Annotated in this window: 47 protein-coding genes (1 of these 47 running past the window's edge); 23 read left to right on the plus strand and 24 right to left on the minus strand. The window is 34.3% G+C overall.

Annotated features, from left to right (window positions below; all coding sequences use genetic code 11):
* On the plus strand, positions 1 to 1,489 hold a 1,489-nt coding region (locus tag RM542_RS00005; protein ID WP_311383643.1), incomplete at its 5' end, for an SdrD B-like domain-containing protein.
* Positions 1,490 to 1,624: 135 nt separating this feature from the next.
* On the opposite strand, the gene RM542_RS00010 is transcribed toward RM542_RS00005, so the two are convergent.
* The 6 genes from RM542_RS00010 to RM542_RS00035 form a co-directional block, all read right to left on the minus strand.
* On the minus strand, positions 1,625 to 1,807 hold the full coding sequence (locus RM542_RS00010) for a CPXCG motif-containing cysteine-rich protein (RefSeq protein ID WP_311383644.1): 183 nt from the start codon (positions 1,805 to 1,807) through the stop codon (positions 1,625 to 1,627).
* Positions 1,808 to 1,810: 3 nt separating this feature from the next.
* Positions 1,811 to 3,163, minus strand: a complete 1,353-nt coding sequence (locus RM542_RS00015; protein ID WP_311383645.1) for a TolC family protein — start codon at positions 3,161 to 3,163, stop codon at positions 1,811 to 1,813.
* On the minus strand, positions 3,163 to 6,441 hold the full coding sequence (locus tag RM542_RS00020) for an efflux RND transporter permease subunit (RefSeq protein WP_311383646.1): 3,279 nt from the start codon (positions 6,439 to 6,441) through the stop codon (positions 3,163 to 3,165). Before RM542_RS00020 ends, RM542_RS00015 begins: the two co-directional genes overlap by 1 nt.
* Positions 6,438 to 7,574, minus strand: coding sequence for an HlyD family efflux transporter periplasmic adaptor subunit (locus RM542_RS00025; RefSeq protein ID WP_311383647.1), 1,137 nt, complete (start codon positions 7,572 to 7,574; stop codon positions 6,438 to 6,440). Before RM542_RS00025 ends, RM542_RS00020 begins: the two co-directional genes overlap by 4 nt.
* 154 nt (positions 7,575 to 7,728) lie before the next feature.
* Entirely contained in the window at positions 7,729 to 8,622 is an 894-nt protein-coding gene (locus tag RM542_RS00030) for a leucine-rich repeat domain-containing protein (RefSeq protein ID WP_311383648.1), read from the minus strand.
* Positions 8,623 to 8,766: 144 nt separating this feature from the next.
* Positions 8,767 to 10,674 (minus strand): ATP-binding cassette domain-containing protein, encoded by a 1,908-nt coding sequence (locus RM542_RS00035; protein WP_311383649.1) that lies wholly within the window; start codon positions 10,672 to 10,674, stop codon positions 8,767 to 8,769.
* 65 nt (positions 10,675 to 10,739) lie between these two features.
* On the opposite strand from RM542_RS00035, the gene RM542_RS00040 reads away from it, so the two are divergent.
* The gene (locus tag RM542_RS00040) at positions 10,740 to 11,129 is read left to right on the plus strand and encodes a DUF983 domain-containing protein (protein ID WP_311383650.1); all 390 of its coding nucleotides are present in this window, start codon (positions 10,740 to 10,742) and stop codon (positions 11,127 to 11,129) included.
* Here RM542_RS00040 and RM542_RS00045 read toward each other — a convergent pair.
* From RM542_RS00045 to topA, 7 genes are all read right to left on the minus strand, one after another.
* Positions 11,117 to 12,172 carry an FAD-dependent oxidoreductase gene (locus RM542_RS00045; RefSeq protein ID WP_311383651.1) on the minus strand — a complete coding sequence of 352 codons (1,056 nt, stop codon included), beginning with the start codon at positions 12,170 to 12,172 and terminating at the stop codon, positions 11,117 to 11,119. The genes RM542_RS00040 and RM542_RS00045 overlap by 13 nt on opposite strands.
* A gap of 126 nt (positions 12,173 to 12,298) precedes the next feature.
* Entirely contained in the window at positions 12,299 to 13,201 is a 903-nt protein-coding gene (gene gldN / locus RM542_RS00050) for a gliding motility protein GldN (protein WP_311383652.1), read from the minus strand.
* A 16-nt stretch (positions 13,202 to 13,217) separates the two neighbouring features.
* Positions 13,218 to 14,795, minus strand: coding sequence for a gliding motility protein GldM (gene gldM, locus RM542_RS00055; protein WP_311383653.1), 1,578 nt, complete (start codon positions 14,793 to 14,795; stop codon positions 13,218 to 13,220).
* Positions 14,796 to 14,839: 44 nt separating this feature from the next.
* Entirely contained in the window at positions 14,840 to 15,502 is a 663-nt protein-coding gene (gene gldL, locus RM542_RS00060) for a gliding motility protein GldL (protein WP_311383654.1), read from the minus strand.
* A gap of 98 nt (positions 15,503 to 15,600) precedes the next feature.
* The gene (gene gldK / locus RM542_RS00065) at positions 15,601 to 16,965 is read right to left on the minus strand and encodes a gliding motility lipoprotein GldK (RefSeq protein WP_311383655.1); all 1,365 of its coding nucleotides are present in this window, start codon (positions 16,963 to 16,965) and stop codon (positions 15,601 to 15,603) included.
* Positions 16,966 to 17,086: 121 nt separating this feature from the next.
* Positions 17,087 to 18,244 carry a formimidoylglutamase gene (locus RM542_RS00070; RefSeq protein WP_311383656.1) on the minus strand — a complete coding sequence of 386 codons (1,158 nt, stop codon included), beginning with the start codon at positions 18,242 to 18,244 and terminating at the stop codon, positions 17,087 to 17,089.
* Positions 18,245 to 18,271: 27 nt separating this feature from the next.
* On the minus strand, positions 18,272 to 20,758 hold the full coding sequence (gene topA / locus RM542_RS00075) for a type I DNA topoisomerase (protein ID WP_311383657.1): 2,487 nt from the start codon (positions 20,756 to 20,758) through the stop codon (positions 18,272 to 18,274).
* A gap of 214 nt (positions 20,759 to 20,972) precedes the next feature.
* Here topA and RM542_RS00080 point away from each other — a divergent pair, with 214 nt between their 5' ends.
* Positions 20,973 to 24,113, plus strand: a complete 3,141-nt coding sequence (locus RM542_RS00080) for a VPS10 domain-containing protein (protein ID WP_311383658.1) — start codon at positions 20,973 to 20,975, stop codon at positions 24,111 to 24,113.
* Positions 24,114 to 24,163: 50 nt separating this feature from the next.
* Here RM542_RS00080 and RM542_RS00085 read toward each other — a convergent pair whose 3' ends face one another.
* The gene (locus tag RM542_RS00085) at positions 24,164 to 24,541 is read right to left on the minus strand and encodes a hypothetical protein (RefSeq protein ID WP_311383659.1); all 378 of its coding nucleotides are present in this window, start codon (positions 24,539 to 24,541) and stop codon (positions 24,164 to 24,166) included.
* Positions 24,542 to 25,783, minus strand: coding sequence for a hypothetical protein (locus RM542_RS00090; RefSeq protein ID WP_311383660.1), 1,242 nt, complete (start codon positions 25,781 to 25,783; stop codon positions 24,542 to 24,544).
* Positions 25,784 to 26,013: 230 nt separating this feature from the next.
* Between RM542_RS00090 and miaB the strand changes: the two genes are divergently transcribed.
* The 7 genes from miaB (at position 26,014) to groL (ending at position 32,605) form a co-directional block, all read left to right on the plus strand.
* Positions 26,014 to 27,477, plus strand: a complete 1,464-nt coding sequence (gene miaB / locus RM542_RS00095) for a tRNA (N6-isopentenyl adenosine(37)-C2)-methylthiotransferase MiaB (protein ID WP_311383661.1) — start codon at positions 26,014 to 26,016, stop codon at positions 27,475 to 27,477.
* A gap of 1 nt (position 27,478) precedes the next feature.
* The gene (locus RM542_RS00100) at positions 27,479 to 28,756 is read left to right on the plus strand and encodes a sigma-54 dependent transcriptional regulator (protein ID WP_311383662.1); all 1,278 of its coding nucleotides are present in this window, start codon (positions 27,479 to 27,481) and stop codon (positions 28,754 to 28,756) included.
* Between the two features lie 14 nt (positions 28,757 to 28,770).
* On the plus strand, positions 28,771 to 29,289 hold the full coding sequence (locus RM542_RS00105) for an LptE family protein (RefSeq protein WP_311383663.1): 519 nt from the start codon (positions 28,771 to 28,773) through the stop codon (positions 29,287 to 29,289).
* 1 nt (position 29,290) lies between these two features.
* Positions 29,291 to 30,151, plus strand: a complete 861-nt coding sequence (locus tag RM542_RS00110) for a hypothetical protein (protein WP_311383664.1) — start codon at positions 29,291 to 29,293, stop codon at positions 30,149 to 30,151.
* A gap of 4 nt (positions 30,152 to 30,155) precedes the next feature.
* A complete protein-coding gene (secG, locus tag RM542_RS00115) occupies positions 30,156 to 30,527 on the plus strand; it encodes a preprotein translocase subunit SecG (protein WP_311383665.1) in 372 nt (123 codons plus the stop codon).
* A 143-nt stretch (positions 30,528 to 30,670) separates the two neighbouring features.
* Positions 30,671 to 30,949, plus strand: coding sequence for a co-chaperone GroES (groES, locus tag RM542_RS00120; protein ID WP_311383666.1), 279 nt, complete (start codon positions 30,671 to 30,673; stop codon positions 30,947 to 30,949).
* 21 nt (positions 30,950 to 30,970) lie between these two features.
* Complete coding sequence (groL, locus tag RM542_RS00125; protein WP_311383667.1) at positions 30,971 to 32,605, plus strand: chaperonin GroEL; 1,635 nt, start codon at positions 30,971 to 30,973, stop codon at positions 32,603 to 32,605.
* A 93-nt stretch (positions 32,606 to 32,698) separates the two neighbouring features.
* Here groL and RM542_RS00130 read toward each other — a convergent pair whose 3' ends face one another.
* From RM542_RS00130 to RM542_RS00160, 7 genes are all read right to left on the minus strand, one after another.
* A complete protein-coding gene (locus tag RM542_RS00130) occupies positions 32,699 to 35,422 on the minus strand; it encodes a pitrilysin family protein (protein WP_311383668.1) in 2,724 nt (907 codons plus the stop codon).
* A gap of 130 nt (positions 35,423 to 35,552) precedes the next feature.
* The gene (locus RM542_RS00135; protein WP_311383669.1) at positions 35,553 to 36,281 is read right to left on the minus strand and encodes a PepSY domain-containing protein; all 729 of its coding nucleotides are present in this window, start codon (positions 36,279 to 36,281) and stop codon (positions 35,553 to 35,555) included.
* Positions 36,282 to 36,290: 9 nt separating this feature from the next.
* Positions 36,291 to 37,049 carry a MauE/DoxX family redox-associated membrane protein gene (locus RM542_RS00140; protein ID WP_311383670.1) on the minus strand — a complete coding sequence of 253 codons (759 nt, stop codon included), beginning with the start codon at positions 37,047 to 37,049 and terminating at the stop codon, positions 36,291 to 36,293.
* Positions 37,046 to 37,879, minus strand: a complete 834-nt coding sequence (locus tag RM542_RS00145) for an NHL repeat-containing protein (RefSeq protein ID WP_311383671.1) — start codon at positions 37,877 to 37,879, stop codon at positions 37,046 to 37,048. The genes RM542_RS00140 and RM542_RS00145 overlap by 4 nt, the downstream gene beginning before the upstream one ends.
* Positions 37,880 to 37,883: 4 nt before the next feature.
* Complete coding sequence (locus RM542_RS00150; protein WP_311383672.1) at positions 37,884 to 38,510, minus strand: heavy-metal-associated domain-containing protein; 627 nt, start codon at positions 38,508 to 38,510, stop codon at positions 37,884 to 37,886.
* Between the two features lie 18 nt (positions 38,511 to 38,528).
* Positions 38,529 to 39,299 (minus strand): hypothetical protein, encoded by a 771-nt coding sequence (locus tag RM542_RS00155; protein WP_311383673.1) that lies wholly within the window; start codon positions 39,297 to 39,299, stop codon positions 38,529 to 38,531.
* A 98-nt stretch (positions 39,300 to 39,397) separates the two neighbouring features.
* Positions 39,398 to 39,808 (minus strand): HYC_CC_PP family protein, encoded by a 411-nt coding sequence (locus tag RM542_RS00160; RefSeq protein ID WP_311383674.1) that lies wholly within the window; start codon positions 39,806 to 39,808, stop codon positions 39,398 to 39,400.
* A gap of 74 nt (positions 39,809 to 39,882) precedes the next feature.
* Between RM542_RS00160 and RM542_RS00165 the strand changes: the two genes are divergently transcribed.
* The 7 genes from RM542_RS00165 to rodA all read left to right on the plus strand — a co-directional run bounded on the left by RM542_RS00165 (position 39,883) and on the right by rodA (position 50,082).
* Complete coding sequence (locus RM542_RS00165; protein ID WP_311383675.1) at positions 39,883 to 42,249, plus strand: hypothetical protein; 2,367 nt, start codon at positions 39,883 to 39,885, stop codon at positions 42,247 to 42,249.
* A 60-nt stretch (positions 42,250 to 42,309) separates the two neighbouring features.
* Positions 42,310 to 42,762, plus strand: a complete 453-nt coding sequence (locus tag RM542_RS00170; protein WP_311383676.1) for a GAF domain-containing protein — start codon at positions 42,310 to 42,312, stop codon at positions 42,760 to 42,762.
* Between the two features lie 90 nt (positions 42,763 to 42,852).
* Positions 42,853 to 44,385 (plus strand): bifunctional phosphoribosylaminoimidazolecarboxamide formyltransferase/IMP cyclohydrolase, encoded by a 1,533-nt coding sequence (gene purH, locus RM542_RS00175; RefSeq protein ID WP_311383677.1) that lies wholly within the window; start codon positions 42,853 to 42,855, stop codon positions 44,383 to 44,385.
* A 139-nt stretch (positions 44,386 to 44,524) separates the two neighbouring features.
* A complete protein-coding gene (locus tag RM542_RS00180) occupies positions 44,525 to 45,553 on the plus strand; it encodes a rod shape-determining protein (RefSeq protein ID WP_311383678.1) in 1,029 nt (342 codons plus the stop codon).
* Positions 45,554 to 45,602: 49 nt separating this feature from the next.
* Positions 45,603 to 46,415, plus strand: coding sequence for a rod shape-determining protein MreC (gene mreC / locus RM542_RS00185; protein ID WP_311383679.1), 813 nt, complete (start codon positions 45,603 to 45,605; stop codon positions 46,413 to 46,415).
* A 528-nt stretch (positions 46,416 to 46,943) separates the two neighbouring features.
* Positions 46,944 to 48,812, plus strand: coding sequence for a penicillin-binding transpeptidase domain-containing protein (locus RM542_RS00190; RefSeq protein ID WP_311383680.1), 1,869 nt, complete (start codon positions 46,944 to 46,946; stop codon positions 48,810 to 48,812).
* Complete coding sequence (rodA, locus tag RM542_RS00195) at positions 48,802 to 50,082, plus strand: rod shape-determining protein RodA (RefSeq protein WP_311383681.1); 1,281 nt, start codon at positions 48,802 to 48,804, stop codon at positions 50,080 to 50,082. The genes RM542_RS00190 and rodA overlap by 11 nt, the downstream gene beginning before the upstream one ends.
* On the opposite strand, the gene RM542_RS00200 is transcribed toward rodA, so the two are convergent.
* Entirely contained in the window at positions 50,079 to 50,882 is an 804-nt protein-coding gene (locus RM542_RS00200) for a DNA/RNA non-specific endonuclease (RefSeq protein ID WP_311383682.1), read from the minus strand. The two genes, rodA and RM542_RS00200, sit on opposite strands and share 4 nt — an antisense overlap.
* A 114-nt stretch (positions 50,883 to 50,996) precedes the next feature.
* On the opposite strand from RM542_RS00200, the gene RM542_RS00205 reads away from it, so the two are divergent.
* Positions 50,997 to 51,965, plus strand: coding sequence for an L-threonylcarbamoyladenylate synthase (locus RM542_RS00205; RefSeq protein WP_311383683.1), 969 nt, complete (start codon positions 50,997 to 50,999; stop codon positions 51,963 to 51,965).
* 59 nt (positions 51,966 to 52,024) lie between these two features.
* On the opposite strand, the gene RM542_RS00210 is transcribed toward RM542_RS00205, so the two are convergent.
* A complete protein-coding gene (locus RM542_RS00210; protein ID WP_311383684.1) occupies positions 52,025 to 54,220 on the minus strand; it encodes a carboxy terminal-processing peptidase in 2,196 nt (731 codons plus the stop codon).
* A gap of 200 nt (positions 54,221 to 54,420) precedes the next feature.
* Between RM542_RS00210 and surE the strand changes: the two genes are divergently transcribed.
* The 5 genes in view from surE to RM542_RS00235 are tightly spaced (at most 32 nt apart) and all read left to right on the plus strand, a layout consistent with a single transcriptional unit that may run on beyond the window.
* Positions 54,421 to 55,200: a 5'/3'-nucleotidase SurE gene (gene surE / locus RM542_RS00215; RefSeq protein WP_311383685.1), complete on the plus strand. Its 780-nt coding sequence runs from the start codon at positions 54,421 to 54,423 to the stop codon at positions 55,198 to 55,200.
* Positions 55,193 to 55,480 carry a hypothetical protein gene (locus RM542_RS00220; RefSeq protein WP_311383686.1) on the plus strand — a complete coding sequence of 96 codons (288 nt, stop codon included), beginning with the start codon at positions 55,193 to 55,195 and terminating at the stop codon, positions 55,478 to 55,480. Before surE ends, RM542_RS00220 begins: the two co-directional genes overlap by 8 nt.
* Position 55,481: 1 nt before the next feature.
* Positions 55,482 to 56,591: a lipid-A-disaccharide synthase gene (gene lpxB, locus RM542_RS00225; protein ID WP_311383687.1), complete on the plus strand. Its 1,110-nt coding sequence runs from the start codon at positions 55,482 to 55,484 to the stop codon at positions 56,589 to 56,591.
* 32 nt (positions 56,592 to 56,623) lie between these two features.
* Entirely contained in the window at positions 56,624 to 57,160 is a 537-nt protein-coding gene (locus tag RM542_RS00230; protein WP_311383688.1) for a C40 family peptidase, read from the plus strand.
* On the plus strand, positions 57,160 to 57,671 hold the 5' portion of the coding sequence (locus tag RM542_RS00235) for a ComEC/Rec2 family competence protein (RefSeq protein WP_311383689.1). It continues 1,525 nt past the right edge of the window; the window shows 512 of its 2,037 coding nt (coding positions 1-512); the start codon lies at positions 57,160 to 57,162; its stop codon lies off the right edge, out of view. The genes RM542_RS00230 and RM542_RS00235 overlap by 1 nt, the downstream gene beginning before the upstream one ends.

Consider the following 57,671-nt stretch of genomic DNA (forward strand, 5'->3'; position numbering starts at 1 on the left):
TTTGACCATCAATGAGTATCCTGTTACTCCGGATGAGACTATAGAAGAAACCGTTTGTGAAGGTGAAGTATTTACCTATGAAGGTAATGAGTACAATGCTGGATCTTATGAGTTCCCTCAAACTGATGATAACGGTTGTACTTACCTAATCACTCTTATTGTAAATGAATTTGACGCAACTATGGTTAGCGCAGGTGATGACGTCACAATTTGTATAGGTGACGAAATCATGTTGACGGCTAGCGGAGATGGAACATTCGAATGGTCTACTGGTGAAACTGGACCTTCTATAATTGTATCTCCATCTATTGATACCACTTATACTGTTACGGCTACATCTGAAGAAGGATGTGCAGCAGAAGACACAGTAGAAGTATTTGTAGATGAAAAAGTTACTATAGGTGATTATGTATTTGAAGATGCCAATTTTAATGGTATGCAAGATGAAATGGATACTGGAGTAAATGGTATAACAGTTATGCTTTATTCTTGTTCCGATCAAGGAAATACTAACGGTATGTTTATTGACAGCATAGTCACAACAAACAATCCAATTACTGGAGAACCTGGGTATTATTCTTTTGAAGTTTGTCCTAATAGTGGTCCGTACTACTTAACCTTTAGTGATATACCTAAAGACTATGAGTTTACCGGTGCTAATGTTGGTGACGATACACTTGACTCTGATGCTAATTCTGGAGGTGTTACTGACTGTTTTGAAATTGGTGACATGGATGATACAACTAGAGATGCTGGTATTGTTAACCCAAGTTGTAGAATAACTATTGGTAACAAAATTTTACCAAAATATCCTGCAAATACTTGGATTGAACAAAATAGTGATACTGCTTGTATAGGTGATAGTTTCTTGCTATGGGCTGCAAAAGACCCAAGTAACTTTGGTAACTCTTCTACTTACAATGGTGAGGATTTTGTAGGCTACACGTTTACATATACAACACCAACTGGTGATATAACTACATATTCAGATTCATCTCAAAGTAGTTATAGATTTGAAGTGTTAGGTCTTGATGAAGAAGATTTTGGCATCTATACCATTACTTATTCTGGCCCTGATGGCTGTGCAGGTATAATGGAGTTTGAATTAACTCTAGGTGATGAGTGTCTTGAAGATGGAACTAGACCATCAGATTTTGCTCCAATCAATCCTATTGCATCAATTTTCCCTGTTCCGGCAACTTCAGGTAGTACTTTGACAATTGTTATTAATACCGAGAATGGTAGAATTAATACTAACTCTGATCTTAATAGTGTTAATCTAAGTGCGATGCTTCCTGCTAATAAAGAAAATATTGGAATTTCATTATTTGACAAAAATGGTAGAATGGTAAATCCGGTTAGGACTTACGATATTACTAAAGGAAGTGATGTTGTTGAATATCCATTAGAATATCTTTCAAGTGGAACATATATCCTTAGGGTAGATGGCAATGATTGGTCAGATAGCAAACAAGTAATCATTAAATAGAAAGTTGATTACAAGTATATAATTCAGAAGCCCTGTCAATTATTGGCGGGGCTTTTTTATTACAAGAAACTATTGATATACTTTTATTTCTAAAAGCTTAAAAAAGCTTGATTCAACTAAAATATTGCGGATTACTCATTGTTCAATATCTCCAGCTTCAAAACTCTCTAATTGATTTTCTATAAATCGAGGGTTTACTTCTATAGGATTGCAACATACTTCGCAATCCTCCACATAAGTCTGATTTGAAATGGAACTATCAAGTAACATTGATATTTCTTCCCAGCAATAAGGACATTGAAAAAAATGTTCAAACATTCTTTACAATTTGGTATTTAAAAGCTGACCAGCTAATTGCAGAAGTTGCAACTCAGCTAGCTTAGCATTATACTTTGCTAAATTTTTACTAGTATTTGCGTTGAGCAAATTTAATTGGGCTTGTCTAAGTTCAACGGAAGTTATCTGTCCTAACTTATATTGTTCGTTGGAACGGTTATAGTTATTTGTGGCTGTATTCACATTCTGTTCCTGTAAATGAAATATCTCTAAACGATTTTCAAAATCACCTTTAGCGTTGGCAATATCTCGTTTGACCTCTTGTTCTATCTGCTCTTGCAAAGTATCTTGGGTATCTAGTAAAATCTTTGCGTTTTTTACTTGAGTAATTCCACTTCCCCCATCAAATAAATTCCAAGTAAGATTTGCACCAACTCCAAGTGAAAGAGTCGAGTTATTTGTACCCGGAAAGAATGCAGAAGCGGCACTTTGATTTAAATTCCATCCGTAAGAACCTGTCAATCCAATGGTAGGTAAAAAGACTGATTTACTTGCTTTCAAAGTATAATCATTAATTATCATATTTTTCTCAGCTTGTAAAAGTCTAATATTGTTACTCTCAGCCTCTAGTAAATATTCTTGTAATTTTAATTCATTGATAAAAGTGATAGTGGTATCTACCGTAAAATTTTCGGTTAAATCTCTATTGATTAGTAAATTCAAATCACGCCGGGTATTTTTTAAGGTCTGCCTTTCATTCATTAAATTAATACTGTCATTTACCAAATCAACTTGTGCATTTAGAACATCTAATTTATTCGTTTGACCATAATCAAAACTATATTCCGCCCTGCGAAGCCTGTTTTTGGTATTTTTAAATGTTTGACTAAGTACAGAAACATTCTCTGAAAGTCTTGCCATTTCAAAATATACCGTAAATAATTGTAGCATTGTATTTTCAATGGTTTCACGAGCCTGAAGTTCAGATAAGTTATACTCTTCATTTAATCGTTTGTAGTTATACCATCTACCCAAACCATCAAAAAGTGTATAATTTAAATTCAATCCACCATTATAACGCTGATTTTCCGCCTTTTCAATTTCCACATCGGGTCTAGGTGTTCCGTCTTCTAATAACTGACCAGGAAATTCAATTGTACTATCATCACGACCATAATTTGCGCCTGCTGTGGCGGATAAAGCTGGTAAAAATCCTGAGTTTAAAATATTACTATTATTCTCTGCGATTTTTACATTATTATTAGCAATTATAACTCCAAAATTGTTATTTAAAGCTAACTGAACCGCTTGTTCTTTTGTTAATAAAGGGGTTTGCGCTACAAGCGTATAGGTTACTGTAAATAGAGCTGCTATTAGTGAGAAGGTTTTTATTTGCATTATAAAATTTCTTCTAGTTCTGTTGAATTATTATTTCTTGAGGCACTCAAATCCTTTGTTACTTGACTATCACTAGTAGACATATGAGCTTCATCAGCTTGTTCTTTTATAGCTCTTTCAACTTCTTCCTTAGTAATTTTGTTACCGGTACCTAGCCATTTAACTCCAACCTTAACATTATTACTAAAAGAAAGAAATATAGGAAGCATTATTAAAGTCAGAATAGTTGCAAAACCGATACCATAAGCAATAGAAATAGCCATAGGTTTTAGAAACTGAGCTTGCCGACTTTTTTCAAGTAATAGTGGTGCTAGCCCTGCAATGGTAGTTATACTTGTTAAGAAAATTGCACGAAATCTAGAACGCCCTGCTTGATAAAGAGCTTCGTCAAATTTCATTCCTTCACGTAGGTTTCCATTAAATTTTCCGATAAGCACCAATCCATCATTTACCATTATTCCTATTAATGCAATAATTCCAAGCATTGAAAGTATATTAATTGGAAAATTATGAATCCAATGTCCCCATGCTACCGCAGTTAAACTAAACGGTACCAATAGAAGTAGTAGCATTGGTTGACTGAAACTTCTAAAAGTGAAAGCGATCGTAACATAAATTAAGAAGAACACCGCCAACCCGACAAAATTCAAAGAATCCATTAATTTATTACGCTCTCTATTTTGACCTTCATAAGATGCAGTAACTGAAGGATATCTTGATTGAATATCAGGCATAACCTCTTCTTTTATCCAAGTTAAAATATCTGGAGCACTAGTGGTCTCAGCATCCTTTAAATCCGAAGTTATTCTTATCTCACGTTGCCCTTCTAAATGATTAATTGCTACATCTCCTCTTGAGATACTATAATCCGCAATCTCTTTTAAGGGCACTCTCGCTCCGTTAGGTGTTGCTATTCGCATTTCATCTAAATCTGTAATAGAAGACCTATTTTCACGATCATAGCGAACCCAAACTCTAATTTCATCTTGACCACGTTGAAAACGTTGCGCTTGCGTTCCAAAAAAACCAGCTCTTACTTGGTTCATAATGGTACGTAAATCTAAGCCTAATAAATAGGCGTTTTCTTTTAGTTCTAATTGTATTTCTTTTATACCTGCAGGGTCATTATCAGCCACATCCTTTAACAAATCATTACTCACCATAGCCGCTTTTAATTCTGTTTTAGCAGCTTTCAATTCTTGAATATTATTACCTAATAGTGAAACAGAAACCGGATCTCCGCCAAAATTACCGCCTGAGCCATAAATTAAACTTTCTACCCCTATAATCGGGCCAACTAGTTCTCTCAAACGATTGGTAACCAAATCTGAACGAACAGCGTCAGGTCTTTCTTCACCTGGTAATAAATTAATGATTAATGAAGCAGATGATGAACCTGGACCTAAATTTTTAATCATATTTTCAAAGAGCATCTTATCGGCTCCTTTCAAATATTTATCGGTTAATTCTTCATTAACTATGATAGCCTTTTCCTCAATCATACTAATTATAGAATCTGTAACATTTTCATTAGTACCATTAGGCATTAAAAGCTCAACAGCAATACGATCACTTGCGATTCTAGGAAAAAAAGCTGTTCTTATAATACCACCGCCAACTGAGCCGAAGGTTAAAAACAATGCCATTACAAACAAGGCAAAAGTCAATAGCTTATATTTCAATGCGAAATCAAGCATTGGACTGTATAATTTATCACGCATCCAAGCCATGGCTTGATCACCCGATTGATTGATAACCCGTAATTTAGAAAACAATTTTCCAATTCCTTTTTTTGGTTTATCATTCTGTTTTTGTAGCGCTTTTGAATGGGCCAAGTGAGCAGGTAATATGATAAGTGCTTCAACTAAAGAAACAACAAGTGTTAAAATCACTATGACGGAAACCTCTCCGAAGAAATCTCCAATTCTACCATCTAAAAACAAGAAAATTGAAAAGGCCAAAATTGTAGTAATAATTGCAGATACTATTGGCGGAATCACTTCCATTGTGCCATCTACAGCTGCTTGAATTGGGCTTTTACCTTTTTCATAATGCTGATAAATATTCTCGGCAATTACAATACCGTCATCTACTAAAATACCAATCACAATAATCATCCCAAAAAGGGATAAAACATTAATAGTGACATTAAAAAAAGGAGCAAACACAAACATTCCTAAAAATGCTATAGGTAATCCAAAAGCAACCCAAAAAGCCAACCTCGTGTTCAAAAATAAAGACAGGAAAAGGAGCACTAAAATCATTCCCATGATAGCATTCTCCGTCAACAAAGCAGTTCTTTGAGTGAGTGTAATTGACAAATCGCTCACAACATTTAGGCGAACATTGTTATACTTTTGATTAAAGTCTTCAATATACTCTTTTACTTTTTCTGCAGAACCTATTAAATCTTCAGTATTAGTGCTTGTTATAGTAACATTTACAGCTAAATCTCCATTAAAATATGTTGCATTCGGTGTTTCGCTAAAACGATCTCTTATCGTAGCAACATCTTTTAAACGAACTGTTCTGCCAGATGCATCACTGCGCACAATTATATTTGAAAGCTCATTACCGTAATAAGACCTGTTGTTAGCTCGAATTAAATATTCTTCTGTGTTGGTTTTAATATTACCTCCAGTTACAAGAATATTAGCATTGGCAACAGCTTGCGAAACCTCGGTAAAAGAAATATTGTAAGCAAGTAAGCTGTTTTCATTAACTGCAATTTCAATTTCTTCTTCTGGATATCCAGAAATACTTATTTGAGAAATTCCATCAATTGCCCTTAAATCATTTTCGACTTGTCTGCCGATTTGTTTTAAAGTAGCTAAAGAAATATTTTCTCCACTTACACCAAAACTAATTGTTTGGCGAACCGCATCTAATTTTGAAACTACCAGAGGCTCCATTCCTGTTGGAAAAGTAGGCACCCTATCTACGGCGTTTTTAACTTCTAAGAGCATGAAATCAATGTCTTGACCTTTTTCAATTTCAACATTGATAGAACCCGAATTTTCTCTGGAAGTTGATGTTACCCTGTCTACCCCTTGAAGTCCTTTAAGATTGTCTTCAATTTTCAATACAATACCTTCTTCGATTTCTTGAGGAGAAGCACCAGGATAGGTTATTGTTATTAGAACATTCTTAGATTCTGTTAAAGGAAAAAACGAAGATTTTAATGTATAGGCACCAACAACACCAAAGACTAAAAATGCGAGAATTATCACATTAACCGCAACGTGATACTTGATGAAATACTCTATTACCTTTCTCATTTTTTGGTTTTATCAGAAGTATTAACACCATACACCTTAACTAACATACCTGCATAAGCTCCAGCAACTGGTTTTGAAACAATTAATTCTCCTTCAGGTACATCTTTCAAAACCACTGTTTTATCTGAAAAATAAACTGGTAAGACATTAATAACATCTAAAATGGAATCTCGAAGCACAAAAATTTGATTATTATCAGTAAGCAAGGCCCTATCTACTTCGATAGCATTATTCTCATTCTTTGCATTTAGATTAGCTTCTAAATATTGACCTTCTTTTAAGTCCTCACCTTTAACTTCTATGAAAGCAGTTATTGTTTGCGTTGCTTGATCTACTCTTCCATTGATTCGTGAAACACGGCCCGTGTATGTTCTTGTTTTTTCAAGATTAGCTAATGAAACCTCTTCTCCTAATTTTAAAAAATCTGCATAAGACTTACTAATAGCAACCTCTAATTCATAGGTGCCGACCTTTATAAATTCACCCAATTTTTGACCTGTTCTAACCAAAGTACCTTCTGTCACAAGGGCCTCTGTTAACACACCACTAAATGGCGCTGAAATAATATATTTAGAAAGTCTTTGTTCTAAATTTTTTACATTGTAATAACTACTGAAAATTCCTCGTCCAGTTATAAAATACTTTTCTTTTTCAGATTCTATTTCAGGTAATTTAGGAGTAGTTTTTTCTAAGTCAAAATTGGTTACGTAGTCTTGCCATTTTGAGAAATCTTCTGGATAATCCAATTGCAAATCTGGCATTATTGAAGTAACTAAATTATACAAATTACTTTTTGCCGATTGAACACTAGCATAATATTCTGAGGCATCAATTCTAACTAAAGCTTGGCCTGCACGATACTGTTGACCTGTTTTAAAGAGCTGTCTTCCTTTTTTTAAAACGCCTTGAACTTCAGCATATAATTCCACACGTTCTTTAGCCACTAGAGTTCCATTTGCCGGAACTTTTATAGCTACCGCGCCATTTTGAACTGTGTCAATGAAAACCGTTTTTATTACTTTTTTTGGAACTGGTCGGCGATTGACCTTACTATCAGCAATTAGTTTAGATCCATAAATAGAACCAGCTATGATTGCCAATCCTAATAGGATTGAAAGAATAATTTTTCGCATCAATAAAGTTGATTAGTTTTTGCAAAACTATTGCCAACTACTAGAGTTATTGGTTAAATATTTCATAAATGTTTAAACACTTTTAGCAAAGTTTAAAACAAAAAAGGGGACACACCTCTGCGTCCCCGAACCAAACAAACTAAAGTATAACTAACTACTCATTATTGTCATCATCTTCAAATTTAGTATCCGCCATACGAGTACGAACACGTTCTAAATCAAATTCTTTATAAGGCTGTAATGATTTATCATCAGTATCAAAAACCAAAAACTGTCTGGTGTCAATACTTTGAAGTCCTTTAAAAGATTTGAATCTATTATTTTGAATCTGTAATATTTTGAGACTAGCCAATTGCCCAAATTCAGTTGGTATATCACCACCGAGTTGATTATTAGCTAAAACAAGTTCTTTTAATTTTGTAAGCTTACCCATTTCTTGAGGAATAGCTCCTTCAAGTGAATTTTCAAATAAACCTAAGATTTCTAATTTACTAAGATTACCAATTGATATAGGTATTGTTCCTTTGAGATTATTACTTGATAAGTTCAATATTTTTAATCCTTTTATATTACCTAAACCCTCTGGTATAGGACCTGATAAAAAATTATTAAACAGTGATAACTCTTCCAAGTCATTTAAACTACCAATACCTGATGGAATTGCTCCTTTAATCCGATTCATTTCCAGTTTTAAAACTTTAAGATTCTTAAGTTCTACTATGTCTTTTGGAAGAACACCGGTGATGCTATTAAAAGCTAAATTCAAATGAGTTAAATATTTTAAATCACCAATACTCTCTGGTATTGTTCCATTCAAATTATTATTAAATAGGTTAATACTAACTACATGTTTATCAACCACTTCGACACCATTCCACTGTTCTATTGGGGAGGTAAAATCCCATGTATTGCTCCAATTTGCACCATTAGTACTCTCAAATAAGTCAATCAAGGCTTTCTTCTCTTGAGAAAAAATAGTCTCAGAGTCTTCAGCTTTAGCAGTAAAAAGCACTAAAATTGAAAATATTAATGTGAAGATTGATTTCATACAAAAATTATATTTATAAGAATTTACCTACAAATTAACAAGAAGACTACGAGTAAGCCAATTATTTTCGGTGTAATTCAATAAATTTGTTGTGAAAATGAAAAAATCTGTGGTTTAGTAAGTTTATTCTTACTTTTTAATGATTTAGGCGGCTTCTATTTCGTTAGAAACAACTTCCCATTTCTCCATGAGTTCTTCTAATTGTCTCTTCGCTCCATGGTATTTATCAAAGAAACTGGAATCTGAAACCGTATTCTCATAGTCCATTAGTAGTTTATGATCAAATTCTGCGATTTCTTTTTCAAGAGCCGTTATCTTTTTTTCAACGTTACTCAACTTATTCTGTAAAGCCTTTTTACGCTTTTGAAGCTCATAGTCATTTTGTGGCTTTCCGCTTTTGGACTCGTTTTTAACCTTCTCCTTTAATTCAATCTTTCTGAAATTTTCTGCATTTCGTTGTTCCAAGTAATAATCGATATCACCCAAATACTCTTTTATATTTCCATCTTTAAACTCATAAACCTTGTCTGTTAAGCCTTGAAGAAAATCACGATCATGTGAAACTAAGATTAAAGTCCCTCCGAAATTCTGTAGTGCTTGTTTTAAAACGTTTTTTGATTTTATGTCCAAATGATTTGTTGGCTCATCCATTATTAAAACGTTCAATGGTTGTAAAAGCATTTTTGCTAATGCCAAACGATTTCGTTCACCACCCGACAATACTTTCACGTATTTTTCAGCCTCATCACCTCTAAATAAAAAGGATCCTAATATATCCCTTACTTTACTTCTATTCTTTTCATTTGCAGCATCAATCATGGTATCTAGTACGGTTTTATTACCATCTAAATACTCGGCTTGATTCTGAGCAAAATAACCAATCTCAACATTATGCCCTATTTTTAAATGCCCACCATAATCAAGTTCGCCTACCATGATTTTCGCCAACGTAGTTTTGCCTTGTCCATTTTGACCAACAAATGCAGTTTTACTTCCACGTTCGACTAAAAGGTTGATATTATTTAGAACTTCCTTTTCCCCATAATGTTTAGATAAATTGATAACTTCAGAAACTACCTTACCAGGAGTAATAGAGATAGGAAAGCGCAATTTCATTACACTATTGTCATCTTCATCTACTTCAATTCTATCTATTTTATCTAATTTTTTAATTAAAGACTGAGCCATTGAAGCTTTTGAGGCCTTTGCTCTAAACTTTTCAATCAGCTTTTCAGTTTGTTGAATTTGCTTTTCCTGGTTTTTTAGAGCATTAAGTTGTTGTTCTTTGATTTCAGCTCTTTGAACTAAATATTTAGAATAAGGTTTATTATAATCATAGATTCTCCCCAATGATATTTCAATCGTACGATTTGTTACATTATCTAGAAACATTTTATCGTGAGAAACAATTACGACGGCGCCTGAGTAATTCCTTAAAAATTGCTCCAACCAAATAATTGATTCAATATCTAAATGATTGGTAGGCTCATCTAAAAGTAAAACATCATTGTTTTGAAGTAAGAGTTTAGCAAGTTCAATACGCATACGCCATCCACCTGAAAAGGTTTCAGTGACTTTAGTTAAATCATCCCTTTTAAAACCTAAACCCTGAAGTACTTTTTCCGTATCACCCTGGTAATTATATCCTCCTAAAATTTCATAATGTTGGGATACGTCATTCAAATCAATCATTAATTGATTGTAACTTTCACTTTCATAATCAGTACGTTCAGCCAGTTGGGTATTAATGTGCTCAAGTTTTGCCTCAAGTTCTTTTATTTCTTCAAAAGCTTGATAGGCTTCATCAAGCACCGTTCTGCCCTGTTCAAAGTCAATATCTTGTTTTAAAAATCCAATCTTTACTTCTTTATCTGATGCAATTGTACCTGAATCAGCTTCCATCTCTTTACTTAACAATTTAAGTAAGGTAGATTTTCCAGCTCCATTTTTTCCAATTAAACCAACACGGTCTCCTGAATTTAAACGAAAGGCAATCTCTTCAAATAGATATTCTCCTCCAAAGGCGACCGAAAGATTATGAATGTTCAACATGCTTTGTGATGAATGTTACAGATTAAAATAAGGTGAATTCGTAATTTTGTTTAAAACCGCTGCAAATGTTAAAAAAAGGAAGCAAACTCTACAGTATTTTAACAGGAACTTGTCCTAAGTGTCATAACGAGAGTATGTATAAAAGTAAAAATCCGTATCATTTATCACAGTTGTTTCAAATGCATGAGCGTTGCTCAAAATGTGGCACTAAATATAAAATAGAACCTTCGTTCTTTTATGGGTCAATGTATGTTAGTTATGGGGTCGGAATTGCATTCGCTGTAGCTGCTTTTGTTATCTCATTCTTACTTATAGGAACCACTTTGGTTAATACCTTTATCGCCATTGTAATGACAATGATTTTATTCATGCCTATAATCATTAGACTTTCACGAAATATTTGGATTAATATTTTTATGAAATATGACCCTAAACTCAAAAATCAAGGGGTATAATATTTTTTAGTGAATCTTGAAATGTTCATCTCAGCATCTAGTTCTTCGTCATTTTCAATGTAAGCGTATAAATTTTGGGATGCACTAGGCGCAATAAGAACACCTCTAGAACCAAAACCATTTAAAAGGTATAAACTTTTGTATTTAGGATGTTCGCCTACCAGAGGTCTTCTATCTGCAACAGTAGGTCTAACACCGGCAACATGAGAAACTATCTCATAGTCACATTTTAAAAATGTATTTAACTTATCAAGTAATTCATTCTTTGCAGCGTCGGTTGGTACGTTGGTTTTATCTTTCCATTTATAAGTTGAACCTACTCGATATAAATCTGCTCCTAAAGGAATTATGAAAACTGAAGACTTTATTACAGCTTCTTCTTTAAGTTCTGGTGCTTTTATTGTTAACAATTCTCCTTTTGTTCCGTTTAGAGGAAGGTATGAGAAGTAAGGATTTTGCTTTAAGCCATAACCTTCAGCAAACACAATCTTTTTGGCTTGAATATCTTTATAGCTGATACATTCGTCTTTTAGTTCTAAATGAGCATAATCAATTGACTCGTTCAGTAAAGAACTTTTATCTAATAAATATTCTTGGTATTTATTTATAAGTACTTTAGTATCTACTCTACCAGTATACTGCACCTCTCCATAGCCCAGCGAAGCCTCTATATGAGGGTTTTGATTTTCTTTAATTTTTGTATTTAAAAAATAATCTAAATCAGGTTTATCTGTAGCATCAAACCAAAGATTTTGTTCTTCAACGGATGCAAAACGTCTTAAAACTGGGAGTTTATAATCTAATTGGGTCTGTAATTTTTTTTCTAATTCTTGATAAAAAGGTATGGCTAAATCCATTTGTGAACGGGCATTCCATGCCATTGTAAACCTTTTTAAAATAACTGGATTATATAATCCTCCAGCAACAATGGAAGCCCGTTGCGAATTATCATTTATTACTTGAAACGATTTCCCATGTTTTTCTAACTGTTCACAAAAAGATATTCCGGCAAGACCTAAACCAACTACCAAGTAATCTAGCATGTAACAAAAATAACTATTGTTTAATTCTTCTGATAAAGAGAACCTTATTTAAAGGAATAAAAAAACGCCTCAGCTTTTGCTGAGGCGCTATTCTATAATGAATTGGAAATTCTAATTTAATTTGGCTTAATAAGCCCACATGTCTTGCTCCCTATCACGAATAGTTTCTTTAATTCTATTTGCTTCAAGTAATTGGAATAAGGCATTATCAAAAATGTAATCATCAATTTTACGGTCACCATGAACGTTATCTTCTTTGTAGATAACTCCGTTAAACCTTCTTGCATTCAACAACATATCATATGTTATTGGTTGCGCAGAATTTCGGTTATTAAAAACCTTTGCCTCATGTAGTATTTGTCTGGCACTTGGGTACCATACCCAAAACAGTTCTACTTTATTGGCATTTGGATCAACAGATTCATCATCTATAAAGTTAACATCTGGTGCAACGGGAGCAATACCTAACAATCTGTATTTAAGCTCACCTTGACGTTTGTCAAAAAACCAGATACCTTTTATACGATACTCTTCAATATCAGCTGCATCAAGATCTCTCTTATTGATAAACTCTTCAGAGATTTCTTCACCAGCGTTGTATTGCTCGTATCCTAAATCAGTAGTATCTACTTTTTGTAGCGTTGCTGTCAAATCTCCAAACTTTCTCTTTTCAGTGAAATAAGAGTCCGTGTATACATCAGTCAGTTTTCCTTCTTTGATGTTTTTCATCAAAACATGATATAAAGACCTTCTGTCCGCCCCGATACCTATAGTATCAGTTGGGTAATACAACGGGAAGTTGACACGCTCATCCAAGTCAATGGTTTCCCATACTGTTTTAGACCAGAGAATATCTCTATCGTCAACATAACCGTATGCTAAAGGAGCATCGTTATCTTGAGCTACCTGCTCTTCAGTTTTTATTCCAATCTCCTCTGGCTTTTTAGCATTTAAAATATTTGCTTGTGCCATCATCGATATAGGTAAAAAACCTACCGCAACAATTACTAAAACATTTTTCCAATTCATAATTAACTATACTTTATTAGTTTGTAAGCTCAACAACTACAGGAGATACTTTTTTTAACTTGTAACTCTTGTTATTTGAAATATAAGCTTGAATATCAAAAATCTGAACAGCATCACCTCTTCTTGCTCTTTTCAAAGCAGATTTAGCAGCTCCGTTCAACTTGTTGCCTTTTACAACAACCGAAGGCTGACCTGGTACTTTGAATTTGAAACCGCTTACACCGATATTCAACTCAAAATCAAAATCTTCCAACATTGCACTAACAGTAGAAACTTCTAGGTTTCTTCTTGGCATTTTAATACTACCTGGTTCACCACGAACGGCACCAGATGGTCTTGGAATATCTTTAATGCGGAAAGTAGCAGGAGTACTAATTCTTTGTCCGTCAGGTAAAACACCTGATGCACTAATAGTTACCTCTCTACCTTTACCAGGGTTCATTACATATCTACTACCTTTTATTGATCTAAGACCAGGAGCAGAAGCAGTAACCTTGTTATCAGGAATACCAGGAATAGAAATCGTCATTGGATTTGCTACCCCACGGTATACTACGTTCATCTTATCAGCAGCAATTACAGCAGCATTTGGTTTGTTGATTGTTGCAAAAGAATTCTTAACCTCAACAGGTACTTCTTTACCGTCTTGCATGAAAGTCAATGTTCCAGCTATTTCATGGTCACCAGCAGAACCAGCACCAATTAACATCTTAACACCACCAGCTTCCAACTTATAGTCTCTACCTTCTGTAAGTTTTCTACCATCTAATGTGATATCAGCTTTAACAGGTGTAGAAGATTTATCGGTTTTGCTGACAATAATTTTACCGTCATATTTATCTCCACTATAAAAGGCAGATTTAGATGCCTCTAAGGAAGTTGTAAAGTTTTTCAATGAAACTGCTTCTGTTAAGTTACCTTCTAATAAACTCTTAAGCACTTCTTGCTCCGTAGTTTTAATATCAGCTTGTAACTGTGTCAACTTGGTTAAAGAAGCTACCATTGGAAAGCCTTCGAAGTGATAGTTCATCCAATCTTGTCTTGAACCATCTCTTTTTTCAACTTTACCGTCGTTCTTCTCATCACTAGTAGCGAATCTACTTTGAACAGCATCCTTAATTCCTTTAAACTTATCTTTAGGTAAAGCGTTTACAACACCTTCACGATAATCATTAATGAAGTCTAAGAATTTTTGTCCTTCTTCAGTTAAAATATCACCTTGAAAGAATTTACCGTCTAAGAAATCTGACTTATCCATAACTACATAATCTTTAGGATCTTCTAAATCTGCAGTCATTTCAGTTTTCAATTCTTCTAAATACGCATAGTATTCAGTAGAAAGTTTATTGACCTCTTGTGCATTCTTGTAAAGTGCACCATATTCTTCTGAGTTTTCAGAAGCTTTTGTAGCTAAGCCTTCAAAGAAGCCCTCGTTACTAGCGGTCATTTTTTCGTTTGAAGTCTGAAGCTTTTCATTCATTAATCCGAATGCAGCTAATACTTCCTTACTCATATTTAAGGCCAACATCGCAATGAAGATCAAATACATAAGGTTGATCATCTTTTGACGTGGTGTTTGTTTTCCTCCTGCCATGGTTTTCTAATTAGTTTTAATTAATATTTGATTTGGGGGTCTAATTAGTTTTTACTCATAGCTGACAACATACCACCGTAAACACCATTTAATGATGAAAGGTTAGTTGCCAAAGACTCCATTTGCTCTTTTAATGCACCAGCATTTTGAACAACTTCTTCGTTGATAGAAGCTTGTCTGCTTGCGCTATCTAATTGTACTTTATAAAGACTATTTAAAGACTCCATTTGAGCTGCAGCATGTGATAACTCTTCAGAGTACTTTTGAGTGTGCTGAATTGCATCAGTAGTAGGAGAAATATTTTTAGCAGCTCCTTCAAAACTTCTGATACTATCACCTAAACTGTTGAATAATTCAGTATCAATGTTAGCTTCTTTAAGCATTTCATCTAATTTTCTACCTAAAACACCTTCAGCTTCTTGAGCTTGCTGAACGTCATTTTTACCTCCACTCGCTTGACCATTAGCCAATTCTGGGTATACCAATGACCAATCATATTCGTCATCTACTGGTTCAAATGCACTAATAGCAAATATTAATGCTTCTGTTAAAAGTCCGACGGCTAATAAAAGTGAACCACCGATTGTCATAAATCCTAAATCCACTTCCCAGTGAAGGATTTTAAATAAAGCTCCAATAATTACAACGGACGCACCTAGTCCGTAGGTCATATTCATTAATTTTTTTGTTGATTTTGACTGTGCCATAATTTTAATTTTAATTAAGTTATATAATAATAAGAATTTGGTTACAAGGTTTAAATAACGTTTTCAATACTAAGTATTTACAATTCTATTCTTTTTCTCTATTGGGTTGAATCTTCTTCACCCATATAATCTTGAACGGTTCTAAAACCGATATAGCTTCTTGCTGAATCTTGGTATTCATAATCACGAGTACTTACTTGCAAGAAATAAGCAACGTCTTTCCAAGACCCACCTCGAATTACTTTTCTTTTGTTCTGTCCTGAACCAGCATTTGGGTTCATAGTTGATACATACTCATATGCTCCTGGGTCGTAACTAGAGTTTGTCCACTCTGAAACATTACCAGCCATATTGTATAAGTTGTACTCATTTGGCTCATAAGACTTAGCTTCAACAGTATATAATGCCTGATCCGCTGCATAATCGCCTCTTTGTGGTTTAAAGTTTGCCATAAAGCAACCCGTATCACTAATTACATATGGACCTCCCCAAGGGTAAGTTCCACCTTCAATACCGCCACGTGCGGCATATTCCCACTCTGCTTCAGTAGGTAATCTAAACTGATTTACAAACTGCTTACCACGCTCTTTCTGATCATCATTTTTAAACTTAGTTCTCCAATGACAAAACGCTTTGGCTTGTTGCCAGCTAATACCAACAACTGGGTATTCACTGTAAGCATCGTGCCAGAAGTAATCATTATGCATTGGTTCGTTATAAGAATATTCAAAATCACGAATCCAAACCGTGGTATCAGGGTATATTTCAAATTCTTCAGTACGAATGAAATCTTTTCTACTACCCGATTTTGCTCGTGCTGCAGCTTCAATATCCATCCAATTATACTTGTATTTCAATTTTTTAACATCAACAGTTCTTTGACCATTATATGTTTCTTCATCTGGCAAGTAAATAGAATCCACCATGATTTCAGTGTAGAATTCATCTGGATAATCCTCAACATCCCATACTAAATCAACATCCCTATTAAGTGCGCGGCCTTCATAACCAGTTTCACCTAATCCTGAATAGTTATCTAACATGTATTTGTCATATTCGGTAAGTTTGGTAGTATCTGCATCTTTAAATGCATATTCACCAATACCTTCATCTTCAGGAGTCATTCCTAGCTGATCTGACAAAATTGCCAATTGGGTTCTAACTACGGAGTCTTTTACCCATTCTACAAATTGGCGATACTCACTATTAGTGATTTCAGTATCGTCCATGTAAAAAGAACGCACCGTAACCGTTCTGGTTGGAGCATTCAACACTTGTGCTTGATCTTCCTCAGCTTTACCCATGATGAATGAACCTCTGGGAATTAATTCCATTCCATATGGTTTTTCAGGGTACCATTTCTTTCCTTGTACGCCAACCAACTCCCCTTTGGATTTGGATTTAGAACCACAACTTGTGAGTAAAAAAACAAGCGCTATAGATGATAACAATAGCTTTCTCATACTTTAGGTTAAATTTTCGATTTAAGATTACAAAATGTAAAACACAATTTCATTACTCATAAAACAGGGTTTTGAATAATTTATTGTACGTATTACAATTTATAGATCAAAAAATTTCTGTTTAGTTTAAGCCCTTCTTGTAGGCCTTTAACCACCTTTCAGGAATATTCTGATTACATGCATCTAAATAATCCTGTTGAGTGCATGGTAATAACGCAATCGAATTTGTTTTAGTATGCTCGGGTAAAATGGAAGGGACTTCTACCCACCAACGTTCTGTAATGTGGCTTTTAAAGAAGATAAGCTCTTCAGAGTCTGTTGGTACTGTAAATCTAGTAAAGTCTTCGTCGTTGGAAGTTGGCACTTCGGTAATTCTAAAACTAATTCCCTCAATGAAGTACCAAATAATTTGTGCTGTCAGTTGATGAGATAAAGAAGTATTTTCAATTTCGTAGAGACCAAATACTGTTACTTTATCACTCATACCCGCATATCTAGAGATGGCACATATTTCGCGCCCCCCAAAACCGTTGGGTGAAAAATTACCTGAAGCTCCCATTTCACTTGCGCGTATTGCTCTCATATCAAGACTAACTAAATGAGCATTGCGCAAAATAGGTTCAGCTAATGAAATATCAGATACAATCTCTCCTAAGCGATAAGCATCAAATAACAACCGATCCATTAAATCTATTTCTTCTTGGGCATTGAAATAACTTTGGTATCCAATGTTTGAAAAATTGTGCAAGTTATTTGGCTTGTCAGTTATTATTCTGCTCATATAAGAATGAGAAGAAATTAATTCGTCGTCTTCGCCAAAATCAAAACGGCTATCAATAGACACCATATTAATCATGTCTTTGATTTTATCAAATGCTCTATATGTGGGGAAAGTAATGTCTTGTGTCGCGCCTATTACTATAGGTATAATTTTTTCTTCTAATAATCCAGCTACAATTTCTTTGACTACAAAATAGGTGTCTTCAACTTTATCACCAGGTTCTACATCACCAATATCAATAATATTAGAATTCCAGTTCCCCATCATTAAACGGTACAACTGAATACGAACGCCACTCGTATCTAATTCCTCTGGTTTTTTTTCAAAAGCATTTCTAGACTCTAAAACCCCAAAAATTGCAACTGTTGCATTAGCAAAAACGGGTAAACCTTTTTTCTCGGTATGTTTGAAGATGTTTTTGCCTAGCGATTGCGGTGGTAAAAATTCAGAAAATGCAAGTACTTTATCACTAACAGGAACCAAAAAATCAAATGCCATTCTAAAATCTTTGGGGGTGTCGTTAAATTATTTTTTTGCTTTAGCCTTAGCTTTTGTTTTCTTTTTCGGTGACTTCTTTTCTATTAGTGCCTGAGCGTCTTCTAAAGAAACTTTTGTAGCATCTATATCTTTAGACAGTTCTACTTTTACTTTTCCTTTTATAATGTTATGTCTTCCCCATCTAGCTTTTTCAATTCGAATACCTTCATCAGGCCATTCTTGAATAAGTTTATCAATCTCTTTTTGCTTTTTAACCTCAATGAGTTCAACAATATCATCTTTAGTTAAATTATCAAAGTCGTATTTCTTGTTCACATTGATAAACATGCTATTCCATTTGATGAAAGGACCAAAACGACCAACACCTTTAGTCACCTCTTTATCTTCATAATGAGCAATTGGTGCATCAGCTTTTTGCTTTGCAATAATTAACTCAATTGCCCTATCCATATCAACTTCAAAAGCACTCTCACCTTTATCAAGAGAAATAAACTTTTTACCAAACTTCACGTATGGTCCAAAGCGGCCCACGCTGGCTTCTACTTCTTCACCTTCATAAACACCAAGTTTACGCGGCAATTCAAAAAGGGTCATCGCCTGTTCAAAGGTAATAGTGGTTATTGATTGATCAGGTAATAAACTTGCAAATCGTTTTTCTTCATCTTCTGCACTGCCAATTTGTGCCATTGGCCCAAACCTTCCTAAACGGACCAATACTGGTTTACCAGTTTTAGGATCCTCGCCTAAAATACGTTCTCCACTTGCTCTATCGGCATTCTCTTCTACATCTAGTACTGTCGGATGAAAATCTTTATAAAAAGATTGCATTACTTTTTGCCAGTCTTCTTCACCGGCAGCAATTTCATCAAAGTCTTCTTCAACCTTCGCAGTGAAATTATAATCTAGAATATTTGTAAAATGACTTACCAAAAAGTCGTTCACAATCATGCCTATATCAGTAGGTACCATTTTACCTTTATCTGAACCAACAGTTTCCGTAAGCCCTTTTTCTTTTACTACTCCTGCTTCTAAAATTAATTGGGCATATTTTCTTTCAGTCCCTTCAATAGTTCCTTTTTCAACATATCCTCTATTTAAAATAGTTGAAATGGTTGGTGCGTATGTAGAAGGTCTTCCAATACCAAGCTCTTCTAGTTTTTTAACTAAAGATGCTTCTGTGTAACGATAGGGTGGTCTTGTAAAACGCTCAGTTGCCGAGATATATTTATTAATTAAATTTTCTCCGACAATCATTGCAGGCAGCATACCGTCCTGTTCTTCATTTGTATCTTCTTCATCAGTACTTTCTAAATACACCTTTAAAAAACCATCAAACTTAATAACTTCACCATTAGCAGTAAACTCATCATTATGAGCACTAGCTTTTATTCGAACATTAGTTCTTTCTAACTGAGCGTCACTCATTTGAGAAGCTAGAGTTCTTTTCCAAATTAGCTCATATAACTTTTGCTGATCACGTTCTAATGAAGGTGATTGTAATTTCATATCGGTCGGACGAATTGCCTCATGCGCTTCTTGAGCTCCTTTAGACTTCCCAGTGTAACTTCTAACAGTACTATATTTTTCGCCAAAACTATCAACAATAGCATCTTTTGCCGCTGTCAATGCTTCTTTTGAAAGGTTAACACTATCGGTTCTCATGTATGTAATTAAACCGGCTTCATATAGTCTTTGGGCAACTTGCATTGTACGACCAACAGAGAAATATAGTTTGCGTGATGCTTCTTGCTGTAATGTTGATGTTGTAAATGGTGCAGCAGGTGATTTTTTTGCCGGTTTTTTATCCAACTTAGCTACGGAGAAATCTGCACCAATATTATTTTTTAAAAACGATTCAGCATCTGTTTTTGAAGCAAAGGTTTTTGACAATTTTGCTTCAAAAACTTTTCCTTTTTCAGTTTTAAACTCAGCTTTTATGCGATAAGATGCCTCAGGAGTAAAAGCTTCAATTTCACGGGCTCTTTCAACAATTAAACGAACAGCGACTGATTGTACACGACCTGCCGACAGACCTGGTTTTATTTTTTTCCAAAGCACTGGTGAAAGTTGATAACCAACTAACCTATCTAGAACCCTACGCGCTTGCTGAGCATTAACCAAGTTATAATTAATTTCTCTTGGATTTTCAATGGCACGTTGAATTGCTGACTTTGTAATAGAGTTAAAAACGATTCTTTTGGTCTTGCTTTTTTCTAAACCTAGTTCTTCGGCTAAATGCCAAGAAATAGCTTCTCCCTCTCTATCTTCATCACTTGCCAGCCATATCATTTCTGCTTTTTTAGCCAAACCTTTAAGCTTGGTTACTAAAGCTTTCTTCTCCCTATCGACTATATATTTTGGTTGAAAATTATTATCGACATCAACGCCTAATTCTTTTGATGGAAGATCAGCGATATGTCCAAAACTAGATTCTACTTGAAAATCTTTTCCAAGAAAACGTTCGATGGTTTTTGCTTTGGCTGGGGACTCTACAATTACTAAATTCTTTGGCATTCAATAGGTTTTGCGAAAACAAAAGTATATGAATTTTTTGATTTTCTTCAAATCCATAAAACATAGTAGAGCTAATTACCAAAATAATTCAAGTACATGGTAACCGCAACACATGAACATTGCATTAGCTTTTACATTACTTTTTTAATTACTTTTAAGACTAGCTTTTGAGTGCACTCATAGCTTTTTAAAAATCCAACCAAAATAAATACTGATGAGAACTTACTATCTAATTCCTCTTTTTTTATTATTTCTTTTTCCTTTTGAATCAAGTCTAGCACAACGCAAAAACAAAAAAGTCACTGAGGCATCAATTAGTGAGTCACTTTATAATGGAATGGAATGGCGTTCTATAGGTCCTTTTCGTGGTGGTCGCGCTGGTACCGTAGCTGGGGTATCTCATAACCCAAACCTCTATTACATGGGTACGGCTGGCGGTGGCGTTTGGCAAACAACAGATGCAGGCAGCACTTGGGAGTGTATTTCAGATGGCTATTTTGGAGGTTCTATTGGAGCAGTTGCTGTATCAGAATCAGACCCCAACGTGATTTATGTTGGTGAAGGTGAACAAACATTGCGTGGAAATGTTTCTTCAGGTAACGGTATTTGGAAGAGTTTAGACGCAGGTAAAACTTGGAATTTTATCGGTTTAAAAGGATCTGAACATATTTCCAGAATTAGAATACACCCAAAAAACCCAGACTTAGTATATGTTGCCGCAATTGGTAACCTATGGAAGCCTAATGAAACAAGGGGAGTTTACCGTTCTTTTGACGGAGGAGCTAGTTGGGAGAAAATATTATATGTGAGTGATAAGGCTGGAGCCGGAGATTTAATTTTAGATCCAAATAACCCAAGAGTAATTTACGCTGCAACCTGGCAAATGAAAAGAAATGGTTATCGAATGGATAGCGGTGGTCCAGATAGTAAACTCTTTAAAAGTACAGATGGTGGAAATTCTTGGTCAGATATATCTAAACTACCGGGTTTACCTAAAGGACCGTGGGGTATTGTTGGTATTGCCATTTCTCCAGTAAATTCTAATAGAATTTGGACTATTATAGAAGCTGATGAAGGTGGTGTTTACCGATCGGATGACGGTGGAAAAACTTGGGCGAAAATCAATCAGAACAGAGCATTACGTCAAAGAGCCTGGTATTATAGTCGTATTACTGCAGACACTCAAAATGTTGATAAGGTATATGTAATGAATGTTAGTTACGGAGTATCAACTGATGGTGGTAAAACATTTACTTTAAAAAATGCTCCCCATGGAGATCACCATGATTTATGGATTGACCCGAATAACAATAACAGAATGGTAATTGCCGATGACGGTGGAGCACAAGTTTCAAATGATGGAGGTAATAATTGGACAACCTATTATAACCAACCAACTTCCCAGTTTTATAGAGTAGCTACTGACAATCAATTTCCCTATCGTATTTATGGAGCACAGCAAGATAATAGTACAGTCAGAATTTATCATAGAACTGCGGGTAATTCAATTACGGAAAGTGATTGGGAACCCACTTCAGGAGGTGAAAGTGCTCACCTAGCTCCAGATCCTAATGATAATAATATTGTTTACGGAGGAACTTATAAAGGCTACATGATGCGAACTGACCATTCAATCGATCAAACACGTTCCGTAAATGTTTGGCCTGATAATCCTGCTGGTTCCGGAGCGGAAGTAATGAAGTATCGTTTTAACTGGAATTTCCCAGTTAAATTTAGCATCCATGATTCTAATAAACTTTATGCTGGTTCTAATTACCTTCATGTTACAACTAACGAAGGGCAAAGTTGGCAAACTATTTCTCCTGATTTAACACGTGGGCTTCCTGAAACAATAGAATCTTCCGGTGGTCCGATTACACAAGATAATACTGGAGCAGAATTCTATTCTAACATTTTCGTTATTAATGAATCACCTCAAGAAGAGGGTGTTATTTGGATTGGTACCGATGATGGTCTTATTCAAATTAGTCGGGACAATGGTGCAAATTGGGAAAACATTACACCACCTAATAGCATGTCACCCAAACTAAATATGATTAATAGTATTGATCCTAGTCCTTTCAAAAAGGGCACTGCTTATGTGGCCGCAACTTCATATAAATTTGGTGACTACACTCCATATCTATACAAAACAAATGACTATGGTAAATCATGGACTTTAATTACTAAAGGCATAAAAAATAATCATTATACTCGGGTCATCAGAACAGATAAAGTTCGAGAAGGTCTTTTATATGCAGGAACTGAATGGGGAATGTATATGTCATTTGATGATGGCGCTAACTGGCAATCTTTGCAGTTAAACCTACCAATTACTGCAATAAGAGATTTAGAAGTTAGAGATAATGATTTAATTGCCGCTACTCATGGCCGTAGTTTTTGGATTATTGATGATTTGACGCCACTTCATCAGTTATCGGCAGATTTAGAAAATAAAGATGCACACCTATACAAACCGGACAATGCTTACCGTATGCAACAATCTGGTTGGGGAAGGGCCAACATGAAATTAGAAGGTGCTAATCATCCTAATGGAGCAATTTTCAACTATTATGTTGCTAACCATAATGCCAGTGACATTATCCAATTAGATATATTAGAATCAGATGGAAAACTAATTCAAAGTTTTTCTACTAATGCCAAAAAGAGCAAGAATGACCCAAGCGCTCCAAAAAAATTAAATGTAAAAACTGGAGGAAATAGATTTGTTTGGAATATGAGATACCCAGGTTTTACAACATTCGATGGTATGGTTTTATATTCATCACCTAATAGAGGACCAAAAGCCGTACCCGGAACTTATAAGGTGAGACTTACATATAATGGGAGTTCTCAAGAAGAAGAATTTACTATAATTAAAGATCCTAGACTTCCTAATAGTGATGTAGATTTTAAAAATCAATTTGATTTTCTTATTTCGGTACGAAATGAAGTAAGTAAGGCAAATCAAGCTATTACCGATATTCAAAAAGTAAAGAAAGACTTGGAATATGTTAGTTCAAAATCAGTAGGTAAAAGTGAACTTGAGGATATGATTACTGAATTCACAACTAAACTAGAAGTGATTGAAAACAACATTCACATGACCAAAAACCAAAGTAGACAAGATCCTTTAAACTATGGAATTAGGATTAACAATAGACTAGCTTTTTTAATGGCTGATTCACAACGCGGCGACTATCCACCTACTGACCAATCTAAGGCATTTTTTATTGAAGTAAAAAAGGAACTAGAAGTTGAACTACAAGCTTTAAAGGAATTAATGAGTAGTTATATTTCAAAAATAAACACTCAAGTATCTCAAAGTAATCTTAAAATGATATCTCAAGATTAGATTTATGGTGTAGGTACTAAAAGAATTTTTAGTACCTGCTATACTTTTAATTAAAAAGGTTCATACACTAAAATTGCACGGCCATTTTCACATAATATGCCATTTGGCTGCAATACAATGGCACAATCAGAAATCAATCCCTCCCTCTCATTAAATGCTTTAGAATCCGAATTATATTGTTCAACTAGTTCAAGAAATGTTTCGGTATTTATCGCTACCGAATAGGCAATAAAACTGCTAGGACCGCCACATGGTTTAGCACCTAAACCTACAATTCGCCATTCGGTACTATCCTCACAGGGTACACTTTCTGCCATTGCCAAAATCTCGTTCAATTGCTCGTTCAAGCTATCTCGAGATAATTCATCATCATTACTGCAAGATGAAAACGTAATAAGTAGTACAACAAAAATCAAATACCTTATCATTTAATTCAGATTTAAAGAGCTTATCAATCGAATATCATCATTCAAATATTCATATTGATATAAAATTTCATCACCAATCATTAGCAACTGATTCTCTAATGGGATAACATCAAAAGTTACAATGTCTTCAAAGTGATTTAATTGCTCTAAATCAGGAATATCTGATTTGTCATAAACTTTTAGGCCTGAAGCCCCATCACAAACGAATAGCTTGTCATCTTTTACACCTATACCATATGGTTCATCCATGGGATATATCACTTGAAGTTCTGGCGATTCTATGGTTGTGATATCAATAATGTAAAGCCCACTTTCCGTAGCCCCACAAAAATTACCGCCACGCAAGGTCACATAGGCGTAATTTTCGTCCACAACAACAGGATCACAAGCAGTACCATGCTGAAATTCAGAAACAAAGGTTGGTGTAGCTGGAGATGAGATATTATATATATACATTCCTCTCATACTACCTAAAAACAAATGTTCACCGCGGTTGAAAATTGTTTCGATATCAAACCCTGCAAAAACATCTTCTAAGTCTTTAGGATTTTCTAAATCAGAAATTTCAAAAACATTGATTTGATGACTATCAACTGCATACAAATAATCATCTACAATTTTAAATCGTGCTAAAGAACCACCTTGACCCGTATCTCCGCCTGCGTCATTTGCAGTAACTGCTTCATCAATAAACAACTCGGGTTGTTCCACATCTGCAATTCGCCGTCGCTCTGTAACTGTTTCCCAACCAACTATAAGTTCATTTTCATAGTCTATATCTTGCCATTCAAATATTTGAGCCTCAAATGGAAAAATCACATTATCACGTAATACGTTTTCCAATCTATTCACAATACTAATATTATTCATATCTGATATATCAAGAACCACTAGATCTGTTAAACTATCAGCATATAAAAAATCATCTTTAATAGAAATATCAACATTACCAGCAATCTTGATGAAAGAAATTTTTTGAGGTGTATCCGGGTTTGAATTATCAATAACATGAACACCTTTATATTTATCATTAATGAAAATGTAATCTTGATAAGCATAAATTTTACCAGATTCATCTATAGGTAATGGCGCTACAATGTCGACACTATTTGCAAATTCTACGCGACTCATAACTAAAGGTCTGGCCACTAAATAATCAGCAAATTCGCCATTGTCATTATCATCATTACAAGACAAAAACACCAATATTGTTAAGAGCATAAGAAGGGCTATTTTTTTCATTTTGTTTAATTTTTTGTAAAGAGTTATGTTGTATTGATGAAATTTCTTAAACAAAGTTGCGTATAAAACTTTTATTACAATGTTAAATCTAATGCAAGTCAAAGTCCATTACTTGTTAAAATAACAATGATATATTACGTCAAAAACATAAAATAAGCCTAAAACACACTGTCATATTGTCATATAAATAAGTTTAAGCACTATCTTTGCAGATGCTAAATAAAGCCATAATGAAACCTAATTCAGGTACAAAAAAAGAATTAGATGAGAGTGTTCAAGGTACCACCTTGACCCTCTCTGAAAACTCAAAGAATACGCGTAAGCTATATATTGAAAGTTATGGCTGTGCAATGAATTTCTCTGATAGTGAAATTGTAGCTTCAATTTTAGAAAAAGAGGGCTTTAACACAACCCAAGAATTGGCCGAAGCAGATTTAGTACTCGTTAATACCTGTTCAATTAGAGAAAAAGCTGAATTGACTGTTCGTAAACGTTTAGAAAAATTCAATGCCGTCAAAAAGATTAATCCAAAAATGAAAGTTGGGGTTTTGGGATGTATGGCCGAGCGTTTAAAGGATAAATTTTTAGATGAGGAAAAAATTGTGGATATGGTCGTTGGCCCTGATGCATACAAAGACCTACCACATTTAATTCAAGAAATTGACGAAGGAAGGAATGCAGTAAATGTTATTCTTTCAAAGGATGAAACTTATGGCGATGTTGCACCTGTAAGATTGAATACCAATGGAGTCAACGCCTTTGTTTCGATAACAAGAGGTTGCGATAATATGTGCACATTCTGCGTTGTGCCTTTTACTCGCGGACGTGAACGTAGTCGAAATCCACAATCTATCATAGAAGAAATAAATGATTTGTGGGATAAAGGTTTTAGAGAAATTACCTTATTGGGTCAAAATGTGGACAGTTATTTATGGTATGGTGGAGGTTTAAAAAAAGACTTTGAAAAAGCTTCTGAAATTCAAAAAGCAACCTCTGTAAACTTCTCAAAACTTTTAGAGCTATGTGCTTTAGCGCAACCTAAAATGCGAATCCGATTTTCTACATCAAACCCCCAAGATATGACACTTGATGTTATTGAGACGATGGCTCAGTATGAAAATATTTGTAACTATATTCATTTGCCAGTTCAAAGCGGAAGTAATCGCATACTTAAAGCGATGAATCGCTTGCATACGAGGGAAGAATACTTCGAGCTTATAGATAATATTAGAAAACTGATTCCTGATTGTTCTATTAGTCAAGATATGATATCTGGTTTTCCAACAGAAACGGAAGAAGACCATCAAGATACCCTCTCGTTAATGGAATATGTAAAATATGATTACGGATTCATGTTCGCTTACTCTGAACGCCCTGGAACAATGGCGGCAAGAAAGTTAGACGATGATGTACCCGAAGATGTCAAAAAAAGAAGACTAGCAGAGGTCATAGCATTACAAAGAAAACATGGCCATTATAGAACTCAGCAACATGTTGGAAAAACGCAGGAGATTTTAATTGAAGGAACTTCGAAAAAATCTGACGCACATTGGATGGGTAGAAATTCTCAAAACACTGTAGCCGTTTTTCCAAAAGAACATTACAAAAAAGGTGATTTTGTAATGGTTAAGATAAATGATTGTACCTCAGCAACCTTAATTGGTGAAGCTGTTGCTTATTCTAAGAACAACTAAGATGGAAAGTGTACAGGCTATAAAACAGCGTTTTGAGCTTATTGGTAATGACCCAAAACTCAATCGTGCCATCGAAAAATCGATTCAGGTAGCACCTACCGATATTTCTGTTTTGGTTACTGGTGAAAGTGGTGTCGGTAAGGAATCAATTCCAAAAATCATTCATTCTTTATCTCACCGCAAACATGCCAAGTATATCGCTGTGAATTGCGGTGCAATTCCTGAAGGGACCATAGATAGTGAGTTATTTGGGCATGAAAAAGGAGCTTTTACAGGAGCCACGCAGACGAGAAGAGGTTATTTTGAAGTTGCCGATGGCGGAACTATATTTTTAGATGAGGTTGGTGAATTACCTCTCACTACGCAAGTTAGGTTACTCAGAGTTCTTGAGAATGGTGAATTTTTGAAAGTTGGATCTTCTCAAGTTCAAAAAACTGATGTTAGAATTGTAGCTGCTACAAACGTAAATATGTTTGAAGCTATTAAAAAGGAAAAATTTAGAGAAGATTTATATTATCGCTTAAGCACTGTAGAAATTGGCATTCCACCATTAAGAGAACGACAAGATGACATTCACTTATTATTTAGAAAATTCGCCTCAGACTTTGGTCAAAAATATAAGATGCCAACTATTAGACTATCGGATGATGCTGTCAACCTATTATTGAAATACAGATGGCCTGGTAATATCCGACAATTACGCAATATTGCGGAACAAGTTTCGGTATTAGAAGAAAAAAGAATAGTTACCGCCACTACCCTTCATGGTTACTTACCAAATTCAAATAGTACAAATCTACCGGCAGTAGTTGGAGATTCTGAAAAAAGAGGTGGTGACTTTAGCAATGAAAGAGAAATTTTATATAAGGTTCTTTTTGATATGAAAGGGGACCTTAATGATTTAAAAAAATTAACTCTGGAGCTGCTAAAGAATAATGATTCTGACAAGGTTCAAGAAGAAAATGAAACATTGATTCAAAAAATATACGGAAGTAAAGACGAACCTGAAATTCCGGTTGAAAATACTGAAATTGCAGCGGAAGTATTACAACTACCTGAACCGGTCATTGAAAATTCAAATCCGATTATCACTCAGGAAGACCGTTATCATTTTGCTGAAGAGATTCAGGAAGAAGAAACCCTTTCATTACAAGAAAAGGAGATTGAGTTGATAAAAAAATCTCTAGAACGAAATCGAGGTAAACGAAAAGCGGCGGCTTCTGAACTGGGAATATCTGAACGTACTCTTTACAGAAAAATAAAACAATACGATTTGTGATGAATTTTAGAAAAATGACAAAAAAAATCTTGCTATTAATAATTATCACTTCAACTATAGTTTTAAATGGGTGCGGTGTATATAACTTTTCTGGAGCAAGTACGGGTACTGCAGAGAGTTTTCAAGTAAATTTCTTTCAGAACTACGCAGATCAATCACCAGGTTCTACTATTGAACCTCAATTAGATCGTGATTTCACGAACGCTTTACAAGATGTTATTACCAATTTGACTAGTTTGAACTTAACCGGTAATAATGGTGATTTAGTTTATGAAGGAGAAATTGTTGAATATCGAGTTTCGCCTATGTCTGCAACAGCAAATCAAACTGCTGCTCAAAACCGGTTAACTATGAGCGTTAACGTAAGATTTTTTAATACGACGAAAGAGGATTCGGATTTTGAAAAGAGATTTTCTTTTTTCTTTGATTTTCCTGCAACTCAATTGTTAGAATCGATTAAAAGTCAGGCACACGAAGAGCTTTTTGAACGTATTACACAAGATATTTTTAATGAATCATTAGCTGATTGGTAAAATGAACGTAGCCGACTTTATACATATTCTTCAAAAATCAGATACCATTCTATCTCCTTCTCAAACTAGAGAATTAGAAGAAATGATTGAAGAATATCCGTATTTTCAAGCGGCACGTGCTTTACATTTAAAAGGGCTTAAAAATTTAGACAGTTATAAATACAACAATGCCTTAAAAATTACGGCGGCTCATTCCGCCGATAGAGAGGTACTTTTTGATTTTATTACTACTCCTGAATTTACCCAAAATGAAATTGCCAATAGTATTCTTGGCAGAACCACTAAACTAGAAGAAAAAGAAGCTATTTCTGAAGAAATAGAACCAAATCCAGATACGGAAATTATTCTTGGTGAAACTGAAGAGAAGAGTGCTTTACCCCAAAATATAAAGGATGCGGAAGACATTTTAAATCCTGAACTATTTGAAACAAAAGAAGTTGAATTTACTGAAAATGATACTGCGAAACTTGAAATAGGCAAACCATTACCGTTTACAGTTAGTGAAAAGCACTCATTTAATGAGTGGTTGCAACTAACTTCAAAAAAACCTATTCATAGAAGTGCTGAAGAAAAGAAACTAGAAAAGCAGAAAAAGTTTGATTTGCTTGATAAATTTATTGAAAATAAACCCAGAATAATACCAAAAGAAGATTCTACTACAAAAATCAATATTAAGGCTTCTGTAAAAATTGACCAAGATGAGTTGATGACAGAAACCTTGGCCAAGGTTTATTTGGAGCAAAAAAAGTACAAAAAAGCGATTCAGGCTTTTAAAATATTGAGTTTGAAATATCCGGAAAAAAGTGGTTTCTTTGCAGACCAAATTCGGAGAGTGAAGAATTTGCAGAAAGAAAACGAGTGAAATAATGAGTACGTTTACTATATTTTTAATTTTAATAATCGTTGTTTGCCTATTGTTGATTTTGGTCATTATGGTTCAAAATCCTAAAGGCGGAGGTTTATCTTCTTCTTTTGGTGGAGGTGGAAACCAAGTTGTTGGTGGTGTTAAAAAAACAGGCGATTTTCTTGACAAGAGTACTTGGACATTGTCCGGGCTTTTAATAGTCTTAATTCTTTTATCAAATGTTGCTTTAAAAGGTAACTATGGTCAAGCAGAATCTAAATTACTGCAAGGTGGTGATGATATAGAAAATACGATACCTGAAACTGTACCAGATGAAATTCCAGAAGAAGTTCCTGCTTCTGAAGGAACCAATCCATTGGATACTATTCAGTAGAATCAAAATACATAAAAACAAAAATGCCAGCTTAGATGACAAGCTGGCATTTTTGCTTTAAAATAATGTCAGTTTTTATGTAATGGCATAATTTCTGCCAAATCTTAAAGAGAATATTAAACAAATACCTAAAATTTATAAAAATGGCTAAAGTTAACATTAAACCATTGGCAGATAGAGTTCTAATCGAGCCTATGGCAGCTGAAACTAAAACGGCATCTGGTCTTATAATCCCTGACACCGCTAAAGAAAAACCACAGAAAGGAAAAGTAGTTGCAGTAGGACCTGGAACCAAAGATGAGAACATGACCGTAAAGGTTGGTGATTCAGTTTTATACGGTAAGTACGCTGGTACTGAACTAAAATTAGAAGGTACCGATTATTTAATGATGCGCGAAAGTGACATTTTAGCAATAGTATAATTTAATAAAACAACTAAGAAAATGGCAAAAGATATTAAGTTTGATATAGATGCACGAGATGGCCTTAAAAAAGGTGTTGATGCATTGGCAAATGCAGTTAAAGTAACCTTAGGACCAAAAGGAAGAAATGTTATTATTAGCAAATCATTCGGTGCACCTCAAGTAACCAAAGATGGCGTTACTGTAGCGAAAGAAATTGAACTAGAGAATGCCCTCGAAAACATGGGTGCTCAAATGGTAAAAGAAGTTGCGTCAAAAACTAATGATTTAGCAGGTGATGGTACAACAACTGCAACAGTTCTTGCACAAGCGATAGTAAAAGAAGGTCTAAAAAACGTTGCTGCTGGGGCAAATCCGATGGATTTGAAAAGAGGTATCGATAAAGCAGTAGAAGCTATTGTAGAAAACTTATCGAAACAATCTAAAAAAGTAGGCGACTCTTCTGACAAGATTAAACAAGTTGCCTCTATATCAGCAAACAATGACGAAACTATTGGGGATTTAATTGCCCAAGCATTCGGAAAAGTTGGAAAAGAAGGCGTAATTACTGTTGAAGAAGCTAAAGGAACTGATACTTACGTTGACGTAGTTGAAGGTATGCAATTCGACAGAGGATATCTTTCTCCCTATTTCGTAACGGATTCTGAAAAGATGGTTGCAGATTTAGAAAATCCATACATACTTCTTTTTGATAAGAAAATCTCTTCAATGAAAGATTTACTTCCAGTGTTAGAGCCTGTTGCTCAATCAGGAAAGCCACTTCTAATTATAGCTGAAGATGTTGATGGAGAGGCTTTAGCTACCCTAGTGGTAAATAAATTGAGAGGTTCTTTAAAAATTGCCGCTGTTAAAGCTCCTGGATTCGGAGATAGAAGAAAAGCAATGCTAGAGGACATTGCTATCTTGACAAATGGTACCGTTATCTCTGAAGAAAGAGGTTTTTCTCTTGAAACTGCCACTATTGACATGTTAGGTACTACTGAAAGAGTAACAATAGATAAAGACAACACTACCATTGTAAACGGTGCTGGCGATGCAAAAACTATTAAAACTCGTGTAAACCAGATAAAATCTCAAATCGAAACTACGACTTCAGATTATGATAAGGAAAAACTTCAAGAGCGTTTAGCAAAATTAGCTGGTGGAGTAGCTGTACTTTATGTAGGTGCTGCTTCTGAAGTTGAAATGAAAGAGAAAAAAGATCGTGTAGACGATGCTTTGCATGCTACTAGAGCTGCTGTTGAAGAAGGTATTGTTGCTGGTGGAGGTGTTGCACTAGTAAGATCAAAATCTTTACTGACTAAAGTTGAAACTGAAAATGAGGACGAAGCTACAGGATTACAAATTGTAGCACGTGCTATTGAAGCTCCATTAAGAACAATTGTTGAAAATGCGGGTGGCGAAGGTTCTGTTGTGGTAGCTAAGATTTTAGACGGCAAAGGAGATTATGGTTATGATGCTAAATCTGACAAATATGTTGAGATGATGAAAGCAGGTATCATTGATCCTAAGAAAGTAACTAGAGTTGCACTTGAAAATGCTGCTTCTGTTTCAGGCATGATCCTTACTACAGAATGTGCATTAACTGATATCAAAGAAGATGCTCCAGCCGCTATGCCACCAATGGGTGGTGGTGGAATGCCAGGCATGATGTAATCTAAAGATGAAATAAACAACTTAATAGTTTATTCTATAAAATAAAAGCCCTGTTAATCAACAGGGCTTTTTAATTTTAAGAAGTGAATATTATTATTCCTTCTCTCTTTCAAAATCACCTGCATTAACAACAGTCCATTCTGAAAATTGTTTCATGTACTTAGTAATCGCTGCATTTACATCCGAAACCGAAAGCGCCTTAACTTTAGCCTCTAAGGCTTTGTGAAAACTCATATCTCTATTGTAGTAAATATTATTATTTACCAAACTAGAAAGTTCATTATCCTTGGCTCTAGAAACATTTTTGCCTTGAACCCATCCATTAACAGCATTTGTAAGCTCTTCTTCGGTGATACCATCCTTAATGAAACGTGCAATTTCTTCTTTAAAACCAAGCTGAACCTTATCTAGGTTATCCGGATTATAAATTGCATAAACAATGAAAGAAGAATTTTTATCAACCTTATCACCATCGATATTCAAAGAGCCTCCTGCCCCATAACTAACACCATCTTTTTGTCTAAGACGATCTGCAATTCTAGAGTTCAAAAAGCCTCCGCCTAATATTTCACCGGCAATGTTTAAAGCGGCATAATCATCATCATATTCACTCATGTTTACAGCTAAAGAGCCCAGCGTAATTGCATTCTTTTTATCTGGTGTAAGTAGATTTTCATTAACAGCTTTATTAACTTTAAAAGGATTCTTTAGTTCTGCATAAGAAACTTTACTTTCAAAACCCTTGAATTCTTTTTCTATAAAGCTTTTAACCGCCGCTTTATCAAAATTACCAATGGCTATTAAAGTAGTTCTTCCTAAACCATAATATGTATTGTAGAATTCTTGAACACTCGTTCTAGAAACCTCGTTAATTGCTTCTATTTGTTCTTCAATTGTCATTGAAGCCAATGGATGACCCTTTGGATAAGTGTTATTAATTTCACCCAATCGATTTGAGGCTAAAAAATTTGGCTGTGTTCTATTCTCCTCAAGACTTGCTAGCCGCTGTGTCTTTATTTTATCGAGTTCAGCTTCATCAAAAGAGGGGTTTTTAATGATTTCAGACATTAAATTTAAGGTCCCAAGTAAATTCTCTTCTGTAGATTCAATACTTACATAAATATTACCATTTCGAGCACTAAATCGTATTGATGATTTTAATTGACTGAGTTCGTCTTCAATTTCTTGTCTAGATTTAGAGGTTGTTCCTTTATTCAAAAGACTTGCTGTCAACGACGGAATCATACCTTGATTCATCAGTGAATTTACATCACCATTGCGCATATTAAAACTTAAAATAACGGTTTCACCTCTATTTTCTTTTTCAATAAAGCCATACTCCACTTTATCAAACAAAACACCAGAATCTAAACGGTTCTGAATATTATCATAACTCACATCAAAGGCTTCTCCTGTTCCTTTGTCCTCTTTCCCTTTGTAGGTAGAAACAACAGCTTGTAAGTTTTCAGTATGAGGAATTGATACCGATATTGGATCTTTTGTAGGTATAAAACGACCTATTGTTCTGTTTGATGGAATAAAATATTTAGATGCGATTGCGTTGACTTGTTCAACCGTCATGCCCTCAACTCTATCTCTAAAAATAAATGCTAAACGCCAATCCCCTGCTCCTATAAATTCACTCATATAGGTTCCTAAATAGTTAGAATCTCTGCTGATTTGATCAATCTCTTTTGCTATGTTAGCTTTGGCCCTATCAAGTTCTTCTTGGGTTATCGGCTCAAAATTATCCATGGTGGCTTTAAAGATAGTTTCTACCTCATCTGCATTCTTATCAGAAGGTACTTCAATATGTGTATACATATAACCTGGTTCCTTGGTAAAAGGGGTTAAAGTAAAAAGTGATGAGGCCTTTTTACCATCTACCAACTTTTTATATAACCTACCAGAAGGTGTATCAGCTAAAATATTTTCAATCAAAGCGATACCAGCATATTCTTCATGTGAACCAGCAGGAGTATGATACAAAGCCGATACAATTTGTAAATCACCTACACGACTAACGCTTACTTTTCTTTCACCATCTTGTGCTGGTTCTTCGGTATATGAGTCTCGTAAAGGCATTTCAGGTGTTTTTAAAACACCAAACTTAGTTTCAACAAGTTCTAGAACTCTAGGCTCTTCAAACTTGCCAGTAATCATAAGAACAGCATTGTCTGGACGATAGAATTTTTTGTAAAAAGCCTGAAGATTTTCAATGGGAACACGTTCAATATCTGATCTGTTACCAATTGTAGTTTTACCATAATTATGCCATTGATATGCCGCATTACTAACTGACTGCCATAAAACTCTAAAAGGACTATTCTCTCCACTTTCAAACTCATTTCTTACAACGGAAAACTCTGAATCTAAGTCTTCTTTTGCAATATAAGAGTTGACCATTCGATCTGCCTCCAAATCTAAAGCCCAAACTAAATTTTCATCTGTAGCATTAAAAGTTTCAAAATAATTGGTTCTGTCGTAAAAGGTAGTCCCATTTGGTCTAGCCCCTCTTGCTGAAAGTTCTTTAGGAATATCTGGATGATTAGGAGTCCCTTTAAAAACCATATGTTCCAATAAATGTGCCATCCCTTTTTCACCATAACCTTCATGACGGGACCCTACCAAATAAGTTATATTAACAGTTATTGTTTGCGATGAATTATCTGGAAACAATAAGACCTTTAATCCATTTTCTAAATTGTATTCCGTAATACCTTCAACCGTTGCTACCTTCTTCAACTGGGCTTCGGCTTGAAAGGTTAAACCAAAAACCAAAAACAGAAGTAAGAGTTTAATTTTTCTAAGTTTCATTTTAGTGTTTTATTTAAAAAATTGTTCTGTTCTTAAATCTAAATAAAAGAAAATCAATTGACAAAATTGAAATTGCTAATTACAAGCAATTAACCTTTTTTAGGTAAAAACACCAATAAAACAATGGTTTTTATACAGAATTTCGTGACCGGTTAGATTTGTTTCCTTTAACTTTTCTTAAAGATGGCGAGCTTACAAACCAAAGAGTAAATCCGCTTACAACGGTTATAAGACCCAATAAGCTAAAAGCTCGTAATACTATGGTATTGAAATTATCTCTACTCTGATAATCCATTGTATGGGTCATCCAAAGAAAATCAAACCAACGCCATTCTCTATGACGTACAGTTTGAAAAGCACCATTTGCTAAAGCGACATAAGCTTTAATATTTTCAGCAGATTCATAAGAAATCTCATATGCAGGTAAAGGTTTACCCCGATATTCATGATGTGGTCCAACGCTATCTATTTGATGTATACTGTTAACTTTTAAGTCCGTCCTCATGTACCTTGAAGCCACCTCCAACGCTTCCTCAGGGGTAATTTCTAACTTTCTTAATCCAGTTTTTGCATTAATTAAATCTTTCTTATTTATCCAATAATAAGGTTTATCCGCAATAGCGATAAGCTCTAAGGAAGTTATAGAGTTAACCGCTTCAATTTTCGAAGTTCCTAATAAATCTGAAAAAGAAGGTTCAGAGAGAGGTACTTGTTTAAAATGGTCGCCATGAATTTCATCAATATTGGTCCAACTAAAATAAAGTCCACTAATAGTCCATAATAAAAACTGTAGCCCTAAAAATAAACCTAGATATCGATGCGTCTTTCTAATGGAAAGCGCAAGTTTTCTACTTGCCATAAAAATTGATTAAAATATTTGAACTAACATAATGATTGCCATGACTAACATTATACTGTTTTCAATAAAGGTAGCCTCGGTCATTGGTAATTGCAAGGCCGTGCCCAAACAGGCACAACGTATTTGTTTTTTATTCAATAAGGTTCTGGTTACACCGATTGTGGTGACTCCTAAAATAAGTATGGTAATTATTAAGGCTGTTGAAATTTGAAATCTCATCAAAAACATGACACCTAAACACAACTCTAAAAATGGATAAATCCAGCCATAAAAAGGAAAAAGCTTGGCTATTGGATCGTACATTCCAAAACTCTCCGGAAAACCTTTTAAATCTAAAAACTTAAAGAAACTAAAGACAATATAAAAGAGCCCCATAAAATCTAACATTGCTTCTCCAATACTCCAATTATCATAATTCAATAAGAAAGATGAGGCGAACAAATACGCAAAAATTAGCAATAGAGGTTTTAGCTGTTGTAGCTTAGTTTTCTCTCCAATCACTTTTTCATTTTTCTGAGTCTTCCTAAGCCTGTCAAAAGGCAGGTTGTCATCCGCTTTACCTTTGACTTTTTGTTCAATAAAATATTTTTTAGGCAATACATTTTTGAGTGCCGAAATAGAAATATGTTCTTTCATTTCTATTTCGGCTTCTCCTTTTTGCAAATCAACATCGACTGTATATACTCCATCTACACCTAAAAGTTTTTCAGTAACCGATACAACGCAGTTTTTACAAGTCATTCCTTCAATACTAAAAGAATTTTTCATGACATACTATTATCAATCGGATTCAATATATAAGACGACAATTTTCCATTCCTATAATTGATAATATACAAGGTTTCTTGGATGATAATCATATCTGTTGGTTTTTCAATTTCATCCCTTAATGTCTGTCTTAAATTTCCATCCTTATCAAAAATTAAAACACGGTCGTTTTCAAAATCAGTTATGAATACTTCATTATCCGAAACATAAATGCCTGTAGCTGCATTCATTTTTTGGTTTTGACCCATCATTTGCACAAAATTTCCCTGTTTATCAAAAACCTGTATACGATTATTATAAGCGTCAGCAACCCATATTAAGCTATCTGTTATTTGTACATCTGTAGGGTAATAGAATTCTCCTTGTTTCTTGCCTTCTTCTCCAAATGAAATCCAATCCTTACCATTGTTAAAAAGAATACGATTGTTATAAAAGTCTGCTATAGCTCTTTCCGATCTGTAAACAGCAACTCCTGCAGGAGCATCTAAACTATCATTTAAAAAAAGGTCCTCCAAAGTTCCGTTTTTAAAAACGGCAACATTGTCCTTACCATATTGTGGGATAAAAATTGACACTTTATCCGCATCAATATGCATTGGCCTATCCAAAGAATCAATGGTCTTTTCAATAACACCATTTTCATTTATTTGCACCAAGCGATTATGGTCTCCATCTGAAAGCCATAATTTCCCATCCAATTCAGTAATTCCAATCGGGTTTATACCCTCCAATTGAACAACAGTAGCTAATTTCCATTCTTTTGGTACTTCTTCTTGCTTGCAAGAGCAAAAAAGAACTATTACAGTAACCAGTATATATAAGTCTTTCATGATATTATTTAGTAATGCGTTCGTAATGACAACAAGCTGGCAACTCATTATAAGTTCCTTTTTTTGCCTTATGTTTTTTAGTATCGTGACCCGCCTTAGCAATTGCCATTTCAATTTGAGATAAGCTTGTAGCAGCCGTGTCAAAAGACACTTCCATCATCTTGGTATCTTTGTTCCAAGAAATCTCTGAAACGCCGTTCACGCTTTTTGCAGCTTTTGATATACGTGCTTCACACATACCACAATTGCCTGCAACCATCATTTTTTTAGTAATAGTTCTTTCACTACTATCTGATAGCATTGCTCCTTTAGATTCTTCAACCTCACCATTCGCTCGTTCTATTTTAGAAGTTACAGGAGTATACCCAGCTTTTTCAACTTGTTTTTCTACGGCCTCCATGGTTAAAGCCTTTTCTGCCGGATATTTAAAACTAAAATCTCCAGTTTCAATGTCAATCTTAACATTCTTAATTCCTTTAAATTCCTTGAATTTTTTCTCAAGCCCGTATGCACAGAAAGGGCAACCTAAACCGTCTACCTGAACCATAAATTTATCCATCGCCTTTTGTGCATTTGCACTAAACATTGTCATCATTCCAACGACCAATGTTACTATTATTGTTTTTTTCATTATTGTTTTTTTATATTATTAAAATGTAAATCGAGTGCCTAAAAAGATACTATGACTTAACTTTCGACCTGCATCGACATCATTGACCAAAGGAACTTGAACTGCTAAATCAAAGGTTATATTTTTTCTAGCGTATTGAATTCCCTGGGCATATAACAACTGATACCAATCCCGCTCTACCAACCAGGAGTTGGTATATTCAAAATATAAGTTTATCTGATTATTGGGATATTGCGGCTTTAAAAGTGGAAGGCCAAAACCTAATTTATACCTGAATTCGTCCAAAGTACCACCCGGCATCCAGTTATAACCAATCTCATTTGAAATACCATATTTTAGGGTTTCATAACCAGCTATAATTCCATAATATCCGGAATACTTACCCGTACTTAATTCCATAACATCTAATGTTTCCCCTGTTGGTAAATTTTGTAATGTTTTAGCGACGACACGAAAAGTTTTCCCCGTGGCATCTTTTCTAAAAAACTGATACTTCCCCAATATTTTAATATCGGCTATTGAGCTTCCTGAAGACCCATTTTCAATATCATAATTTATATAAGGCAAATGAACTGCCACCAAAGAATTGGAAGAAGGCAGATAATGCAACATTAGGGGAACATAAACAAAAGTTCCTCGTTCTGTTTTACGAATTTCAGTAAGGGTTTTTGTTGTAAAACTCCCGCCACCTAGCATTATTGGTTTATCAGCTGTTATTGGCGGTCCTTGCGCTTGTGCGATAAATGAGAATAATAGTATTGCAACTATTATTACATATATATTTTTCATGATTTTCTTATTTGATTTAATTCTTTAATATGATAATTATCCGAAAAGGACAATCATCAATTTCTATAGATTTAAAAAATCCACTTTTATAGAATAAATCAAATTAGAAAAACTTCGTCAAGTAACTGGATGTCTTTGACGAGTATGGGAGGTGGGTAATATTCGTAAGAAAGTTTTTCTCTTTCTAAATTGTTCTCTATGTAGAAAAATGAAGTTGTAAAAACTACTAAGAAAATTTGCTGATCAAAATCAAAATCATTGAAATTCAATTTTAAATCATCTAGACCTTCCATAACAAAGGTTTCGTCATCACAGCAGTGATTCTCATAACCTTCATTTTCAAGAAGTGTCATAGCAGCTTCCATTCCGCAATCATTCGCTTTGGTAAAGAGAGCTATATCCATAACCCTTCCCATACACAAATGCTTATCAACTGTCCAAGAGACTGTTGAAAGTAACAGCATTAGCGCCATTATTACAGAAGAGAACTTTCGAAATACTTTTAACACAGTACAAAGTTAAGAAAAACCTACATATGGGCCTATTTTTTGATTTTTTCTTAACTTTAATGAAAACGGGGCAAATGAATGCAAAACGCACATTTTCAATTAGCTATATTTTTTTAATGTTATCATTTTATTCGTTTGGTCAGTCAAATCAAATCAATTCTTCCTTTCTAGAAGCATATTATAATTATTTTAAAAGCGATAGAAAGAGTGTTCATTTACATCTTAATAAGACCGTTTTTTTAACTGGAGAACATATTTGGTTCAGCGCCTATATTTTTAACCAAACAAAGAACCTTCCGAGCACTGATAAAGAGTTTGTATATGTTGACCTCATTAATAACCAAGGTGAGGTATTAGCACAAAAAACCATTTTATTCAGTAATGGTATAGGAAACGGAGAATTATTTTTAACTAATTCACTTAGTTCAGGCTTATACTTTTTGCAAGTTTATACAGCCTCTATGCAGAATTTTGAAGAGGACGACTCGACTAAATATCCAGTACTTGTAAATAATTCTTCTACTAACAATTTTGTCAACTATGAGTATTATAAAAAAACGGGGAAACCAGAGATAATCATTGCTCCCGAAGGGGGAAAATTATTATCTAATGTGTTAATCAAATGTGTTACAAAAGCTTCAGATGAAATGGGAAGAGTGATAGTTCCAGATTCAGCATTTTTGGTTAATAATGAGAATAAACGAATTTCAAAACTCAATTTTAATAAGCATGGCTTTGGCTCATTTTCATTAGTGCCAAACTATGGTGAACAATATAGCCTAAAACTTTACCAAAATGGTACTATTCTAAAAAAAGAATTGCCACCGGTTGAAAAATCTGGTGTAACACTAGCAGTGGCTAGAAACCCCCATAAAAATGAAATTGTTATACAAGTATTTGACACTAGGATTGATGAAAAGGAAAGATTTCATGACCTTTCTTTTCTGATACATAAAGATCAGAACATAATTGATTTTGAAATTGAAAAGTATTTAGCGAATGGCAAATATGAATTCAAAATTAATTATGATGTTCTTTTTGAAGGGGTAAATACATTCTCAATATTAGATGGAAAAGGCAAAATACAAACGAGTAGAATATTTTATCAGCGCTCTGATTTACAACCAAAGCAATTTGCGATTAATAATGAAAATAAAAAAAGTGACTCTATCGAGTTAGCGGTTAAACATTATAAGAATTTTGAAGATGATTGGAATAATTTGAGTATATCAATATTACCAGGTGAAACAAGGGCACAAAGATTTAGAAAAAAAGCATTTTTTGCATTGCAACTTGAACCTTACTTTAATGGACCTGACTGGCGTGACTTATGGACTAAGGAAATAAAATCATTTGAAGATTTAGATTTTATGGATCAATTAAGCATCCTAGCAAAACCAAAATACCAATGGAAAAATATTTTAAACAAAAACTTATCCATACCTGATTCAAATTTTTACACAGGTGCTATTGAAGGTGTAGTTGAGCCTAGAAATAAAAATGTGAAGCCTCAAATGGTGGTTTTATATTCCAAGACTAACGAACTTTTAATGAATGCTGAAGTAAGTAATAATAAATTCATTTTTAACGAATTAGTTTTAGAAAAAGGAAGCAAGCTAAATCTTTCATTAATTGGCGAAGATGGTAAACCCTATAAAGCTAATTTTAGTTACACCATAAAACCAATTATTTCAAACTATAGACATAGGTTTAGCACCAACCATGTGCATCAATCAGAGAATTTTATGAACGAGTTATCTCAAGTCATGAGTATTACTGAAAACACACAGCAGCTTGATGAGGTAATCGTAACTGCTAAAAAACTTAAATACCAGCGATTTTTTCCAACCTACCAAAGTATGAAAGTAGATAGTAGTTCTGGGTTTTTGAATTTAGGTGATTTTGTTCGAAAACAAGGATTCTCATCAATACTAATAAGCCCAAGAGCCAAAGGCAGAAGAGCTGGAACACTTCAAATAGCTAAAAGAAACCAAAGATGTGGCTTAGTATTTCCATCAATTGTGCTTGACGGTGTTTATGACCAATATTTTGATTCTTATGAAAATATTGGTAGAGAATATATAGATGAAATATATTGGGATAGACCAAATGCGTGTTCCATTAAATTAGTAGTATTTACTAATGATGCTTATAAAAATCGACCTTTACCATCACATAAAATCACCAGCAAAGAAATTACAATTGACAAAGGTTTTGATACCCCTAAACCCTTTACCCGTGATGAGTATTTTGAAACTAGTAATGTTAGCTTTAAACATTTTGGAATCTTGGGTTGGGAATCTGCCATAACTCGTGATAACAACCAATCACTCAAATTAAAAGTACCAATAGAGAATGAGAAAAAAATCATGGTTATTATAGAAGGGTATTCTGACACTGGAAAAATACTCTCAGAGAATCATTTTGTATCACTAAATTAGCTTTTCCTAAAGAAAGTTTTTAATATTAAAAACAACATTAAGTTCCAAAAAAATTATTAAATGTTTAAAAACTTAGAGCCTTTAATTGAAGGTATCGTTAATAAAGTTGAGTTCTCCACAACTAAAAAAATGCAAGAAATCTGTAACCTACTACAAAAAGAAGTTAATTATTATAATTGGGTAGGCTTCTATTTTAAAAATGGTGAGAAACGTGAATTAAAATTAGGCCCATTTGCCGGAGAACCCACCGACCATACCATTATTCCGTTTGGCAAAGGAATCTGTGGTCAAGTTGCCGAGAGTAACAAAAACTTTGTAGTTCCTGATGTTCAAGCTCAAGACAACTACATTGCTTGTAGCATCAATGTAAAATCAGAAATTGTAGTACCGCTTTTTAAGAATGGCCAAAATATAGGTCAAATTGATATAGATTCTGACACACCAGATCCTTTTAGTGAAGAAGACGAACGCTTTTTAGAGTTCGTGAATCAAAAAGTAGCCGAAATTCTTTAAAACTTATAGGTTTTTGTTGATAACCCAATCTCATTGATGCTTTTAAAAAAAGTATTTTTGAGGCTTAATTTTTTCTGCAGTAAAACAACTATGGACACCACAAAGAAAGCAACATCAGCCTTAATATCAGTATTTCATAAAGACGGATTAGAACCAATAATTAGAAAATTTGACCAACTAGGAATTACCATTTATTCTACAGGAGGTACAGAAAAATTCATCAGAGAACTCGGAGTTAATGTTGTTCCTGTTGAAGATGTTACAAGCTATCCTTCCATTTTAGGTGGACGTGTAAAAACATTGCACCCTAAAGTATTTGGAGGTATTTTAAATCGTCAAGACCATGAAGGAGATGTGGCACAAATGGAAGAATTTGAAATTCCTCAATTGGATATTGTAATAGTTGACTTATACCCTTTTGAAAAAACAGTTGCAAGTGGTGCATCAGAACAAGATATTATTGAAAAGATTGATATTGGAGGAATCTCATTAATTAGAGCCGCGGCAAAAAATTATAAGGATGTCCTATGCGTTTCTTCCATGGAGGATTATGAAGATTTTCTAAATGTTATTGCCACTAGAAATGGACAAACTACAATTGAAGATAGAAAACGCTTTGCCTCTAAGGCCTTTAATGTTTCATCACATTATGATACCGCAATTTTTAATTACTTCAATCAAAATCATGAAGAAGCCGTTTTAAAAATTAGTGAACAAAAAGGTCAAGTACTGAGATATGGCGAAAACCCTCATCAAAAAGGGTTTTTCTTCGGAGATTTTGAAGCCATGTTTGACAAATTACACGGCAAAGCTCTTTCCTATAATAATCTGTTAGATGTTGACGCTGCAGTATTACTAATGAACGAGTTTAAAGGTGACGCTCCAACATTTGCTATACTAAAGCACAATAATGCCTGCGGATTAGCGCAACGAGAAACTATAAGCCAAGCTTATGTTGATGCTTTAGCAGGAGATCCGGTTTCCGCTTTTGGTGGTATTCTCATCGCTAATACTGAAATTGATGCCGAGACGGCTGAAGAAATACATAAATTATTTTGCGAAGTAGTAATCGCGCCTAGTTATTCTGAGGATGCGCTAGAAATTTTAAAAGGTAAAAAGAATAGAATCATATTAATTCAAAATGATGTTACATTACCTGAGACTATTGTACGTACTTGTTTGAATGGAGTTTTAGTTCAAGACAAAGATTTTAAAACAGATACTATTACTGATTTAGAGTATGCTACAAAAAATAAGCCTTCTGAAAAAGAATTAGAAGACCTATTGTTTGCATCTAAACTCTGTAAGCATACCAAATCAAACACCATTGTTTTAGCAAAGAACAAACAATTATGTGCAAGTGGAACCGGACAGACCTCAAGAGTTGATGCTTTAAATCAAGCAATTCATAAAGCCGGTTCATTTAAATTTGATTTAAATGGAGCTGTTATGGCCAGTGATGCCTTTTTTCCTTTCCCCGATTGTGTTGAAATTGCAGATAACGCTGGTATTACTAGTGTTATTCAACCCGGTGGTTCAATTAAAGATCAATTGAGTATTGACTATTGTAATGAAAACGACATGGCGATGGTGATGACAGGCACTCGACATTTTAAACATTAATTCTTCAGATTTGTTTTGAAGTTTTAATTACTGTTCTCTTTCGGAATGAAACATTTAGGTTGTGATAAACAATTTTTATTCTTCATTTCACTACTTTTGCCGATAAATTTTACCGTTAATCCGATAAACAAACATTTTTATGGGCTTTTTTGATTTCATGACTGAAGAGATTGCCATTGACTTAGGTACGGCAAATACGCTAATTATTCATTTGGATAAAGTAGTAGTCGATAGTCCTTCAATCGTGGCCCGTGATCGAATAACTGGAAAAATTATTGCTGTTGGTAAAGAAGCCAACATGATGCAAGGCAAAACTCATGAGAATATTAAGACCATTAGACCCTTAAAAGATGGTGTTATTGCAGACTTTGATGCTTCTGAAAAGATGATTAATATGTTCATTAAGAACATACCTGCTTTAAAGAAAAAATGGTTTCCTCCTGCGTTACGAATGGTAATTTGTATACCATCAGGTATTACTGAAGTTGAAATGCGAGCAGTTCGTGAATCCGCTGAACGTGTTAATGGTAAAGAAGTATATTTAATACATGAACCCATGGCCGCTGCAATTGGTATTGGGCTTGACATCATGCAACCGAAAGGTAACATGATTGTTGATATAGGTGGTGGTACAACAGAAATTGCTGTTATCGCTCTTGGAGGTATTGTTTGTGATAAATCAGTGAAAATTGCAGGTGACGTTTTCACGAACGACATAATTTACTATATGCGAACTCAACACAATCTTTATGTTGGTGAGAGCACAGCCGAAGCAATTAAAATTGAAATAGGTTCTGCAACAGAAGATCTTCAATCACCCCCAGACGACAAGTCTATTCAAGGTCGTGATTTGTTGACCGGAAAGCCTAAACAGGTTCAAGTTTCTTATAGAGAAATTGCAAAGGCCTTAGATAAAAGTATCCTGCGTGTTGAAGATGCTGTAATGGAGACCTTGTCACAAACACCTCCAGAACTAGCTGCCGATATTTACAATACAGGTATTTATTTGGCTGGTGGTGGTTCTATGTTAAGAGGTTTGGATAGACGTTTGTCGCAAAAAACAGACTTACCTGTTTATATAGCGGAAGACCCTCTTAGAGCGGTTGTTCGAGGAACGGGTATTGCCTTAAAGAATTTAGAACGATATAAGAACATACTTATTAAATAGAATAAGGCTTAACCCGGAGTTAATTTTTAAACTCTATTAATAAAATTGAATGCAAAGGATTATCAATTTTATTCTTGATAACAGAAACACATTTTTATATGTCTTTCTATTTTCAATTTCCCTTATAATTACAATCCAATCACATTCTTTTCATCAATCAAAATTTTTTAATTCCTCTAAATGGGTTTCGGGTTCTATTTATGAAACATCAAGTAATATCACTTCTTATTTTAATTTAAAAGAAGATAACGAACGTCTTGTTAGAGAGAATGAAAGACTTAGATTTCAATTGTTAAATTCTGAAGAAGCGTTGGAAAAAGATAGTTTGAAATACAAATTTGAAGTAATTCGAGCAAAAATCACTAAAAATAGTTATGCTTCACCTCGTAATTACCTAACGATTAATAAGGGTGAAAAACATGGCGTAACCCAAGACATGGGTGTCATTTCAACTAAAGGAATCTTAGGTATTGTAGAAAACACTTCAACTAAATTTGCTACAGTACAGAGCATTTTAAACACCAAATCAAATATTAATGCGAAAATCAAGAACACCAATTATTTTGGATCTTTAATTTGGGATGCGAAAGAATATAACAGAGTTCAACTGGTAGATATTCCGAGATTAGTTCCGGTAAAGGTTGGTGATACAATTGTCACGGGCGCCATGTCCAGTATTTTTCCAGAGAATATTCCCATTGGAATTATCTTAAACTTTAATTTAAATGAAGCTCAGAGCTTTTATAACATTGATATTAGGTTGTTCAATGATATGGCTAACTTGAGTAATATTTATATTATTAAAAATAAAAACAGAGATGAGATTTTAAACCTAGAAAAGAGGACTTTAAATGCTCAGTAATCCAATAGTTATAAATATTATCCGGTTTGTATTATTGGTGCTAATTCAAGTATTGATATTTAATCAATTGAACTTTTTTGGGTATATCAATCCATTAATTTATGTCTTATTTTTTTACTGGTATCCAATTCGTGAAAATCGAGCAATTTTCATATTGGTTAGTTTCCTTTTAGGTCTTTTAATAGATTTATTTTCAGACACTTTGGCCCTACATACTATGGTTGCAATCACCTTAGCTTATGCTAGACCACTAATCATGAGATTTTGTTTTGGCGCCAATTTTGATTTTCAAGGTTTCACATTTAAAAACTCAACACGTGTTCAGCGAATTACCTTCCTTTTTATTTTAATTATTATCCAACATATTATTTACTTTTCATTTGAGATTTTAAGCTTTTCGCACATCTTATTAATTTTACAGAAAATACTATTTACAAGTTTGGCCACGTTTATTTTATGTATTCTTTTGAGTTCACTTTTTGCCACTGACAATGAATAGCTTAACTTCAAAGTAATTTCTGATTAAAGATGAAAAAAGTACTTTTATCCTCTATTATTGTAATTATCGGTATCACCTTTATCGGGCGTTTATCGTATTTACAATTGTTCAGTTTTTCTCCAAATCAACTTTTTGAAGATCCTGCAATTAAAGCCGTTTATGATTATCCGGAACGGGGCTATGTATATGATAGAAACGGAAAACTTATTGTAGGCAATCAACCGGCTTATGATGTAATGATTATACCTAGAGAAACAAAAACTCTGGACACAACAGAGTTTTGTAATCTTTTGAAAATTAGCCGAGAAGATTTTATTAATCAGGTAAAAAAAGCGACAAAATATTCCACACGTTTGCCCTCAGTTTTAGTACCCCAACTTGCAAAAGAAGATTATGCAAGGCTTCAAGAAAAAATGCGAAAGTATTCCGGATTCTACATACAGAAGAGGTCTTTACGTGATTATATGACTCCAAGTGCTGCTAATGTCTTAGGCTATATTAGTGAAGTTAATGCAGCCGATTTAAGAAATAATCCTTACTACAGAGCTGGTGAATTAAAAGGTCGAACAGGTATTGAAAAACAATATGAAGAATTATTACGTGGAAGAAAAGGGGTAAAATATTTACAAAAAGATCGTTTTAATCGAGATATTGGGCCCTATAAAAATGGTAAACTAGACACCTTACCTCAAGTTGGAAAAGAGCTTTATGTTACTATTGATAAGGAACTGCAAGAATACGGTGAAAAGCTAATGAATGGTAAAAGAGGAGGAATTGTAGCCTTAGACCCGTCATCAGGTGAAATTTTAACTATGATATCTGGTCCAACCTATGACCCATCCCTATTGGTTGGTCGAGACCGCTCTAAAAATTACTCCAAATTACATTATGATAGTATTTCAAAACCTACCTGGGATCGCGCCATATTAGCGCAACCTTCACCAGGTTCGCCATTTAAAACCTTAAATGCCCTTGCTGCTTTACAAGAAGGGGTGATTGATACAGATACCAAATTCCGATGTTATAACGGATTTTATGTCGGAAAAAAGAAACAAGGATGCCATTGCGGCGGAGGTGTCAGAGATTTAAATTCTGGAATTTTTAATTCTTGTAACGCCTATTTCGCAGGGACGTTCAGAAAAATCTATGGTAAATACAAAACCACGGACGAAGGAATGGATGTTTGGGAGAAACATATGAAAAGTTTTGGTTTAGGAAATTACTTAGGCACGGACCTTCCAACGGGAGCGCCGGGCAGAATACCTAATAAGGAATATTATGATAGAGCTTACGGAGACAACAGATGGGCTTCTTCCTTTATCATTTCAAATGCTATAGGCCAGGGAGAAGTTGCTGCTACACCTATTCAATTGGCGAATATGACGGCAGCAATAGCTAATAGAGGGTTCTTTTATACACCCCATATAATTAAACAAATTGGTGGTCAGAATGGTATTCCATCTAAATTTACAGAAAGACGTTACACTACAATTGATAAAGAACATTTTGAACCAGTAGTTGAAGCGATGGCTAACGTTTATAGATATGGCACTGCAAAATGGTTAAAAGTACCCGGAATTGAAATTGCTGGTAAAACAGGAACTGTAGAGAATTTTACTCGTATTAATGGCGAACGTGTACAGCTCACTGATCACTCTATTTTCGTTGCCTTTGCTCCCATTAAAAATCCTAAAATTGCACTAGCTGTTTATATTGAACATGGTTATTACGGAGGTAGATATGCCGGCCACATTGCTTCGCTGTTAGTAGAAAAGTATCTGAAAGGTGAGATAACCAGAACAGATCTGGAGAAAAAAATGTTAGAAAAAACCTTAGAACACGAGTATGCAAAACCTCTAAGCGGAGAGCCTTTCAAGATAAACGAGTATGTCTGGTAGAAGTGTACTTAGGCGCTTAGATTGGCTTACGGTTCTTCTGTATGTTATTTTGGTCTTGTTCGGATGGGTTAATATTTACAGTACGACATTTACTGGAGATGAGACTTCAATTTTAGATTTTAGTACTTCTTATGGCAAACAATTATTTTTTATTGGCTTATCGTTTTTACTCATTATTATTATTCTCTCTTTAGAAGCATCATTTTTTGAAAGATTTTCAAGTGTTTTTTATGTGGCTGCTATTGTCATGCTTATCGGTCTTTTCTTATTCGGGAAAACTATAGCAGGTGCAACTTCTTGGTATGATTTAGGCTTCTTTAATTTACAACCTTCAGAATTCGCTAAGCTTGCTACTGCCTTAGCAATGGCAAAATATTTAAGTGATATTCAAACAGATATTAGAAAAGGTAAGCATCAATTGTATGCTGTCTTAATAATTTTGATACCTGTTGTTTTAATTGCACCGCAACCAGATCCAGGGAGTGCATTAATCTACTTTTCACTATTTTTTGTGCTATTTAGAGAAGGCTTACCTATAAAATATCTTGGCTTTGCCTTACTATTTGTATTACTTTTTATTACCACTTTAAAATTCGGAGTTGTTTGGATGTGCATTGGTTTAGGAATTCTTATTTCCCTATTCTTCTTTTTTAAAAGAGCAGATTTTAAAATACCCAAAATTCCTTTAATCATATTCATCGTTTCGTGTGTTGTTATTTCGCTTTCCGTGAATTTTGTTTTTAACGAAATCTTTGAGCAGCGACATCGTGATCGTTTTAGTCTATGGCTTGGACTTGAAAAGGACCCAATTAAATTGGAACAAATCAAAAAAACCATTGGTTATAATACATACCAGTCTGAAAAGGCAATAGAGTCAGGTGGCTTTTTAGGCAAAGGCTTTCTTGAAGGAACGCGAACCAAAGGGGATTTTGTACCAGAACAACACACCGATTATATTTTTAGTTCGGTGGGCGAAGAATGGGGGTTTTTAGGTACTACTTTAATCATAATTGTCTTCACAGCTCTTTTTTTAAGGCTCATTCATTTAGCTGAACGACAAAAAAGAGAATTTAGTCGAATGTATGGGTATGGTATTATTTCCATATTATTGATTCATTACTTTGTTAATATTGGGATGGTGATTGGCTTGTTACCAACTATTGGAATTCCCCTACCTTTCTTTAGCTATGGTGGTTCTGGATTGTTGTTCTTTACAGCAATGTTATTTGTGTTTTTAAAGTTTGATAGCTCAAGACTCAAAGAACTTTAAAATTTCCAATTCTTGATACTCATTTTATTTTCAATGCGCTTTTGCCATTTGTCAGATTTTTTATAAAAAAAATCAATTCCTGTTGCTAGTTCTAACTCATCAATTGTAACTAAAAATTGTTTTAAAGGTTTTCTACTTTCCTTATTTGGAAACAAAAATGCCATTACGTGAAGCTGATTATTATCATTTCTAAAAATCACCTTATAAAAAGCCTCAGGCACATCAACATCTTCACTGCCAATTTCTTCAAGGTTATTTTTTAAAACCCCACCAGTAATGATATATAAATCATCATAACGCTTACACCAATCTCTAACTTGCATTTCTAAACGATTCCAAATTCCCGCATTAAAAGCCCTGTCTTGAGGAGAAATATTACTAGTGTAAAAAGTTTCATTGTAAGCATATTCTGAAAACCGTCTATCTCCTGCCGGGCATAAATGTCCTCTATCAAAACCAGAACCTTTATAATTTCTCCAATCCGCCGATTTAGATGCTACTTTAGGGTCTTCAATAAAATAGGGCCGTTTGCGATTATCATAGGTTAAATGTTCCTTTTTTAATTCATAGGCAACCCATTCTGCTTGCTCATGAAATTCACTATAGGAAAGCATAAAATAATCATGTAATACTATTTGATTAAAACTTGAGCTTGGTAAATACTCTTTCTTAAAAGGAGCTGAAATAGCACTACTATTAGGGTTTGAATACGTATCTGGAGTGTAAAAATTTTCAAATAACCAAAACCCAAGAATACAAGTTAACAACAAAACAGTATAAACGACTTTATCCTTTTTCATTTTAAAATTTATCATTAAAAATAGTAAGATATATCTGCTTTGTTAATTACTTCGAAAACAAGACATATCGCTTATCATTTTGTCACCCTAAAGGTTAAGCTTAATTTTGCACCGATGGCATATTTAACCAAAAATATTGAAAAAGCTAAAGCGGCCTTAAACAATGGAGATTTAGTTGCCATACCAACTGAAACAGTCTATGGGTTGGCTGCCAATGCTACAAGTATTGATGCAGTAAAAAGTATTTTTAAAACAAAAGGTAGACCTAGCAACAATCCACTGATCTTACATTTTTCAAACTTTGATGCTATCTCACCTTATGTTGCTTCAATTTCAGACGACGTAAAACTGCTAGCCAAATCATTCTGGCCCGGACCTTTAACTTTATTATTACCTAAAACAGATTTAGTACCAGAAATTATCACTGCTGGATTACCTAGAGTAGCTGTTAGAGTGCCTAGCCACCCATTAACCATAAAGCTATTAAATGAGTTAAATTATCCTTTAGCAGCACCTAGCGCAAACCCCTCAGGTTATATTAGCCCAACTAAGGCCTCGCACGTTGAGAAACAATTAGGAGACAAGATTGAATTCATTTTAGATGGAGGTAATTGTAAAAAAGGATTAGAGTCCACAATTTTAGGTTGGAATGACAATAATAAGCCCACTCTTTATAGGCAAGGTGTTATCACTGCCAAGGATATTGAAGAAGTCTTAAAAAAAGAAGTTGTCATTCATACTCCGAATTCTGGTCGATTGGAAGCACCCGGAATGCTTTCTTCTCATTATGCTCCAAAAACAAAAACAATTATAAGCGACAGTATTGAGAGTACTATCAGGGAAAATAGTGGTTTAAAATTAGGCCTTATCAAAGCTTTTCAACCTTATAAAGGACCAATTATAGTTTCAAAGCAGATAGTTCTATCATCAAACAACTTACTAGAAGAGATTGCACAAAAACTTTACGCTTCAATGCACGAACTTGATGCATTGGATTTAGATTTAATAATCATAGAAAAAGTAATAGATGAAGATATTGGACTTGCCATTAATGATCGATTAAAACGTTCTGCAGTCAAATAAAAAAGCTCTGATATTTTATCAGAGCTTTTTTTATATTTATTTCTTTGAAATTTTAACCCTTAACCCTTAACACTTGCTAATTTTGTATTGTGATTTTTCAGAGAATTCAATTTCAAATCTTGTAATACATTAATAGCCTCTTCGATATAAACATCTTTAGCTAAATCAGTATGCCAACGATTTCTTTTCTCTCTCAAAATAGGATCTTTTGTAAACAACTCTTCTTCATATTTTAAAGATTCAAAAGTCAATTTAGAATCATAATCTCTCAGTTTCTTAAAATAATTAGATCTTTTTTTGTTCGCCTCTTGCGTTGTCTTATACTTTTCATAATTCAAAGAAACTATGGTTTCATTTTGCTGATCACGCACCCATTTAGCATTTTCTTCAATAAGTTCAATTTGAGCATTATTTGCCATTCTAGCTTTACTATTCGCCACAGTGGTTTCGTAGTCAATATTACCATCCCAAACTTGATAATCAGCCGGTGTAATCTTGTCCCAAGCCAAAGGGTTTTCTTGATCACGTTCTCCTAAATCAATATAGCTATATCTATCTGGGACAACTATATTACTCTTTACACCTTCCAACTGGGTAGAACCACCATTAATTCTATAAAACTTTTGAGTAGTTAATTTAATTGCTCCAAGATCACCGTGTTCATTACTTCGAACGATATTATCTAAAGGAATAACATTTTGAACAGTTCCTTTTCCGAAAGTTTGCTTACTGCCAATAACAACTGCTCTTTTATAATCTTGCATAGCGGCAGCAAGAATCTCAGATGCCGATGCAGACAATTCATTAACCATAATAACTAATGGACCATCCCATTGAACGCGCTCATCCTTGTCTTCATGAATTTCTTTTCGCTGTCCTGAAGATTTCACTTGAACAATTGGACCATCTTTAATAAAAAGACCTGCCATTTCAACAACGGTTTTTAGTGAACCTCCACCATTATCTCTTAAATCAAGTATTAAACCTTCTGCTCCGGCCTGCTTTAATCGCTCCACTTCTTTGGCTACATCAGTAGCAGCATTGCGTTCAGAATAGTCATCAAAATCTACATAAAATTTTGGTAAGTTAATTAAGCCGAATTTGCGCTCATCTTTTATAACTGTTGCAGATTTTGCATACGATTCTTCTAATTCAACAACATCTCTGGTTATCGACACTATATCTACAGTACCATCAACCTTTCTTACCGTTAAATCAACTATAGTGCCTTTTGGTCCTTTAATTAGTTTAATGGCATCATCTAAGCGCATGCCAACAATATCAATTGACTCTTCACCGTCTTGTCCAACTTTTAAAATTTCATCACCTACTTCAAGGCTTTTTGCTCGCCATACCGGGCCACCAGATATAATTTCAACGATTTTTGCACCTTCCGGTTTCTTTTGTAATCTAGCACCTATGCCTTCAAATTTACCAGACATACTAATGTCAAATTTATCCTTCTCTTCAGGGCCAAAGTAATAGGTATGAGGATCAAACTCATCTACAATTGTATTGACATATTGCTCAAACCAATCTTTTCTTTCTAAACCGGAAACAAACTCAAAGAAATCATCTAAAGTATTTTTTGTTGTTTCTCTAGATACTGCTTCGACTTCAGCTAGAGTCATATTTTTTAGCTCTTCATCAGCTTTTTCTTCTGCAGTAGCAACATCTACACTAGCCAAGTCGCCTCCTTCTACGCCTCCTTTACTACTGGAGGTATTCTTAATCTTAATTTTTCCATCATAAACACCAAGAGCATTATACTTCAATTGTTTTCTCCATCGCTCTTTCAGCTGTTTTTTATTAGCAGCGTAGGGCTCTTCTTTATAATCAACAACTATTTCTTCGTCAATATTAAAGTCAAAAGGTTTTTCTAATACCTCAGTGTAAATATCTTTTGCTTCGTCCATTCGTTTCATTAAACGCTGATAAACCAAATTGAAAAAAGAAATTTCAGTATTTTTTATCTGATCATCTATTTGATACTTGTATTGCTCAAATTCACGAATATCACTTTCAATAAAATATCTTTTTGTTGGGTCTAGAATATCGATAAAATCTTCATAAACGTTAGCTGAAAATTTATCATTAATATCTTTAGGTTCGTAGTGACCACGCTCTAAGACATATGTAATTAAGTCAAGTAATAACTTGTCTTTATCATTGGTCTCAAAAGATTTGTTTGTAAAACTGCAAGAGGCAACTGCAATCAGTATTATTAAAAAGCCTAGCACAAAATTCTTCTTCATAATATAGTTTTTGGGACTGGGTTCATCGTTATTTCAATTAGTGCAAATCAGTCTTCAATTTACACCTACAATTCATACGAATTCCCTAAGATACTGAAAAAATCATGCCACTTTTAGAGGCGCACATTTAATTTTTTGTTAAACGCTTCAGACTTCATATCCTTATGAAAAACGTATTTTTACCATAATAATTATATCAAATGAAAAAACCGCTAATTCTTTTAACGAATGATGATGGAATTACGGCGCCAGGACTGCGTTCTCTCATTGCATTTATGAAAGAAATTGGCGAAGTCGTTGTGGTCGCACCTGACAGTCCGCAATCGGGTATGGGACATGCCATAACTATTGATAATACGTTATACTCCAAAAGAGTTATAATCGACAAAGAAAAAGGCGCACCCATAGAATATAGTTGCAGTGGAACACCAGCCGACTGTGTGAAATTAGGGCTTCAAGAAATTTTAGATAGAAGACCAGATATTGTTGTTAGTGGAATTAATCATGGATCAAATGCCTCAATAAATGTTATTTATTCTGGTACCATGAGCGCCGCTATTGAAGCAGGCATTGAAGGTATACCGGCCATTGGTTTCTCATTATGCGACTATGGTTGGAACGCGGATTTTAGCAAATGCAAAGAATTTGTTCAAAAAATTGTTATTCAGGCCCTAAATTACGGAATACCAAAGGGTACAGTGCTTAATGTGAACATACCTAAGGCTGCGGAGCAAATACCAAAAGGTATTAAAGTATGTAGGCAAGCAAAGGCGAATTGGAAAGAAAAATTTGATAAAAGGATTAGCCCAACCGGCAAAGAATATTATTGGTTGACTGGCAAATTTGAATTATTAGATAAAGGTGAAGACACTGACCAGTTCGCACTGAGTCAAGGTTATGTTTCAGTAGTACCCACTCAATTCGATTTAACAGCACATCACACAATTCAAACAATCAACAATTGGAATTTAAATGAATAACACAAAAAAAGAAGTTATTATCGGATTCTTAGTAGGGCTTATAGCAAATACTTTTGGAACCTTAGCTTATATTTTACTTTTCTCAGAATTCAGCATATCTGAAACTCTTAAAATTGCTGTAGAACAAGGTCATATTGGAAGTATTTTGGCCTTAGGCGCCATTTTAAATCTAGTTGCATTTTTTGGATTTCTGCGTATTAAACGTGATTATCGAGCAAGAGGGGTTATGATTGCTACTATTTTAACAGCACTGATTATTCTTTATTTTAAGCTCTTCTAATATGAAGTATTATATCATTGCAGGTGAAGCTTCAGGAGATCTTCATGGCTCGAATCTTATCAAAGCACTTTTAAAAAAAGATGCTCATGCACAGGTTCGTTGCTGGGGAGGTGATTTAATGCAAGTAGCAGGTGGTGAAATAGCAAAACACTATAAGAGCATGGCTTTTATGGGGTTTTTTGAAGTGTTGAAAAACATAACTTCAATTTTTAAGAACATTCGTTTTTGCAAAGAAGACATTACTAAATTCAAGCCTGATGTCATCATTTTTATTGATTTCTCTGGTTTTAATTTGCGTATTGCCAAGTGGGCAAAATCTCAAAACTTTAAGACCAACTATTATATTTCTCCCCAATTGTGGGCTTCAAGAGCAGGTCGAATCAAAAAAATAAAACGGGATATTGACCAAATGTATGTCATCTTACCTTTTGAAAAGGAGTTCTATCAAAAGCACGATTATCATGTTGAATTTGTTGGACATCCGCTTTTAGATGCAATTTCAAATACCACTTTTATTGAAGAACAGACTTTGCGTGCAGATTACAATCTGCATCCTAGCAAACCTATAATTGCTTTGTTACCAGGAAGTAGAAAACAAGAAGTTGAAAAAATGTTAGGATTGATGCTCTCTGTTACTCAAGACTTTCCATCTTATCAATTTGTAATTGCTGGGGCGCCTAGTTTAGAAAATGAGTTTTATAGTTCTTTTCTAAAGCAAAACACCGTGGGTTTTGTTTCAAATCAGACTTATTCCTTATTAAAATATTCCCATGCTGCGCTTGTAACTAGTGGCACTGCTACTTTGGAGACAGCACTGTTTAAAGTTCCACAAGTAGTATGTTATAAAGGAAACTGGATATCTTATCAAATTGCTAAAAGTATCATTACTTTAGACTTCATTTCGTTAGTCAATCTTATCATGAATAAAGAGGTGGTAAAAGAGTTAATTCAAGATGACTTGAATACCAAAAACTTGACATTAGAACTTAGCAAAACTGTAAGAGGAAAACAACGAGATCAAATACTTTCCGATTACAATTCTTTAGAAGAAAAATTGGGTGGTACTGGCGCTAGCGAAAAAGCAGCAGCATTGATCATTGAAAATGCTTAATTTTAGCTACCAAGAAGCTATTCTATTCTTGGATGTTCAAAAAATTCTACATTTTATTTTTAACCGTTTTGCTCACAGGTTGCTTTGCAAAAAAGAAAACTACATATAGTAAAACAAAAACAATTACTGTAAAATCTTCTAAGGAAAAGCCAACAGAAAGAATTACCAAAAAAGAGCTCGCAAAAAATAGTAAGGCCAATCAAGTGATTGAAACTGCAATGACATTTACCGGTGTTCGGTACAAATTTGGAGGCCAAACAAAAAAAGGAATGGATTGTTCTGGCCTCATTTTCGTTGCCTTATCTGAGAACGATATTGCCTTTCCGCGAGTATCATATCAAATGGCCAATCAAGGCAAACGCATTAAAATAAAAGAAGTACAAAAAGGAGATTTACTATTTTTTAAAACCAGTAAGCGCGGCAAAAACATTAATCACGTTGGCCTCGTTGTTGATGTTGGTAATGAAGTTAAATTTATTCATTCTACTACTTCTCGTGGTGTTATCGTTTCTTCTTTAAGAGAAGGCTATTGGAATTCAGCTTTTGTAAAAGCGCAGCGAATTTTATAATGAAGCTATTCAATTTTGTTTCTGTGAAATTAACCCTATGCCTTATAACTGGCATTTTATTAGGGTTTTACTTTTTAATTCCGCTCAAAATCTTAGGGTTCATCGTAATAACACTAATCCTGATTTTATACTTGATATATTTAAAAAACAAAAGAAATACATTCCCTTATTTCGATATTGTTAGCTACTTATCCATTATAGGCTTAGGTTTATTTATAACTACCCTAGCCAATCCAAAAAGTCTAAGTTCTCATTATTCTTACCAAAACATAAGTACAGATGCTGTTTGGAAAGTTAAGATTCGTGAAGTATTAAAACCTAATAGCTTTTCAGATAATTATATTGTAGAAGCTGAGGCTTTAGAAGAAGAACCAATAACTGGAAAATTATTTCTAAGTATTCAAAAAGACTCAATTGACTCTAGTCTTCTTTTAGTAGATGATGAACTATGGTTAGTATCCTCAGAAATCACTTTTGGTGAGCCTTTAAATCCACATCAATTTAATTTTAA

Source organism: Croceitalea sp. P059, from assembly GCF_031846365.1.
Lineage (GTDB): Bacteria > Bacteroidota > Bacteroidia > Flavobacteriales > Flavobacteriaceae > Croceitalea > Croceitalea vernalis.

Excerpts from the sequence above, each read along its gene's own strand:
- RM542_RS00010 (WP_311383644.1), bottom strand. The coding sequence starts at position 1,807 with ATGTTTGAACATTTTTTTCAATGTCCTTATTGCTGGGAAGAAATATCA.
- RM542_RS00015 (WP_311383645.1), bottom strand. The coding sequence starts at position 3,163 with ATGCAAATAAAAACCTTCTCACTAATAGCAGCTCTATTTACAGTAACC.
- RM542_RS00020 (WP_311383646.1), bottom strand. The coding sequence starts at position 6,441 with ATGAGAAAGGTAATAGAGTATTTCATCAAGTATCACGTTGCGGTTAAT.
- RM542_RS00025 (WP_311383647.1), bottom strand. The coding sequence starts at position 7,574 with ATGCGAAAAATTATTCTTTCAATCCTATTAGGATTGGCAATCATAGCT.
- RM542_RS00030 (WP_311383648.1), bottom strand. The coding sequence starts at position 8,622 with ATGAAATCAATCTTCACATTAATATTTTCAATTTTAGTGCTTTTTACT.
- RM542_RS00035 (WP_311383649.1), bottom strand. The coding sequence starts at position 10,674 with ATGTTGAACATTCATAATCTTTCGGTCGCCTTTGGAGGAGAATATCTA.
- RM542_RS00040 (WP_311383650.1), top strand. The coding sequence starts at position 10,740 with ATGTTAAAAAAAGGAAGCAAACTCTACAGTATTTTAACAGGAACTTGT.
- RM542_RS00045 (WP_311383651.1), bottom strand. The coding sequence starts at position 12,172 with ATGCTAGATTACTTGGTAGTTGGTTTAGGTCTTGCCGGAATATCTTTT.
- gldN (WP_311383652.1), bottom strand. The coding sequence starts at position 13,201 with ATGAATTGGAAAAATGTTTTAGTAATTGTTGCGGTAGGTTTTTTACCT.
- gldM (WP_311383653.1), bottom strand. The coding sequence starts at position 14,795 with ATGGCAGGAGGAAAACAAACACCACGTCAAAAGATGATCAACCTTATG.
- gldL (WP_311383654.1), bottom strand. The coding sequence starts at position 15,502 with ATGGCACAGTCAAAATCAACAAAAAAATTAATGAATATGACCTACGGA.
- gldK (WP_311383655.1), bottom strand. The coding sequence starts at position 16,965 with ATGAGAAAGCTATTGTTATCATCTATAGCGCTTGTTTTTTTACTCACA.
- RM542_RS00070 (WP_311383656.1), bottom strand. The coding sequence starts at position 18,244 with ATGGCATTTGATTTTTTGGTTCCTGTTAGTGATAAAGTACTTGCATTT.
- topA (WP_311383657.1), bottom strand. The coding sequence starts at position 20,758 with ATGCCAAAGAATTTAGTAATTGTAGAGTCCCCAGCCAAAGCAAAAACC.
- RM542_RS00080 (WP_311383658.1), top strand. The coding sequence starts at position 20,973 with ATGAGAACTTACTATCTAATTCCTCTTTTTTTATTATTTCTTTTTCCT.
- RM542_RS00085 (WP_311383659.1), bottom strand. The coding sequence starts at position 24,541 with ATGATAAGGTATTTGATTTTTGTTGTACTACTTATTACGTTTTCATCT.
- RM542_RS00090 (WP_311383660.1), bottom strand. The coding sequence starts at position 25,783 with ATGAAAAAAATAGCCCTTCTTATGCTCTTAACAATATTGGTGTTTTTG.
- miaB (WP_311383661.1), top strand. The coding sequence starts at position 26,014 with ATGAAACCTAATTCAGGTACAAAAAAAGAATTAGATGAGAGTGTTCAA.
- RM542_RS00100 (WP_311383662.1), top strand. The coding sequence starts at position 27,479 with ATGGAAAGTGTACAGGCTATAAAACAGCGTTTTGAGCTTATTGGTAAT.
- RM542_RS00105 (WP_311383663.1), top strand. The coding sequence starts at position 28,771 with ATGACAAAAAAAATCTTGCTATTAATAATTATCACTTCAACTATAGTT.
- RM542_RS00110 (WP_311383664.1), top strand. The coding sequence starts at position 29,291 with ATGAACGTAGCCGACTTTATACATATTCTTCAAAAATCAGATACCATT.
- secG (WP_311383665.1), top strand. The coding sequence starts at position 30,156 with ATGAGTACGTTTACTATATTTTTAATTTTAATAATCGTTGTTTGCCTA.
- groES (WP_311383666.1), top strand. The coding sequence starts at position 30,671 with ATGGCTAAAGTTAACATTAAACCATTGGCAGATAGAGTTCTAATCGAG.
- groL (WP_311383667.1), top strand. The coding sequence starts at position 30,971 with ATGGCAAAAGATATTAAGTTTGATATAGATGCACGAGATGGCCTTAAA.
- RM542_RS00130 (WP_311383668.1), bottom strand. The coding sequence starts at position 35,422 with ATGAAACTTAGAAAAATTAAACTCTTACTTCTGTTTTTGGTTTTTGGT.
- RM542_RS00135 (WP_311383669.1), bottom strand. The coding sequence starts at position 36,281 with ATGGCAAGTAGAAAACTTGCGCTTTCCATTAGAAAGACGCATCGATAT.
- RM542_RS00140 (WP_311383670.1), bottom strand. The coding sequence starts at position 37,049 with ATGAAAAATTCTTTTAGTATTGAAGGAATGACTTGTAAAAACTGCGTT.
- RM542_RS00145 (WP_311383671.1), bottom strand. The coding sequence starts at position 37,879 with ATGAAAGACTTATATATACTGGTTACTGTAATAGTTCTTTTTTGCTCT.
- RM542_RS00150 (WP_311383672.1), bottom strand. The coding sequence starts at position 38,510 with ATGAAAAAAACAATAATAGTAACATTGGTCGTTGGAATGATGACAATG.
- RM542_RS00155 (WP_311383673.1), bottom strand. The coding sequence starts at position 39,299 with ATGAAAAATATATATGTAATAATAGTTGCAATACTATTATTCTCATTT.
- RM542_RS00165 (WP_311383675.1), top strand. The coding sequence starts at position 39,883 with ATGAATGCAAAACGCACATTTTCAATTAGCTATATTTTTTTAATGTTA.
- RM542_RS00170 (WP_311383676.1), top strand. The coding sequence starts at position 42,310 with ATGTTTAAAAACTTAGAGCCTTTAATTGAAGGTATCGTTAATAAAGTT.
- purH (WP_311383677.1), top strand. The coding sequence starts at position 42,853 with ATGGACACCACAAAGAAAGCAACATCAGCCTTAATATCAGTATTTCAT.
- RM542_RS00180 (WP_311383678.1), top strand. The coding sequence starts at position 44,525 with ATGGGCTTTTTTGATTTCATGACTGAAGAGATTGCCATTGACTTAGGT.
- mreC (WP_311383679.1), top strand. The coding sequence starts at position 45,603 with ATGCAAAGGATTATCAATTTTATTCTTGATAACAGAAACACATTTTTA.
- RM542_RS00190 (WP_311383680.1), top strand. The coding sequence starts at position 46,944 with ATGAAAAAAGTACTTTTATCCTCTATTATTGTAATTATCGGTATCACC.
- rodA (WP_311383681.1), top strand. The coding sequence starts at position 48,802 with ATGTCTGGTAGAAGTGTACTTAGGCGCTTAGATTGGCTTACGGTTCTT.
- RM542_RS00200 (WP_311383682.1), bottom strand. The coding sequence starts at position 50,882 with ATGAAAAAGGATAAAGTCGTTTATACTGTTTTGTTGTTAACTTGTATT.
- RM542_RS00205 (WP_311383683.1), top strand. The coding sequence starts at position 50,997 with ATGGCATATTTAACCAAAAATATTGAAAAAGCTAAAGCGGCCTTAAAC.
- RM542_RS00210 (WP_311383684.1), bottom strand. The coding sequence starts at position 54,220 with ATGAAGAAGAATTTTGTGCTAGGCTTTTTAATAATACTGATTGCAGTT.
- surE (WP_311383685.1), top strand. The coding sequence starts at position 54,421 with ATGAAAAAACCGCTAATTCTTTTAACGAATGATGATGGAATTACGGCG.
- RM542_RS00220 (WP_311383686.1), top strand. The coding sequence starts at position 55,193 with ATGAATAACACAAAAAAAGAAGTTATTATCGGATTCTTAGTAGGGCTT.
- lpxB (WP_311383687.1), top strand. The coding sequence starts at position 55,482 with ATGAAGTATTATATCATTGCAGGTGAAGCTTCAGGAGATCTTCATGGC.
- RM542_RS00230 (WP_311383688.1), top strand. The coding sequence starts at position 56,624 with ATGTTCAAAAAATTCTACATTTTATTTTTAACCGTTTTGCTCACAGGT.